This is a genomic window from Microcoleus sp. Z1_B2, from assembly GCF_036700325.1.
GTDB lineage: Bacteria > Cyanobacteriota > Cyanobacteriia > Cyanobacteriales > Microcoleaceae > Microcoleus.
This window is the reverse complement of sequence record NZ_JAUBOQ010000009.1, coordinates 79,775-137,445: the sequence shown is the minus strand read 5'-3', so window position 1 is coordinate 137,445 and position 57,671 is coordinate 79,775. Positions and strand designations below refer to the sequence as shown.

Genomic DNA, 57,671 nt, shown 5'->3' with positions numbered 1-57,671 from the left:
GATGGTGCGACTGTGCGAAGATGATTATCCGGGATGGCTGGATCTTCGAGATGTCGAGTTGCTCGATGTGGCAGAAACAGTGTATCATCCTCTGGTGGTTTCTGAGGCAGAAATCAAGGAAAAATTACCAATTGTAATTACTTTCGCTCGCGAGGCTATGCACCAATCCAATTATTATCTTTGGGGCGGTACAGTCGGGCCAAATTATGATTGTTCCGGCTTGATGCAAGCTGCTTTTGTGGCTGCGGGCATCTGGTTGCCGAGGGATGCTTATCAGCAGGAAGCTTTTACTAAACCGATTAGTATCAGTGCTTTAGAACCGGGGGATTTAGTATTTTTTGGTACGCCAGAAAAAGCAACTCATGTAGGATTATATCTCGGAGATAATCGCTACATTCACAGTTCGGGACAAGCACAAGGTCGCAATGGTATCGGTATCGATGTTTTGTCGGAGGATGGCGATCGAGTCAGTCAAGCTTATTACCAGCAATTGCGGGGATATGGTAAAGTTGTGGCAAGTTATCAACCTAGTTAGTTGTTGACGGTTGACTGTTGACGGTTGACGGTTGACTGTTAATATTATCGAATAAAAAAATGGACGCTGCATTATTTTTGGAAAAATTGGCTGCACAGCAGGCTGGCGCGGAGGTTGTTCTCGACGTTTCAGTGGTGGTGCCGGTGTATAATGAGGTGGAAAGTTTGCCTCATTTGATTGAGGCGATCGCCTCTTCTATCCAACCATCTGGACTCAGCTATCAAATTATTTGTGTAGATGACGGTTCTAAGGACGGTTCGGGTGCACTTCTCCAGCAGTTAGCCAGCACTCGCGATGACCTTTGTGCTGTAATTTTGCGCCGCAATTACGGGCAAACTGCTGCCATGTCGGCAGGTTTCGATCGCGCTCGCGGTCGTGCTATTGTTACCCTAGACGGCGATTTGCAAAATGACCCGGCTGATATTCCGCTATTGTTGGAAAAGTTAGATGAAGGCTACGATTTAGTCAGTGGCTGGCGCAAAAATAGGCAAGACAATACTATTAGCCGGTTGATTCCTTCTAAAATTGCTAACTGGTTAATTGGTCGCGTTACAGGCGTAACTTTGCACGACTACGGCTGTTCTTTGAAAGCTTATAAATCCGAGTTGGTAGCAGACTTGAATCTCTACGGGGAATTGCACCGCTTTTTGCCAGCGTTGGCGTTTATTGAAGGGGCGAGAATTGCAGAACTGCCGGTGCGACACCACGCCCGCCGTTTCGGTCAAAGTAAGTACGGAATTTGGCGAACTTTTCGGGTGTTGATGGATTTGTTAACTATTTCTTTTATGAAAAAGTTCCTGACTCGACCAATGCACGTTTTTGGACTTTTGGGATTGGGTTCTATGACGTTGGGAACGGTTTTAGGAATATATTTGACTTTCGTGAAATTTGGCCTCGGTCAAAGTATTGGCAATCGTCCTTTGCTGATTTTGGCTGTGGTTTTGCTGTTAACTGGCGTGCAGTTATTTTGTTTTGGTTTGCTGGCGGAAGTGATGATGCGGACTTATCACGAGTCGCAGGGAAAACCGATTTATCGGGTGCGCGAGGTATTTGGTTCTAAGTAACTAAATGACTTTTTTTCATCTTTCCGATCCCCCCTAGCCCCCCTTAATAAAGGGGGGGACAAGAGTATCTTCATAGTCGCACTTATTAAGGGGAATTTAGGGGGATCGAGACTTTGATAAAAATGAGAGAGATAGTGGGTTTTAGGCTTAAGTTGACACCAATACTTTCTAACTCATCACTTTTTGAGCTTGTCGGAGAGATTGAATAGTTGCGATCGCGTGTTGGGAAACTGCATCTATTTCTGCTTCGGTATTGAACCGGCCAATACCAAACCGAATTGAAGCATAAGCTAATTTGTCCGATCGCCCGATCGCTGCTAAAACATGAGATGGCGATATTTTCGCCGAAGTGCAAGCAGAGCCCGAAGAAACCGCAGCCGCCGATTGCAAACCCAACATCAACGCTTGACCGTCAACGCCACCTACACTAATATTGAGATTCCCCGGCAATCTCTTCGTAGCGTGACCGTTGAGAACAACATCGCCTAATTCACTCAAATTTTCCCACAAACGCTGCCGCAAATTAACCACTCGTTCTGTTTCCGATGGCATTTCCGCAATTGCCAATTCTACTGCTTTGGCAAACCCAACTATTTGCGGTGGGTAGAGAGTTCCCGATCGCATTCCCCGTTCATGACCTCCTCCGTGCATTTGCGGCGCTAGCTGCACTCTCGGTTTGTTGCGACGCACGTAGAGAGCACCGATGCCTTTTGGCCCGTAGATTTTGTGGGCTGTCAAGGACATTAGATCGATATTCATCTCCTCTACATCCAGGGGAATTTTGCCGATCGCCTGTGCCGCATCTGTGTGAAAAAGAATGTCATTTCCCCGACAAATTGCAGCAATTTCTGCGATCGGCTGAATGACGCCAATCTCATTATTTGCCGTCATCACTGAAACCAAAATTGTCTCTGCCCGAATCGCTTTGATCAAATCGCCTATATCAATCAGCCCGTCGCTTTTCACTGGTAAAACAGTAATGTCAAACCCCAATTTTTGCAAATAGGTACAGGGGTCGAGAATAGCATTATGTTCGGTTTTTACTGTGATAATGTGCTTTCCTTTGCTGAAATAAGCTTCGGCGATACCTTTGATCGCTAAGTTATTTGCTTCGGTTGCACCGCTGGTAAAAACAATTTCTTCGGGGGAAGCATTGATCGCTTCTGCTAAAATTTGTCGTGACTGTTTAACCGCTGCTTCTGCTTCCCAGCCGTAGACGTGGCTGATGCTGGCTGCGTTGCCGAACTGTTCGGTAAAATACGGCAGCATCGCCTCAAGTACCCGTTGGTCTACGGGGGTTGTGGCGTGGTTGTCGAGGTATATAGGACGTGCGGACATAGTGCAGTTTTGGTTGAAAAAAGTGTTAGGTTTATTGTAGACGAGCCCCTTGTTCTACTACAAAACTTTATAATTAAGAAATATTTGTGAAGATTTATGCGAGCTGACATTCAGGGATTAGAAATTACTGTTGGTGAACTCAAGCACCTCACCGGCGCGGGGCCCGATCGCGTATACCGCCCGCCGACAGCGACTAAGTTTGCCCGCGAAGCTTTGAAAACAGCCGGTTTAATAGTTTTGGTTCTAATCAGTTGTTGGCTGCTAGTTGCGATATTTCCTAGAGCTTATTTGTTGTGGTTCGCCCTCCACTTCGCTGCGATCGTCGGTTTAATCCTTGATGATGCGTGGAAAATTCAGTGCAGCCGCCAAAACAAACATTTAATTAATCTTTTTGATGATGTCGATCGCTATAATGGTATAATCGAAGCGATAGAAATTAACGATAGGATAGAAGATGCCGGCAATGCGGCAGTCAAAATCGGCGATCGAGCAAAAGTTATTGCAGCCTTGCAGCTAATCAGAGAGGATTTAGTTCGAGCTTTGAAAACCGAAAGAATTCTCAGGGAAAACAAAAAATTTGTCGCTACTAACTCCGAATTGTTTACCAATAATTTGAAAAGTTTGAATTCCCTGCAAATTAGCGATCGAGCCACAGAACAAGGGCGATTGCTAAACGAAGCTTTGCAGATAGCCGTGGGGGTTCAAGCAGAAATGAAAAAGTTGCAAGATCGAAAGGCTGCTAATTAAAAAAATGGCAGAAGTTAGTAGCGTACACGGCGGAGGGCGCCTCTTACCCATTAGCAATATACAGCTTACTGAACCGCAACAGGCAGGATGCCTGTTCCACTCGAACTCAAAGACATTTTTAAAATTATGAATGAGGAGAATAGTTAAAAAAATATCATAATTATTGTAAATTTTTTCCTGTTACGTAACAGGTAAGGATATCTTGGAAAGGTGACGTTAACAACCAGGTCAGTATGTCTTCTGCCAAACCCAAGATTATAGTTCTCGACGACGATCCGACAGGTTCTCAAACCGTGCACAGTTGCTTGCTGCTGACACGTTGGGACGAAGACACCCTGCGTTTGGGGCTGCGGGACAAGTGCCCGATTTTCTTCATACTGACAAATACTCGATCGCTAACTCCCGAAAAAGCAGCCTCCGTCACCCGCGAAGTGTGCCAAAATTTAAAAAAGGCGATCGCCAGCGAAAAAATCGAAGACTTCCTAATAGTTAGTCGTTCCGATTCTACCCTGCGCGGTCACTATCCCATCGAAACCGACGCGATCGCCGAAGAACTCGGCCCCTTCGACGCCCATTTTCTAATTCCCGCCTTTTTTGAAGGAGGCAGAATTACCCGCCACAGCGTACACTACCTAATAGTTAACAGCGTCCCGACACCAGTACACGAAACCGAATTTGCCAAAGATTCAGTCTTCGGGTACAGTCACAGTTACCTGCCAGACTATGTAGAAGAAAAAACCAAAGGTCGCATCCCCGCTGATGCAGTCGATCGCATTTTACTCGGAGACATTCGCTACGGAAGTTTAGATCGACTGATGGACATGACAGACAACCAATGTGCAGTTGTTGACGGCCAAAGCCAAGGCGATTTAGACACATTTGCCAAACACATTCTCCATGCAGTCAGTCAAGGCAAAAAGTTTTTATTCCGCAGTGCAGCAAGTATTTTAACATCCTTAGCTGACCTCGGCCCGCAGCCAGTAGCAGCCGACGAAATGGCAAAATACGTGAGGGATGGCAAACCCGGTGCAGTCATAGTTGGTTCCCACGTTAAGAAAACTACTGAACAATTGGAGCGCTTGTTAAAAGAACCCAATATAGTTAGCATTGAAATAGATGTATCTCACTTGTTAGAAGATTCACCAGAGTATCGCACCCAACTGCTCGATGAAATTCTCGAAAAAGCCCGCACTTCTCATGCCGATGGCAAAACGCCTGTAATTTATACCAGCCGCAAGGAACTCGAATTTGAAAATACCGAAGTCCGGTTAAAATTTGGAGAGGCGGTTTCTGCTTTATTGATGGATATCGTGCGGGGACTGCCTGCCGATATCGGGTTTTTGATTAGCAAGGGCGGCATTACTTCTAATGATGTTTTGAGTACAGGTTTGTCGCTGAAAAGTGTCAGGCAAATCGGTCAAATTATCGCAGGTTGTTCGGTGGTGAAAACCGAGGCTAATCATCCTCTGTTTCCCAATTTACCAGTTGTTTTGTTTCCGGGAAATGTGGGGGATAGCCATGCTTTGGCTACGGTTTACAAGCGGCTGAGCAAGTAGTAGAGCTCGTTGAATCGCTGATTAACGCAGATGAATGTAGCTTCAAGTTAGGGAGTAGAATGTTCATCTGCGTTTCGTCGCTGGGTTTCAATGCTCGATCGAACTTTATGGCAACTGCCACTGCACGACCACTTCAAAAAAAATCTCTCGCCTACTTTTTTGCCAAATCGACCCTAGTATGATATAGTAGAGAGTCTGTGCGTAATTACAGCCGATCGCCAAAGTGGAAAATCGCCTCATCGTTAGGCACTATCAAAAAAATTAGATTTCTCAAAAATACTTACCTCAGAACTCTACATATAGGGCCAACAGCACCAGAGCTACTGCTATCAGTAGCGTTTCCAGCTTGTAACCGCCTAAATTTTCAAATTAAGTAGAAATTTCCACATAGTAATTTTCAGCTCAAAGGATTAGCATATAAGGGTGACAGAACATTATCATCCCCTAAACTCATTAAAAGATGGCCATTGGTTCAAGCTGATCTGTGGGGCGAGCTTTCAACACCTGCCTGCTGTACGGAATCTCACCTTGGCTTACACCTTAGCAGGCGCTGACTGTATCGATGTCGCGGCAGATCCCGCCGCCGTCGCCGCAGCGAAAGAAGCCCTACAAGTGGCCAGCGAATTACAGGCAAGAACTCAAAACCGCAGGTTTGGCGGCAAAGGGTTGCCGTTGCTGATGGTGAGTTTAAACGATGGGGAAGACCCGCATTTTCGCAAAGCCGAATTCAACCCAGCCGATTGTCCGGCGGACTGCTGGCGGCCGTGCGAAAAAATATGTCCAGCCGAAGCAATAGTTTTTCAGAGTGCTGGCAGTGGTTTTTCCGGGGTGATAGACCAGCAATGCTATGGCTGCGGTCGCTGTCTGCCGATTTGTCCGAGCCAACTGATTTATACTCGTTCTTACGTGTCTGCTTCCGCCGCGATCGCACCTTTAATCTTGCAATCCGGTGCGGACGCCCTAGAAATCCACACGCAAGTAGGCAGAGAGGCAGATTTTGCGCGACTTTGGTCGAGCATAGCTCCCTGGGTCGCTCAACTCAAGGTAATAGCAATTAGTTGCCCCGATGGAGACGGTTTGATTGATTATTTGCGGACACTCTATCAAATAATTTCCCCCCTTCCTTGTCCCCTAATTTGGCAAACGGACGGTAGGCCAATGAGCGGAGATATCGGAACAGGAACTACTAGAGCAGCAGTCAAACTCGGTCAAAAAGTTTTGGCTGCCCAGTTGCCGGGATACGTGCAACTTGCAGGCGGCACTAATGCTCACACTGTCAGCAAGCTGAGAGCCGAGGGACTGATGAAGGATGCCGGGAAAAATTTGTCAGTTCCCCCTGTCCCATACATTGCAGGTGTAGCTTACGGCAGCTATGCCAGGGTTTTGCTATCGCCAATTTTAGAACAGTTAGAAACAATGCAGACTGATCGAGCTTATGCCGTTCCGGTGGCAGTCGCGCAGCCAGGAGCCGGAGTTCAAACATCTCGGCTACCTCAGCTCGAAGCCGTCCCAGAACTTCTCTCAGAGGCCGTGAGTTTAGCTAGTTCTCTAGTTTCCCCGCTCAAAGAATTTTAGTCAGTAGTCATTAGTCAGTAGCCATTAGTCATTAGTTAGTGGTTAGTAGTTAGTAGTTAATTTCAACAACAACTGGCAACTGACACATAACAACTGGCAACTGGCAACTGACAACTGTTAACTGACAACTGACTAAAAAGTTGAAAACGTCACCGAACACATCGAGGCGAATGCAGATTACAGACGACCTCAACAAATTATTAGACATCGTGCCAGATGAGATCCGGCAGCCCTTAGAGCAGCACCCGCAGCGCAACAATCTCATTGAGATTGTCATGGATTTGGGCCGCCAACCAGAAGCTCGTTTTCCATCCTTGGCCGAACCTCTTTCCCAAACTCCGATTACCAAAGCACACCTCAACTATTGCATCGAGCGAGTCGGCCACTTCGGCGGCGACAATCGAGCCGGTATCGAGCAAACCCTGCACCGAATTAGCGCCCTTCGCAACCGCAGCGGCGAGATTATCGGCTTGACTTTGAGGGTGGGCCGCGCTGTGTTCGGGACGATCGGCATTATCCGCGATTTGGTGGAAACCGGTCAGTCAATTTTGATGCTCGGCCGCCCCGGAGTCGGCAAAACCACGGCCCTGCGGGAAATTGCCCGCGTGCTCGCCGATGACTTGGAAAAACGGGTGGTAATCATCGACACCTCCAACGAAATTGCCGGAGATGGAGATATCCCGCACCCGGCGATCGGCAGAGCTCGCAGAATGCAAGTTTCCCGCCCCGAACTCCAGCACCAAGTCATGATCGAAGCAGTGGAAAACCATATGCCGCAAGTGATCGTGATTGACGAAATCGGCACGGAGCTCGAAGCTTTGGCGGCTCGGACGATCGCCGAAAGGGGCGTGCAGTTGGTAGGTACCGCCCACGGGAACCGGATCGAAAACTTGATGAAAAACCCGACTCTGGCAGATTTAATTGGGGGCATCCAAGCGGTGACGCTGGGAGATGACGAAGCAAGACGGCGCGGTTCTCAAAAGACGGTTTTGGAGCGCAAAGCACCGCCAACTTTTGAAATTGCCATCGAAATGCTGGAACGCCAGCGCTGGGTAATCCACGAGCGAGTTGCAGATTCGATCGACACTCTGCTGCGGGGACGCGAACCGAGCCAGCAAATCAGAAGCGTCAGCGAGACAGGAGAAGTAATTATCGAGCGCGAGTCAGCCGCTCCCCCCGCGCGGTTTCCGGGGATGGCCGCTTCCAGCAGCACGGCTGCGGTATCAGCAATCCGGCCCGTCACACCGCTCTCTGGCTGGCGGAGTGCTGGCAAAATGGTGCCGATGCCCGCTCCAGGCGAGAACTTGGCTCCTAAAAGCGCGCCGGTTTCTGAGACTCGGTATTTCGAGCAACTGCTCGAAGAATCCCTGTCCGTCGAGCCGGTACCTAAGCCCGGACGTTTTTCCCAGAATGTCGGCCCTAACGGCGAAGATTTGCCCCTCCACGTTTATCCTTACGGCATACCTCGTCACCAGCTCGAACAGGTGATTTCGACGCTGAACCTGCCGGTGCTGCTGACGAAGGATATTGAGAGTGCTGACGTGGTTTTGGCTTTGCGATCGAACGTTCGGAACCAGTCGAAATTGAGGCACTTGGCCAAAACTCGCCAAGTTCCCCTGCACACAATTAAGGCCGCCACTATTCCCCACGTAGCGAGAGCTTTGCGGCGCCTGTTGGACATGGATGACCCAGGTACCCCGGAAGTGGCAGACCTCGCCTTATTCGCCCGCAGCGGTTCTTCTGACGAGCTCGAAGCTCTCGAAGAAACGCGCTTAGCAGTCGAGCAAATTGTCATTCCCAAGGGACAGCCGGTGGAACTCCTGCCCCGTTCTCCCAACGTCCGCAAAATGCAGCACGAACTTGTGGAACACTATCACCTGAAATCCCACAGTTTTGGGGAAGAACCTAATCGCCGCCTGCGGATATATCCAGCTTAAAGTGGGAGATTAGTGCCTTTGAAGGCAGAAGGTGGAAGGCAGAAGGGATAATTTTTTCCTGGGTTCTGTCTTTGACCTTTTGCCTTTTTCCTTTAAGTAGCTGGCAAGTTTCTGATATGATATGGTGTGACACTGTTCTTGTTCAGGCGATCGGCTAAATTCCAGATTTCTAATTCCAAATTCCCCAATTTCCAATTACCAATACTTCTACTACACGAGCTTACAAGTTACCCAATTCCCAATAGTTCAGCTACGCACTTCCCTTCGGCTCCCTGCGGCTTTGCGAACCGACGAGCCGCAGGCTGGCAGCTATGCTCAGCCCAAACTCAGCAGCAGCTCAGTAAAAGTTGCCACTACCCAAATTATTAAATTAATCTACCTCAGTGGACATGAATGATTCCATAATTCAGCTATTTATCAACTTAATTACTACTGAGATGGGTGTGCGAATTAGGTCTCAAGATCGAGCTGGTTTGTCTCATAAAATCATGAGTAGGATGAGAGAAAAAAAAATTGCAGACCCAGAAAAGTATTATAAACTTTTAACCGCCAAAACTTTTGAAAGTAAAAATGAATGGGCGAAATTAGTATTGCTATTAACAACAACTGAAAGTTATTTTATGCGAGATAAAGGACAGTTCGCTCTGTTGAAAAGAGTAATTTTTCCTGAATTGATAGAGCAGAAAAGAAACTTGCACAAGACCTTGGGAATGCAGCCGACACTGCGAATATGGAGTGCGGGCTGCTCCACCGGTGAAGAACCTTATTCTTTAGCTATTGTTTTAAAAGAATTGATTCCCGATTGGGAGCAATGGAAAATATTAATTCTAGGTACAGATATCAATGAAAAAGTAATCAAAAAAGCGCCCCAGGGAGTTTACAGTCATTGGTCGTTTCGCTTGGTTGACCCGCAGATACAAAAGCAGTATTTTCATCAGAGGCAAAATGATTGGGAAATTAATCTAGAATTGCGCGAAAGTGTCAACTTTAGTTGTGTAAATTTAATCACAGATGACTTTCCTAATATTTACCAAAATCTTTATAACATAGACTTAATTTTATGTAGAAACGTTTTTGTGTATTTTGAACATAAGTATATTTCACTGGTACTGAAAAAATTTTCCAAGACCCTGAGACCTGGAGGATATTTAATGACCGGTCACGCTGAAGTTTACGGTCAAATTATGAACGAGTTTGAAGCCAAGATTTTCCCGGAGTCGGTGGTGTATCAGCGTCGGAATGCAGTACCGGAGGAAGGCTGTCAAATAGAGTCTATGGTTGCGACTGTAGGAGAAGCCAACTCGGCATTTCGGGAATTCCCGAAAGCAGATATTATGGGCGATGATAGTGGTGAGTTGCTAACAGGGGAAACTATGCCACCTCGTTTTACTACTAACAGCAATTTTCCAGAGATAGAGATGCCTCCGGTATTAAAAATAAGTAATCCGCTGGGAAATATGCTGCCCTATCGCTATCTGGAGGACGGCTTGCCGAACAATGCCGTGTCAGTTACAGAAAAAATAATAGCAGAAAATACTCAAAATCAAACGCATCAAATGCTAATCTTAGAGGCTAAAAAGTTATTTAAAAATCAAGATTATGCTGAGGCAATCAACAAGGCACAAGAGGCAATAGAGTTGCAGGGCCCTAATTTTGATGCTTATTTTTTAATTGCTCAAGTTCAGGCAAATTCCGGCAATTATTCTCAGGCTATAGAATACTGTAATCGAGCTAGGAAAGTAGATCCTGGGTCAGTATATACTGATTATTTACAAGCTCAAATTGCTGAAGAACAGGGGCAGTTGGAAACAGCAAAAAATTTATTAAAAAGGACTATTTATATGTGTCCATCTTTTGTTTCAGCTTATATAGAACTAGGGAATATATACCATAAAGAAGGTCAAATAAAAAGAGCTATTAAAATGTACAATTCCTCTTGTGAAATCCTGAAAGCACTACCGCCAAACACTCCCATAGATTCCCAGGGAAAAATGACAGCTAGTCAAGTGCTGATGAATGTTAAAAAAAAATTGTTAAAATTATACAGTAAAGAAACTGTACACTAAAATATGGAAACTAAACCGTATCTTATCTTTGAACAGAACGGTTTTCTCTGCGGTATAGAAGCCTGCTACGTTCGGGAAATTTTCTTTCTGCCGGAGTTGACAGCAATTGCAGAAGCACCTCAAGATATTGTTGGGGCGATCGACCTTCGGGGCGAAATTCTGCCCGTGATGGATCTGAATCTCCGTTTTGGATACGTTTGGCAAGGGTATGCTGTGACAGATAGTACGATCGTCATAGAGTGGCAAGAATCGAAAATCGGTATAATTGTCAATCAAGTTCGCGAAGTTAAGGAACTCTCAGAAGAGGCCATCACTCCGCAGCTATCTTATGGGCGAGAGAATTTAGAAGCCTCTCATTATTTTGTAGCTGGACTAGCCCGCAGCGAAGCCGATATTATCATGCTGCTCAATCTCGATCAATTAATTCGATATTCTCCCGAAAAGTCAGAGGAAAGCTGGCCTGTTTCTCCAAGCCATGCAGGTAGTGAAGCAGCAGGTGAGGCAGAGACGGAAAATTTACACGGGCTAATAAGTGCAAAATTGTTAGGAAAAAATCCTCAAATTTTGAGCAACCGTCACGTTTTTTGCCCGCAGGCTACCCCCGAAGAAAAAGCAATTTTTCAATCGCGCGCTAATCATTTGAGGCGGCGAAACGAGGGAGAAAATGATGCAGCCACTAATATGTACCTGGCGGTGTTTGTTTTGAATGGCGAATACTTTGGTATTCATTTAGATTTAGTTCGGGAATTTACTGATATCAACCAAGTAACTCCGGTTCCTTGCACTCCCGATCGCATAGTGGGCAATATAAATTTACGGGGAGAAATTGTGACTTTAATTGATATTCGCAGTGTTTTAAATATGTCTTTAAATATGTCGGAGACTGCAAATTATCTCTCTAAGGCGATCGTTGTTGAAGTGACAGATTTGGTCGCTGGTATAGTTGTTGACGAAATATTAGATATTATATACTTAAATGTGTCGGAAATTGCGGCTGTTCCGGCAGCCCTGCATTCTGCCAACCGCGAATATCTACGGGGGACAGCTATTTACGGGGAAAAAATGATGGCTATTCTGAACTTGCAAAAACTGCTGACAAAAGGAGGAGTAGTTGTTGATGAAGAGGTTTGAATCCAGAACAGGACTTACGCAAAGCATCTCTATCATGAGTTCAGTGAAGCACCTGGCTTGATACTTCATTTCCTTCGCAATCCCGATCCAACGCAGAGATCAGAACTGGTAACAAGCGGGACTTAGCATGAGAGAATTATCTTGAAATGCGTCCACCACTAAAGAAGTTAGTTATACCACAATACGGTTGAGTTAAGCTCGATCTCCCGGCGCCAAGGGCGGGCACGGGGAGTAGGGGTCGCACCGCCCCTACAAAGGGGGAGTAGGGGGTGGACAAGAACTTACTCAAAGTCCTCGCAACGATGCGGGGGATGCTGCAAGGAATCTCTGAGGAATAAATAGTTTTAACCAAAGCGTATTCAGTTATACCAAATCTGCTTTTCAAGCCAGATTTGACGAAGCAATCTAATTCGTATATTCACGTGCTTAAATTAAGGAGAAAAATATGTTTGCTAAGTTAATAAAATTAAATATTAGAAATAGAATGTTGCTGGCTTATGTAGCCCCTGCCACTATATACTTGGGTTTTCCCCTGCTAGTTTATACAACTACTAATCAGGTGTTGAATAATTTTGCAGAAGTAGAAAGGATCGAAAATGTGCTCAGACATACAAATGATATGTCCGCAGGTGCTGAACAAATGGTAAGGGGGATGCGCGGGTATTTAATTAATAAAAATCCGCAGTTTTTAAATGATTTTAAGACTGGTGGAGAATTAGCTCGTGAGTCGGGAAATAGTGCGGAGTTGAAGATGGAAAATCCTGAACAGAGGATGCGTTTAGAGAAGATGCTAGAACTCTGCAACGAATATTATGACGGTTCTAGCGAAATAGTTGCTTTATTACAAAAAAATAATAGAACTGCTGCCTTGGCTCTCTTTAATACCGGAAAACAGACACAATTTGTGGATGAATTTGTGGAAATAAATAAGCAATTTCGCGACATAGAAGTAAAAGCGATTAAGCAAGCTACTGAAAAAACGAAGCAATCTTTAGTTTTTTTAATCTCGGCCTTGGTATTTGGTTCCGTGTTTTTATTGGTGTTAGGTGCGGTTATAGCTTGGCTGATTTCGTCAGGAATTGCTCAAACTATCGATCGCGCAATTAGCTCGATCGCCGCTTCTTCCACTGAGATTGCAGCCACCGTAGAAGAACAGGAACGCATGGCAAGTCAGCAAGCAGCTTCCGTAAATCAAACTACTACTACAATGGACGAATTGGGAGCATCTTCCAGGGCGACATCACAGCAGATAGAAACAGCCGTGGTTCAAGCAATGCAAGCTTTGAATTTAGCTGGAGGTGGCACAAAAGCTGTAGAACAAACTTTAGAAGCAATGGCAACTCTGAAAACTAAAGTTCAGGATATTCAAGGACAAATTATAGAGTTGAGCGAACAAACAGATCACATTGGTAATATCTCAACTGTAGTTAGCGATTTGGCGAATCAAACTAATATGTTAGCACTCAACGCTGCTGTTGAAGCAGTGCGGGCGGGAGAGCACGGCAAGGGGTTTGGCGTGGTGGCGTCAGAAATTCGCAAACTTGCCGATCGCAGTAAAAAGTCAGGAGCACAAATTAATCTATTAGTTGCTGATATTCAAAAGGCAATTAACTCAACAGTAATGGTGACAGATGAAGGAACTAAAACAGTGGAATCGGGCGTGAATATTGCCTCAGAAACCGCGGCTGCATTTGCAGGAGTTGCCAATGCCATTAACAATGTGGTTTTGAGCTCTCAGCAAATCTCGCTGAATGCCAAACAGCAATCGATCGCGATCGAACAGGTAGTGCAAGCTATGAACTCTCTCAATCAAGCCGCAGCCCAAACCGCTTGCGGTATCAGTCAAACTAAAGTCGGTACTCAAAAATTGAATGAAGCAGCCTTAGATTTGAAAGCAGTTTTGTAGGAGAGCAATGAATTATGAGTAGTTCCCCAAAAATGCCAAATATATCCTTAAGAATGAAAGCAATTGCTTGGGCGATCGATTTCCCTACCATTCCAGCGATATTAACCGGAGTAATAACTTGTTTATGGGCAAATGCAAATAAAAACCTAATATCAAATCAGCAGTGTAGTGAGTTGTGAGTTATTATTAGGGGGTTGTTATTTTTTCTTTACTACCACTTCCCAATTCCCAATACTTCGGCTACCCGATCCTACAGTTTTCCAATTCCCTATACTTAGACTATGCGATCGTACAAGTTACCAGTAACCGATTCCCAGTAACCAATGATTAACAAATTTTTCCAAAAAATGCAGCACCGACTGTTGCTACTTCTAATTTTAAGTACCTTAATTCCCGTATCTATTGTTGGTTGGTATGGAATTTATTCTTCAACAGAAGCACTGCAAAAGTTAGCATTGATAACCCTTAGTGACAGTGTTAATTCTACCGCCAATCAAATGATTAACAAGTTTGAAAATCTGAGAGCAGATATTTTGTTTCTCCGCAAAACTCCCCCTGTTCAGGGAATGATTAGAGCCAGGGCAGGAAATGGAGTAGACAAACAAACTAATTCAACTTATAAAGATTGGGTTTATCGAATGCAGCTCACATTCTTATCCATGATGGAAGCTAAGCCATATTATGTGCAATTGCGTTACATAGATAACAGCGGTAAGGAGATAGTCCGCGTAGATTATGACGGCACAAATCTCCAAGTTATTCCAGATTCTCAACTACAAAATAAAGCAGACACAGATTACTTTTCGGCAACTATGAAGCTAAAACAAGGAGAAGTCTATGTGTCTTCCTTAAATCTGAATCAGGAAATGGGGAAAATAGAAATTCCTTACAAGCCAACAATTCGCTACGCAACTCCAATTTTTGATCCTAAAGGAGAAAGACAAGGCTTTATCATTACTAATGCCCTGGGTAACACTCTGCTCGATATGGTTAAAAAGTTCAATCCTGAACTATCAGACAAATCTTTTATCTTAAACCAAGATGGGTATTATCTGGCTCATCCCAATCCTAAAAAAGCCTGGGGACTTGAACTCAAAACTAAGGAAAATGTCAAAAATGATTATTCAGGAGACCTTGTTGCTAAAATACTCTCAGGTGGTCAGGGAAATATTGAAAATCGGGAGCTAGTGATTAGCTATAATACAGTCTTCCCCAGCAAACAAAATACCAATAAGTTTTTAGTAATTGTGGATACTTCACCCAAAAAATTGTTATTTTATTCCATCGATTCTCTTCAAAAAATAGCAGCGACGATAGCTATTGTTTCCCTGGCTGTGGTGCTGGGATTTGGATGGTTTTTTCTGCAACAAATTGTTGCTCTCATTCGGGGGCTGATTTACCAAATTTCGTCATTTTCAATGCAAATAGAATCTAATATGAACAGGCAAGAACAAATAGCAGATAGGCAATTTGTTTCGGTTAACCAAACAACTATAACTCTCGAAAATTTAGGCCGCTCTTCTCAGCAAACAGCCGAGCAAGCTGAGTCTGTTGCCGTTGCTGCTCGCCAAGCTTTAAATCTAGCAGAAGAAGGTACTACAAAGGTAGATCAAACTCTCAATCAAATGCTGAATCTTAGAGAAGCTGTGGTGGCAATTTCTAAGCAAAATCATCGACTAGACGACAGCACGAGTCAGATTGGCAATATATCGACTCTCGCAAGTTTGGTTAGCGATTTAGCCAGCCAAACTAATATGCTGGCTCTCAACGCTGCTGTTGAAGCAGTCAGAGCCGGCGAGTACGGTAAAGGTTTTGCGGTGGTAGCAAGCGAAATTCGTAAGTTAGCAGATGAAAGCCAACAAGCAGCACAAAAAATTAATGGTATTATTCCAGAAATTAAGGGTGCGATCGACTCCACGGTGAAAGCAACTGAAGATAGTCGCAAAACGGTTGCAGAAGGGGTAAAAACAGCACAAGATACGGCAGAAGCTTTTATGGGTGTGAGGGAAGCTTGCAATCTGGTGTTTGCTAGCAATCAGCAAATTTCATTTAATGTGAAACAGCAGGCGATCGCAATTCAGCAAGTAGGTGATGCGATGAGTTCTATGAAGGAATCAGCGTCTCAAACAGTAAGCGGCATTACTCAAGTTAAAATCGGTACTCAACAACTGACAGAAGCTGCATTTAATCTTAAAGAAGTAGTGTAGTCATTAGTCATTAGTCATTAGTCATTAGTCATTAGTCATTAGTCATTAGCAATCGACTGAGTATTCAACATAATTATCATTACCCATTACCCATGAGCAATGCTCAATTACTTATTACTAAAAAACATATATGATGATTGAAGATCAAGAACTTCGAGATGTATTTAAAGTTGCTAGTCAAGAACACTTACAAAAACTAGACGACGGATTGCTGTACTTAGAACAACATCCAAGCGACTTAGCTAAGTTAGAACAATTGTTGCGCGAAACCCATTCTCTTAAAGGTGATGCTGGGATGCTAGGCGTAAAAAATGTAGCATCTTTAGCTCATCAAATGGAGCATATTTTGGGTTCTGTCAAGCGGGGAGAAACTCAACTCAATTCCGATATTAGCGATCGACTTTCGCAAGGTTTAGACGCCATCCGCCAACTCGTTAACGAAGCAGTTACCGGCGAAGATTCCGGCATTAATACTTTTTACATCCTCGCTAGCATGATGGGTGCTTCTAGTCAGTTACAGCCACAGGCGGCCGCCTCAATAGTAGATTCCTCATCTTCACAAGTACCAGAACAACCGTTGGTAGAACCGCAATTTACTGAGCCTCCTACCCAACAACCAGAAACCAACGTTGAAAATTCAGAAGTCGTTAACTTAGAGAAGAATTCCTCTTTTTTACCCCTACAATCCCAGCCAGAATTTCCACTGCAAGCTCAAAACTTGCCTGCACCTTCTGATTCCGCCCCTGCGTCGGCGTCGCAGTCGGCAGTTACTGCATCCTCTACCTCATCTTACCGCATTGAAACCATTCGCGTTGCGACTCAAAATTTAGACGATTTAATGACTCAAGCAGGGGAACTTACTGTCACAAAAACTCGACTAGGACACCGAGTTGCAGAGATCGAAAAAATTACAACTTTGTGGGAAGAGTGGAGCCGAGAATATTTTGTAACTAGCTTGACTGTCGATCGGATGCAAATAGATGAAAACGGTATTAAAACCAACGGCAAATTTAGCCAATTGCAGGATTACTATCAACGTACAGAAGAACGTTTAGAACGTCTTGGAACTTTAGTAAACTGCTTGAGAAATCGAGTTTATGAAGATACTGCCAGACTCGAATTAATCGCTGAGGCATTAGAATCAGGAATTCGCACTCTGAGACTGTTGCCTTTGTCTACTATTTTTAATTTATTTCCTCGAACTGTTCGAGATTTAGCAAAACGGGAAGGTAAAGAAGTTGCCTTAGTGATTGAAGGAGGGGAAACTACAGCCGATAAACGCATTTTAGAGGAAATGAAAGACCCTTTAATGCACATGATTAGAAATGCGATCGACCACGGCATTGAAACTGTTGAGGAGCGGAAAAAACTAGGTAAACCTCCCGTGGCTACTCTCCGAATTAAAGGCTATAATATGGCTAGCAATATTATTATTGAAGTTGCTGATGATGGTCGGGGACTAAATTTAGAGAGCATTAAACAAACGGCGCTAAAACGTAATATTTGTACGCTTGAACAACTGGCAGAAATGACCGAAAATCAAGTACAATCTTTAATTTTTACTCCGGGTTTTTCGACCAAAAAATTTGTTACCGAAGTATCGGGGCGCGGGGTCGGATTGGATGTAGTTCGCACTAATGTTGAAGCCCTAAAAGGTAGTATTCAAGTAGAGTCTTTACCAGGAAAAGGATGCACTTTGAGGCTGCAAATCAGCACGTCTTTAGCTACAGCAAATGTATTAATTGTCATAGTTGAAGACATTCCTTATGCTCTGCCAGTCGAGTTTGTAGACACGGCACAACAGGTGTCTCAGTCTGAGATATTTGCTATAGAAGGTAAGGAAACTATACTTTCAAAGGGTCAGCCTTTGTCAGTTGCTCATCTGACAGATTTACTAGAATTAAATAATAAAAAACTGTGGCAAAAAAATCGGTATTTGAGACAGGAAACCGGGAGAGAAAATCTGAAGGAGAATAAAAACTACTTCCGAAATTCAAGTTCTTCAAAAATGCCTTGTATTGTTTTAAAAGTTGGGGAGGAAAGATTGGGATTATTTGTAGATGCTTTGATAGACGAACAGGATGTGGTGATGAAACCTCAAAGTCAATTGCTCAAACGGGTGCGAAATGTTTCTGGTGCCACAATTCTCGGTACTGGGGAAGTTTGTATGGTACTCAATCCCCACGATTTGATAAAATCTGTACGCCAGCAAGTTTCGTCTCGTGGGGTTGGGAGTGCGCGATCGCAACTTGAGACTGCCAGCAGAAAACAAGTTATACTATTAGCAGAAGATTCGATCGCCACGCGCACTCAAGAAAAGCGCATACTGGAAGCTGCAGGTTACGAAGTTGTGACTGCGGTAGACGGATTGGATGCTTTCCATAAATTGAAAACTCGCGATTTTGATGCTGTGATTTCTGACATACAAATGCCAAATTTAGACGGTTTGGCCCTGACTATTAAGATTCGCGAGCAAAAAGAATACAGTGAGTTGCCGATAATTTTAGTGACATCTTTGGCATCGGATGAAGATAAAAAAAGAGGTGCTGATGCGGGGGCCAATGCTTATATTCCTAAAGGTACTTTCAATCAAGATGTGTTGGTAGAGACACTAAAAAGGTTAGTTTAGTCATTAGCTATTTGTTGTTAGCTATTTGTTATTAGCTATTTGTTATTTACTACCAATTAGCAAAGCCCAATGCCCTGTGTCTAGTGAAAAATTCCCCGTGCATGGATGCCGAATTTATCATTTCCCATTCCCCATTCCCCATTTCCGAGCAAACTGATGTTGTTGCCCATTAAACTATTGTTAGTTGAAGATTCTCCAGTAGTTACCATCGTTCTCAAACGAATTTTTGAGTCCTCGCCAGACATCCAAGTTGTAGGAACTGCTTGCAACGGATTAGAAGGACTAGAATTAATTCCCAAACTTCAGCCCCAAGTAATCTGTACGGATTTGAACATGGCACCAATGAACGGGTTAGAATTTACCGAAGAAGTAATGAAGAAATATCCGCTACCAATTTTAGTAATTAGTGCTTCAGTGCAAGCGAATGATACTCAGAATGTATTTCAAGTGTTAAAGGCTGGTGCATTGGATGTTTTTCCGAAACCGATGGGCGGGTTGGTATCTGATTACGATCGCCTAGCTAATCAATTAATAGCTAAGGTGAAAATTCTCTCAGGAGTTAAAGTATTTACACGGCATCCAAAAAAGATACCTACTGAAGATCAAAATCAAATTGTAAAACTCAACCAAGCACCAGTTCCTAATTACAAATTTTCTAACGAAAATGTTAAATCTCCAACTATTAAAATATTGGCGATAGGGGCTTCTACAGGCGGACCACAAGCACTGTACGCGATTATTTCTAAACTTCCAGCTAGTTTTCCCGTGCCTATAATTTGTGTCCAACACATCAGTGAAGGTTTTTTGCAAGGATTAGTTGATTGGCTGGGTTATGAATCGAAACTGCCTGTTAAGATAGCTGCTTTTGGGGAATTGCCACAAGCAGGGACTGTGTATTTTCCTCCAGAAAAACGTCATTTAGAATTGGATTCTCAAGGGCGATTTATTTATTCAGAAGCTGCTCATGCTGCGGGACACTGCCCTTCTGTAACGGTGACATTTAAGTCGGTAGCTAATTTTTATAGTCGGGCAGCAGCGGGGGTTTTGCTGACAGGAATGGGTAGAGATGGTGCTGACGGAATGTTGGAGATCGCTAGACAAGGGGGGTTGACAATCGCCCAAGACGAGGCTAGCTGCATTGTCTTCGGAATGCCCAAGGAGGCGATCGCCCTCGGTGCCGCCAAATATGTTCTACCTGTCAGTGCGATCGCTCCCTTACTCCTGGCAAAATTAAACATTTAGGACTTACCTCGCAAATAGTGCAGAATGCCCCGCCCCTCGACTTGTTAAAGAAGTCGAGGATCAGAGAGCGCGATCGCAACTTTTTACTTCATTAATTACTCAAAACTGATTTTTTGTCCTAAGTCCGATTATTTGATTTTGATAAACTTACCAATTACCTCGCGCAACTTATCAGCATCAAACGGCTTAGTTAAATACTCTGTTGCTCCCGCCAAACGCCCCTGTACCTTATCAAAGGCTCCATCTCGCGCTGTCAGCATTACGATCGGCAAATTCTGAAACTGAGGTAAGCTCCGCACCGTGCGGCAGAGTTCCAATCCGTCAATACCGGGCATCGAAACATCCAGCAACAAAACCGAAATTTGTTCGTGATAAATCGTTGACAAAGCATCCACTGCATTGTCGGTTACGAGAACTCGGAACTCTTTGCTTAAGGCCTGTTTAACAAGTCCTTGCATCACGACGCTATCATCAACTGCCAAAATAGTTGGTACTTGACTGCTACTTGCAGACATATTCTTCTCCCTGTTTATTTATAGTTCTTGAAAATACAAAACATACTTCGTTCAGTTATTTTTTGAGAGTTGCCTCTAGCCAATAATTGTCAACTCCGTTGGAGCGTTAGTTGAAACTTTACCCCTGTTTTTTTACCTCAAACTCGAAAAAAGGGATTGGGAGATTGGTCGATCGGCAATTACAACAGTTGCAAAATGTGCATCCGGGGTCAAAAACCCTAAAAGGTCGAGTTTGAACAACTATTGTTACAAAGTTTAACATCTTACCAATTTTTTGTAATTCATCTCCTAACTGTAGTTGAACACTCGGCTAAGGCACAGCTCGGTAAAGGACACTGGTATTGTGGCACAAACCCCTGATTTAAATCTACCAGCAAGCCAGCTACCCACGATTAGAGAAGTCTGTTAAAATACAATTAAACTGATAAAAAAATTCTAGGTAAGCAATAGTCATATATTTTGGAAAGCTGCTTCCTCCCAACAGAGGGTCTTAGATTGAGAGAGTCCGAGGTATTCAAAAGCATAGTCAACTGGAAGTATAATTTATATAGTCTTAGATATGGGGTGCTCTAACTCCGATAACTCAAAAGTTTTCAGATCAGTCAAGAGGTTAGTCTGAATTCGGCGCAAGCAACCTGCGCCGAACTTGCGCCCCGAGTCTCCCAGCACAGAATTCATAGCTTGTTTTTCAAGGGAAGTATTGAGAAGGGCGGTTGCCAGCAACTAGACGGGCAGTTACACATGATGAAAGCACCCTTGCCTCTTGGTAAAAAAAAAGTGTTCAAGCTCCATAACATTGATTTGTATCAGCTTCTGGGATCTGATCCAGAGGCTTGCTTGGACAGTTTGGTCGGTTTGGCAGCTCAGATGAGCCGAACTCCTATTGCTTTCTTGAGCTTGATTGACGGTAATCGCCACTGGTTGAAGTCGCAGTTAGGTATCGATCGAACTTTGACCCACCGTTACCTGAATTTTTGCGCTCGCGCCCTAGACCCAACTCCCGAAGATTTCGCCCAGAGTTCAAACTCAAAGTCGGAATTTGACCGGGCAATTTCCCTGCAACAACCGCCCGTTGCTTCCGAATTTGCGATCGAACTTCCTATAAATTCCTTTAAAGAACTGCCTGCCGCCATTGTTAGAGACGCTTCCACAGATGTGAGATTTGGCGATCATCCGCTGATCGTTTTCTACCCCTTCGTGAAATTTTACGCCGGAATCCCAGTTGTCAGCTCTGAGGGGCAGGTGCTGGGAGTGCTATCCGTCATGGACTCGGTGCCGCGAGACTTGACAAAAGAAACGATAGAAGCTATGCAAGCTTTAAGTCGGCAAGTTGCGAGTTTGGTGGAGCTGCGCTGGCAATTAGTCAAAGCCCAGAAACAGTTGCCAGAGGTAGAAGATATCACCTCGGACAGCCCGCAAATCTCGGAGTTAGTTTCTGGCTCGAACCGATCGAGCTTGTCTGCGGTACCTACGCCACAGAGTAGCAGGACAATATACGGCACAAAAAACCTCCCGACGCTGGGGGAAACAGGCACATCTCAATATGTGTGGGAAGCTTCAGCGGGCATCGGGCGCGCGGACGATACCCAACAAATCCGAGAAATCGTTGCCGGCCCGGGCGACACATCCGATCGCCAACTGACGGCAGCGTCCCTACAAGAGCGAGCTCGCTTGGGAACCCTGCAAGCTAAAGTCGGTGCAGCCCTCGGACAAGGCGGGAAAATATCGGTCATCCTCAATCGCTGCACCGAGGCAATGGTAGAGTACCTCGACGCCACAGGGGCGAGCATCTGGACTTTCAACCAGCAGACAGAGCGGTTAGAATTGCAGGCCAATTCAGGACTTAGGAGCCAAGATTGGGCAAAAGAAATAGAAGATTGGGTGCCAACAGAAGTGGGAAAACTCCAAACGGCTCCTGTGTGTCTAATGTCGAACCCGTCTCTGTGTACCATTACCTATCCGTTGATTGTCGAAGAGCGGCTGGTGGGAGTGATGGCTCTGTGCAGTAGCGCTTTGGCAAGCGAGGGAGCGCTAGAAGTTCTGGGTTGCATTGCTAACGCCATCGCCGTGGCGATCGATCGCCACGCAGCCCGAGAAGAATTGTTGAGCCGCCGGGAAGGCCTGCTCTTCGGCCTCGCCAGCCAGATGCGGAATTCCCTAGACCTCGACAAAATTTTAGATACGGCTGTGAACGAAATTCGCAGCTTGTTGCAGGTTGACCAGTGCTACTTTTTGTGGTACTCCATCTCGCGAGACGGTCAGCCCAGCTTTGCAATTACCCACGAGGCGGCAAATCCCGAACTCAAAGAGCGGCTCACAGAATACCCGATCGAACAAGTAACGCTGCTGGCCGAGAAAATTAGCCACCGCCAAACCCTCCGGATCGGCGACGCTGCCACAGCACTGTGCATCGAACCGGCCACGCGAGCTTTTTTGAGAAGTATCGGGATTGTTTCTAACCTGCTGCTGCCGCTCAAGACTCGCTCCGGTCAAATGGGTGCTGTAGTTTGCAACCATTACAGCAGCCACCGTTCCTGGGCGACGAGCGAAGTGGAATTGCTGCAAGCGGTGGTGGATCAACTGGCGATCGCGATCGACCAAGCCGAACTCTACGCCCAAACCCGCGCTGCCGCCTTAGCCGCCCAAACTCAAGCCCGCCAACTGACGGAAACATTGCAGCAGTTGCAGCAGAAAGAAGCTCAGCTCATCCAAAACGAAAAAATGTCCTCTCTCGGTCAAATGGTCGCCGGCGTCGCCCACGAAATTAACAATCCGGTTAATTTTATTTACGGAAACTTGACTTATTGCAAGCAGTACATGAAAAATCTGCTGGATTTGCTGCACTTGTATCAAAAGCATTACCCCGAGCCTTGCCCCGAAATTCTCGACAAAAACGAAGAAATCGATGTTGAGTTCATAGTGCCGGATTTGCTGAAAATTCTGTCTTCAATAGAGATGGGAACTGAACGCATCCGCCAAATTGTCCTGTCTCTGCGGAACTTCGCACGGCACGACGAAGCAGAGATGAAGCCGGTGGACATTCACCAAGGGATTGACAGCACGCTGCTGATTTTGCAGAGTCGCTTGAAGTCAAACGGGCTAGTGCCGGGAATTGAGGTAATTAAAGACTACGGCGACTTGCCGAAGGTAGAGTGCTATCCCGGACAACTCAACCAAGTATTTATGAATATTTTGGCGAATGCGATCGACTCTTTGGAAAATCAGCCTCCACCCAAGACGATCAAAATCTCGACGGCGGTGGTGAACCCAGACTCGGAGGCTGATGAGTCAGGAAAGTCGAGGGGTCAAGTTGTGGTGATTCGGATTCAAGACAGCGGGCCCGGATTGCCCGAAAAAGCTAAATGCCACTTGTTTGACCCTTTCTTTACCACTAAACCTGTAGGCAAGGGTACGGGGCTCGGCTTGTCTATCAGCTACCAGATAGTGGTGGAAAAACACGGAGGAAGTTTGAAGTGTATCTCCGAACCTGGACAGGGAGCGGATTTCAGGATTGAAATCCCGGTAGCTCGCCCCCCTGCGATCAAAGAATAAACCTGCGGGCGATCGGTCTCAAAAAGATTTTTAAAATTTTCTTGTCAAAATGCTTGACAGATTCCTGTGTTTGAATGTTAAGATAGTGAAGGTTAAGACGTTGGGGCGTCGCCAAGTGGTAAGGCAGCGGGTTTTGGTCCCGCCATTCAGAGGTTCGAATCCTTTCGCCCCAGTTAAATTGTGTCCGGTCAATCAATTGTTGAACTCATTGTTTCTATTCTGACCAAGGGCGACGAGCGATTAAAAGGGCGGGTTTTTGAGATTGTCAATTGTTGGCAGATATTTTTCGTGAACCCGCCCCTACCGTATTAGGGGTAATCGAGCGGAAATAATATCATAGGATATCAGAAACCGGGTTTATTCCTGCGGGTTTTACCTAAAATCCTAGATTGGTGGTCAAGAAATTGGTTTTTTTGGTCGCCAGTTTCCATTTTTCGCAGAAACCGTTGTTTGTGCGTAAGATCACTTCTGACTGCGCCGGAATTGTATAGCAGAAGGAAGAAGGAAGAAGGAATAAAATCAATCGTTTCACCCATTAACAACGTCCTAACCGTCTTGGCGGTTGCTATAAAATCGAGTTAACATTCAACACTCATATCAAATCCGGTTGCATTGCAATGATTAAACCGCTGTTGACGCCGAGAATACAGAGGAAGAGAACAGAGAGATGAATAATTCCGATGCTACCGGATTTGAGATCAACCATCATTCAGTTTTTCGACTAACAGTCAACACTCAACAGTCAACAGGCCCTACTCCATATCACTGCAAAGTGCTGGGGCCACGAGCATTTAGCCGATCGAAAACGTATCGGGAAATTGCCGGAAATGCTGTTTCGTCCTTGGAATAAGCCGGATCGTCTGCGAAAACAACTAAGATATAAATCGCGCGATCGTCTAAAGTTCTGACAAAGGCCGCTTCGCTGCGGGATTTGGAAGTATAGCCTACTTTGGAACCAAAATAAATATTAGTTGGTAAAGATTCGCCAAGAAATCCTTTTATCGAATTGCTAGGGTCATTTTTCCATGCCTTGGGGTCTAAGTCTCTAGTCAGCAAGTAAGCCATTTTGCGACTGGCGACGCTGGAAACGGCTTGCCTCGTATAGATTTCATATATTAATCTTGCCGCTTGGTCGGTAGTTACTTGATTGCGAATCGGCACAGAAGCATCGCCCCGCAATTGCAAGTCGCGACCGATTGGCCCTTCTTGTCTTAAATAGTATATGGGATAATTTTTGGTGCTTATACGAAGATCATTGTAGCCGGCGGACTGGAAAAATGTGTTAATTTGAGTGCGCTTTTTCAGCCAGGTTTGCAACTCTTCTCCTGCGAGCCTGCCGCCGGATTTTGTATCTGTGATTTTGTCTAAAATTCGGCTAGCAGCATCGTTGTTGGAGACGCGAATCATTTGTTCTAGGTCGTTTTTAAATGCAGATTCTCTTTGCGTAATGATGCCTTTTTCTATGGCTGAGTAAAAGGCGGCCATCCAAAATAACTTGGCAACGCTAGCGGGAAATCGGAGAGTTTGATTTTGATATCCGGCAAAGGTGTGACTTTGGGAATTGCTGACATCAAATAAGGTAATTGATAGCCGTTCTGCGGGCATTCCTTTGGTGGTTGCAATCTTCACAGCTTCATCAACAATCCCTTGCAATTCTTGAGAGTAAACTGGATTGGGAGGTGTTTTTATGTTGTAGCTAAAGGTAGGCTCGCTTTGACGATCGGCTAAATTTTCCGATGGTTCAATTGTCGGAGGCGAGAGTGTTTCTTGAGGCGAGACGGCCTGTTGAGCCAAGATGACTGGTGGTTCTGGGGCGCGGCGAATTCTGAACGGTATTGTGACAATCCAACCGATCGCGATCGCCCCGGCAATTAAACACAGGATGTTACGGTATTTTAAGCGAGAAAATTTCGTCCTGACTCGACGACGGGATTTGACAGGAGGCTGGCTGCTTTGGCGTCGTGGCCCGATTGCGCCTAGGGGCTCTATTGGGCGTCGGGGGGAAATTGGGCGGGGGCGGCGTCGGCGTTCTACTTGCATTACAGTTTTGTGCTATCAAACTCGCACGATCAGTTTATAATAGGGCGGCATCTAAATGACAAGTGTATCGATCTAGTCCGCTGTTGCCAATTTTATCGGTCTACTAGGCTGATTGAGAATTCTAGTAATTGTAAAATTTTCAGGATAGCACTGAGTTGAAGCAAAATCCTTGGAAAAACATGAAAAATTTTTGGAGTCTGGCTGTTTTGGGATTTGCGATCGTCGGCGTGAATAATTCTTTGATACCTGATGTTTGGGCATTTCAGTCTCAATCTACTACGGGATATGTTGTCGATCGACAGACAGCAGGACAGGGCGCGGATCTAGCGTTTTCCTTGACGGGAGAAAGCGAAAATCTGGAATTAACAAACAAGCAAACTGTTTCCAGTTTTCCGAGTATGTTGTGGGACTTCAACAATTTAGCGGAAATTTCCTATTCCGAATTGCTGAAACTGCTGGCGAGACGATCGGACTCCAATAATACCGAGAGAGAAACCGTTGCACAGCCTGAAGACATAGCACGTTTTGAAAAGGTTGTACAGTATGCAAAACAACAAAATTTGCACGATCGCTCGATGGGAGAAATCGTCCAGGCGATCGCCGATAACTTCCTAGGGAAGCCCTACGCCGCTGGCTTGCTGGACAAATCCGGCGAAGAAAAGTTGATCGTAACTTTGAATAAATTTGATTGCGTTTTATTTGTAGAAACCGTTTTGGCGATCGCCAGGGGCGTAGCAGTACAAGATTACGACTATCAAAACTTTGTAAATCGCATAGAAGAACAGCGGTATTTAAACGGTAAAATGAACGGTTATTGCAGCAGATTGCACTATTTTTCCGACTGGATTAACGACAATCAAAAACGGCAAACTGTGGAAAATATCACCGCCGAATTAGGCGGAGTGCCCATGAATAAAACACTAAATTTCATGAGTCAGCACCGCAGCAGTTACCCGCAAATGCTCAAAGACGAAGCAACTTATCAGTGCATAGTCAGCCAAGAAGCCGACTTAGCCAAAACTACTGTTAATTACATCCCCACAAATCGCATAAAAAGTGTTTATTCTCAGTTAAAACCAGGGGATATTGTAGCGGTAGCCACCGATGTTAAAGGATTGGATGTCACCCACACAGGTTTAGTCTACCGCAATGCGGACGGCAATATGGGTTTAATTCACGCTTCGCCGGCTGGGGAGGTAACAGTTGCTTACGACTTACAGAGATATATTAGCAGAGTCGAAAGTGCGATCGGAATAGTAGTCGCTAGGGCGAAAACACCTAATTAAATTAGTTTGTACTCCTAGGTTGCATCAGCTTGCATTATTTTAGCTGCCAATTCACAATTTCTGTACTGATATCAAATCCGGTAGCATCGTCCTGTATTCATCTCTGTATTCTCTCCCTCTGCGTTCTCTGCGCCCTCTGCGGTTAAATCATTCCGATGCAACCGGAAACGATATGACGCACCCTACCAAGTAGAGAAACCGGGTTTTTTGCCGAATTTGCGGATGGCAACCCGTCTTTTTGTAAAAAAACCCGGTTTCTGGGCCCCCATGCGTCAGCCTCAAATCAATTGACAATTTCGCTGCGAGATACCTTACTCTTTCTAGCAGGATTTGGCGTTAATTCCGGCGGCGAAACTTGAACACTTCCCCACTCATTCAAAAAGCTTTTCAGCAAAACCTCTTGCTGAGTGCGAAATGTCTCGACATTTGCCCCTCCATTCATAATCACAAACCACACAGTTTCTTGTTTTTGAGTTGGCAAAGCTCCGCCCAAAGCGCTAACATTATCCAACGTGCCCGACTTGACCACTGCTAATTGGGGTAGCGGCCGTTCTGATAGTATTCCTTCATCTTTCCCAACTACAGTTAAGACATCAGCAATTGTCATGCTGTAAGGTTCAAGATAGCGTTCTAAAGCTATAAACAACGCGCAAGCAGCCCGGGGAGAAATGAGATTTTCTTCGCTCAATCCCGAACCGTTGACGAGTTGAATTTCTGCGGGAGGAACTCCGGTTGCTGCTGCTGCTTTTTGCGCGACTGTTTTAGCGCCACCGACAGTATCAGCTAGCATATCTGCCATGAGATTGTTGCTGTACTGATTCATTTTTTTGATCAGTTCAGCGAGGGGCAAAGAATAATGTTTGACTAAAGGCTGCACGTCATTGGGAGATGCTGACAAAACTTTTACAGAACCCTCAATTGCTATTTGGGGTTTCGGCGTATTTGGAGGCAGGGTTTGATACTGGGCGGCGGCTTCGCTGGACCAGATTTGACTGTTCAATCCTTGTTTGAGCAATTCTCCCGATTTGAGGGGATCAAGTTCAAAGTTCATGTAAAACTTATCGACAATTATCAAATTGCCACTGACTCGCTTGATCCCTTTTTGACTTAAGGCGTTACCAAGGGCGATCGCCTCTTCCCAGACAAACAACGGATCGGCGTTTCCCTGTATAATTAAATCGCCTTTTAATACGCCGTTTTCAATTTTTCCAGTTGTACCAATTAAGGTAATAAATTGATGTTCCGGCCCGAATTGTTGCAGCGCTACGAGAGATGTTGCTACTTTGGTAATAGAAGCGGCTGACAGAGGAACGGTACCTTGATGATTGGCTAGCAAAGTATTGCCAGATTGCATCCAGACGCCTTGGTTTTCTTTGGCAAAACCTTGGGCGGCCAACTCGTTGAGATATTGCTGGATTTTGGTATTTGTGGGGGTTTCGGGATTGGTAGCAGAGACTATTAATGGCTGCTGAGGCTGACTTGGTTTAACCGGCGGCGGGGAGGATTCAGCTACAGGAGAGGGAGATGCAAGTTGAGCTGATTCAGTAGCGGCGCATCCGGCAATAATTGTGAGAAGGGCGATCGAACTCGCAGCAGTCAAGTAGCGGTTTTTCAGCATTACTTTAATTTTTTTCATCATAATGTACGATCGTCTGTTCGGCACGCCCGATGGAAAGTTTAGCATTCTTCTCGCGCGTGGGGCGAGCCTCCGGATCTGCATTACCAAACTCCCGAACCGCTAAAATTGCCTATCTTCTTCCTTCTCCATCTTTCTTCGCGCACTTCGCGTCTTCGCGGTTGGTTAAATAGAGATTGTTTAAAGACTGCGGAATTTTATACCAATAGTCCGGACTGTTTTTAGTTCGTAGTCTGAAACCCTCGATTTTTCGTTGGTATCTCGATTGCCTTGGAGCCGGGAAACCCTTATTCTACGGTTGGTAATCAAAAACTGTTTGAAGTATTGAAATCTAAAATCTAAAATCTAAAATCTAAAATAGTCTGATCTTCAGCGCCTGGGGCCTTCACCCCAGGCCGATCGCTCTCACAAATTTAAGGGTAAACTGGTTTATCCGGCCATACTCCCTATACTCAGTGGCACCATTTCGCCGTGCATCGTCAGGCCTAATAACATCGGGCCGCCCGGTCGGATCAACTCTCCTGTAAGCGCGCAGCGTTCCTCCTGCTGTGCTGTGGCATTAATGCTAGCTCGAATATCCGATCGAGAAAACATCTGCCGATACTCTCCAGACTTCTGCTGCACGTAATTCCAGAGCAAATCTCGAATTAAAGCTTGATAGCCTTGATTGCCCGCGAGCTCTTTAAGTCTCTCCTTGAGCTCTCTTTCGAGTCGAATGCTGGTGACTTCCATTTCGGTGGTTGAGGTTCTAGGTAGGGTATGCATAATTTTTTCTCCGTGACGGGTGGACATATGTGTAATATCAGTGTAGTATGTTTACAGCTAGATTGAAAGCCTCTTAACCACCTTCTGCCGACTTTGAAATTTCTCCCCACCTACTCCACCTATCAACTGAAGTGCGATCGCCCCACGGGTCGCTCAGAGTCGTCACGGCACGTCTTTAGCAATGGTTTTGCGACTGTTGCAGCGACTTCGTGGGCGGGCTTGGGCCTAATAAAACCTGGTTATAGTGGATTAGGACAAATTGCAGAAATTAATGACAACGAGGTAGACCGGGACGGTCTGCAAGTGGCACAGCCATATCGAGAGAGGCGAAGCGGGAGGTACAGCTAAACTACTGTACCAAGACAGGATGAAAATTTGCATGAAAGCAGTTTTTCTGGCCCCCGCTTCTCTCGTAAGAGAAGCGGGGGCATTTTGATTGGATATTTGAGAAATTCGATCGGCTTGGGGAACTGGGAAAAAACCAGATGTAGCCAATGCTGACGAAGCAAGCAAGATTCAAAATCTAAAATCTAAAATCTAAAATCCAAAATCCAAATGAGGAGGAGCAAGCCGTGACCGTAGTAACTGATGTATTGAGGCAATCTGTGGTGGTATTTTCTCAGAATTACCTACCGATGAGCCGTGTCAACATCAAACGGGCGATCGTACTGTTGGTAACAGGCAAGGCTGAACCTCTTGATTTTAGCATTGGCAACGGCTGGCTGGTACGATCGCCCAGCACCAGCATCCACGTACCCGAACAAATCCGCTTGACTTTTGGTAACAGGGAACGCCTGTGGAAAGTGCCCCCGGTGAATCGCCGGGAAGTTCTGCGCCGCGATGCTCATTCTTGCCAATACTGCGGTAGCAATCGGCATTTGACGCTGGATCACGTGATGCCTCGATCGAAGGGCGGCCCGCATACTTGGGACAATGTGGTGACGGCTTGCGAACGGTGCAACTCTCGTAAGGGCGATCGAACTCCCGTAGAAGCTGGAATGTCTCTGCGAACTAAGCCGAAAGCCCCCATACACCCCACTGTTGCTTTTGCCGAACTGTTTTGGCACGAATATCAAATAGGGGAATAGGGCATGGGAAGAATTTTAGATTTTAGATTTTAGATTTTAGATTTTAAATTGATGCGTAATGCTCATCTAAAATCTGCCCTAAATCCCAATTCCAAATTCCCGATCGCCAATTTTCAATTACCAATTTTCAACTTTCAATTCCAAATTTAGGGCTGTCAATATGCTGAAGTTGACTTACACTGAAACGGGCTTTAACCTCGAGCGTTTGGCTCAATCTCCCGAACAGTTAGTGGCGCTGCGAGTTGTGCTGGCTATGCGAGTTGGTCAAAGCATCAGCGTCGAACCGAGCACTGCGGCATTTTTGCTGCCCGCGAATTTGTCGGCGCTGTCTCTGTTGGAATCTGAGGCGCGCCGAAACGACAACGATGCGATCGCCCTTTGTGTTGCTGATGCTGACTTTGTAGAAGTGACTCTGCGCGGTACGTGGATTTCTGACGCGTCTGAGGGGGCCCAGGGCGTGTTTGCGACTGTTTTGGGCGATCGGGCAGAGCTCTTGCTGCTCAAACTCTGGCTGGAAACTCAGGCTGCTGCGGAGGTTGTCGGGGAAGTCGGCGATTAATATCGGATGTGGAAGGAAGAGGGAAGAAGGAATAGGGAAGAAGCAAGAAGGAAATATTTTCTTCATATCGCACTCCCCCACTTTCTCCCCCTCTCCCGCCAGAAGCGCACTCAATTCCATTCTCCTTGCAGCCCAAAAGCAGCCCAATAATAAGGAGATTGCCATTCTGGAAGCTGTAGCACTTCGATTTGCGCCGATCGCAATGCCGCAGCAGGCGCCAACTTATCTTGGAGCATTTTTTTGTAAAATCGTGTCATCAACTCAGAAGTTACTTGATCCTCAACACTCCACAGAGAAACCACCACACGCGGCGCACCCGCATACATAAACCCTCTCGTCAAACCCACCAACCCTTCTCCTTTAACATCTTTTCCCAAACCCGTCTGACACGCACTCAGCACCACCAATTCAGCCGGTAAATTGAGATTAAAAATATCATTCAGTCGCAAGTAGCCATTTTGTAACGTACCTTTCTCATCAACCAAAGAAAGCACCAATCCCGATAATTCTGGATGTTTGCTATTAGCAAATCCGTGCGTAGCGAAATGAACAATGCGATATTGAGATAAATCAGGATCGGTTGCCGTGGTACGATTAGCCATAAAGTCAAACGCTTGTTTTTCCAAATCATCCGGTACCAAAGCCAAGATTTGCTCAGCTTCAGTTCGCGAGAAAGGTAGGCGAGTCCAATAAATGTTAGCCTCAGAGGCTGATCTCTGTAATTGTTGCGCTTCCACTGGCAGATTTTCAACAGTTTGATTCTTCGCTACAGAGGATGTACTCGTGCCTTTGAGCCGTTCATCGTCAGTGCTAAAAACTGGATCTGCAAACAAGGCGATCGCCTTTGGAGCCGGTTCACGAGTCGCCATATCCCGCCGCAGAATTGCTAAAGTTGAAGCAGAAGGCAGATTAACAATTTCATGCTTAACTATTAGCGGCGCTTCAGATTTTTCCAGAGTAAGGGCGCCAAAAGGAATGTATTGCAAGGCTCCATCCGCAACAATTAGCAAGCGCTTGTTGCCCAACTCAGAAGCAACCGGAGCGAGAATCATTTGGCTCAGAAGTGCAGCAGATTCAGCAACCATTTGAGGAGAGGTTCTCGTGGTCTCTTTGGTTAAAGTATCGCGGAAATTCTTAGCCGTAGCTTCAATCTCGGTGCGAGAAGGGAGTTCGTAACTGGTGAAAGAAGTTTTCGTCACCGCCCACAAATAACTGCGCTCCTCACCCAGAGAATATTCTAAAAGTAGCGTATTGTCATCGAGTACCTGTTGTTGAATTTGTGGCAAGTTGAGAGGTTCGGGATATTTGAGGGCAGCGTAACGAGGACTGCTAGCGCGAATTTTAGCTTCTATTTGAGCAAGTTCCTTGAGAATCGTATCGATTTTTTGTTGAATTTCATTCACAGCTTCTTGGGTAGATTTAGCGATGACAATTTGGTATTTGCGAGTCTGAAAATCACTAAGTTGTTGTTGCAAATTTTGTTCTTGGGCTAGCAGTTGCGAGTCAACACCTTGGCGAATATTTGCGCTGGCTTCGCTAAGGAGTTCAAGCAGACTGCGGGCACGGGCACGTTCGCTAGCATGAAAGGCTTGTGCGTCGTAACCTTTATCGGGATTTTTCAGGTGCAGTTGCATCAACAAATCGATGTAAAACTGGTAATAATCTTGGTTGCGGGCAAAGTAAGACTGCCGCAGTTCTTGGCTACCGATTTGAGTGCGGAGGTTTTCAATAATATTAATTGCGGTTTCGATTTCGGTTTGGGCAACTGTGAGGTTATTTTGTTGGCGGTTTAAGATGGCTTGATTGTAGATGATGTGCGCTTCTTCTGTTTTGTAACCGAGTTGTTGGGATAGAGATAAAGCTTGGTTATAGTTTTCAATGGCGGTAGAACTTTGCCCTAAAGCAGCTTGTATTTTCCCCATTTGATTGAGGACTGTGGTTTCTTTTACTTTGTCGTTTAGGTGTCGGGAGATGCTCAGGGCTTGGTTGTACGCATTCAGGGCAGTTGACCATTCTTTTGAAGCGATGTAGGTGCTACCAATGCCAGTTAAGGCAGTAGCTTCTACTGCTAAATTACCTGCGGGTCGAGAGATGACTAGGGCTTTGTTGTAGGAGTCTAGGGCATTTTTCCAGTTTCCTGTAGCAGCGTGAATATTACCAATGTTGTTGAGGGTGTTGGCGACTGTCGCTTGGTCATTTAATTGATAAAATAAGGGCAACGCTTGGTTATAGTAATCCAGGGCTGTTTTCGGGTCAGCTAAATCAGTGTAAAGTTGACCGAGACTGTTGAGTAGGGCTGCTTGTTCTGTTTTAGCACCTGCTTGTTTTGATAATGGCAACGCTTGATTGTACGAGTCTAAGGCAGATTGAAATTGTCCGAAATTGACGTAAATCTTACCAATGGATAAGAGAGTCTGTGCAGCTTGGGCGTAGTTTCGCTCTGCACGATAGAGTGCGAGGGCTTCTTCTAACTTTTGAAGTGCGAGTTGTCTAGATTCGGCGGTTTCTTGGCTAGACAGTTGATTTCCCTTGAAAAATGCGACTTCAGCCGCAGAAACTTTGATTCCGGTGGCGATATCCCAGACACGGGCGGTTCTATCCCGACTAGCAGTCAGAATTTGGCGACCATCTGGGCTAAATACGGCACTTTCGACACTATCTTCATGTCCTCGGAAGATTGCTAACAAATTGCCTTGGTTATCCCACAGGCGGGCGGTTTTATCCTCACTAGCGGTGAGAATTTGGCGACCATCAGGACTAAATACGGCGGTGTTGACAGAACTGTCATGATCTCGGAATATGGCTAACAGATTGCCTTTGATATCCCATAGCCGGGAGAGTCTATCCCCACTGGTGATTAAAATTTGCCGACCATCCGGGCTAAATACGACGCTGCTGCTAGAACTAGAGCCTTTCTCTACATCCTTCTGCCCCCGAAACTCTGCTAGGAGATTGCCTTGGGTATCCCACAGACGAGCATACCCGTGGGAATCATTGCCGAGGGTAAGGATTTGCCGGCGATCGGGGGTAAAGATGGCATTATCAACCCACTCATGCCCCCGAAACTCTGCTAGGAGATTACCTTGGGTATCCCACAGACGGGCGGTTTTATCCGAACTGCTGGTCAGGATTTGAGTTCCATCTGGACTAAAGACTAGGGTGTTGACTTGATACTCATGCCCCCGAAACTCAGTCAGGAGATTTCCTTTGGTATCCCACAGACGGGCGGTACTATCTATACTAGCAGTGAGAATTTGATTCCCATCTGGGCTAAATACTGCCCTTGTAACAGAACCCTTGTGTCCTTGGAATTTTGCCAGGATATTACCTTTGATATCCCACAAGTAGGCAGTTTCATCACCCACTGCAAGGATATGTCGGCTATCGGGGCTAAATACTGGTCTGGAGAGCCTTTCTTTAGAAACTTGAAACTGGGTTAGAAGATTGCCGTTGGTATCCCACAGGTGAACCACTTTCTCGGTCGTGGTAAGAATATGGCGACTATCCGGGCTAAATACCGCACGCTGGACTTCCTGGTTCTCCTGTAACTCTGCCAGTTGAGCGTTATTTTGGGACAAGCTTTCCTGAAAGGTTTGTAGGGCAGCCATTTGCTCGGCTTGGGCAGTAATTGCCACTGACACATCCCACAACCGGGCAGTGCCTTCATTACCAGCAGTGAGAATTTGCCGACCATCTGAGCTAAAGACTGCACTGTGAATGGCACCTTCATGTCCCCGAAACACAGCTAAGAGATTACCTTTGGTATCCCACAACCGGGCGATTCCAGGGCCGAAAGTCTCACTGCTGGTCGTGAGAATTTGCCGGCCATCGGGGCTAAAAATTGCACTTCCAAGATGTGTTTCATCTACCCGAAACTCTGCTAAGAAATTGCCTTTTGTGTCCCACAGGCGAGCAGTTTCATCATTACTGGTCGTGAGAATTTGGCTGCCATCTGGGCTAAATACGGCGGTTTCCAGTCCCCGTTTGTGTCCTCGGAACTCAGCCAAGAGATTACCTTTGAGATCCCACAGACGGGCAATTTCATCATCACTTGCTGTCAAAAATTGACGACCATCGGGGCTAAAAACGACACTTTTGACGGCCTTCTCATGTCCGAGTGGGAATTCGGCTAAGAGATTACCTTTGGTATCCCACAATCGGGCAATTTTATCCTCACTGGCGGTGAGAATTTGGCTACTATCGGGACTAAATGTTGCACCGTTAACCATCCACTGCAATTCTTCTATGTCCTCAACTTTCCTGGGTACGCGCAACTCAGTGAGGAGATTACCTTGGCTATCCCACAAGCTAACCGGATAGCACTGACAATCGGTGGGGAGGATTTTGCTACCATCCGGGCTAAATACTGCATTGATGTGACTGCCCCCTTGCAATTCCGAGAAGGGAACATCTTGAGGATTCCACACACGAATCTTCTCGCTGATGTGACTGTCCCCCCGAAATTCAGAGAGGGGATTGCCTGTGATGTCCCACAAACGGATATTCTCACCATTGGTGGTGAGGATTTGCCGGCCATCTGGGCTAAATATGGCTCGATAGACGCCTTCTTCATGTCCTTTAAACTCTGCCAGGAGATTGCCTTTAAGATCCCATAATCGTGCCGTTTCATCTCGACTGGCGGTGAGAATTTGCCGGCCATCGGGACTAAAGACAGCACTGCTAACCAAACTTTCATGTCCCCGAAATATTGCCAGTTGAGCATTATTTTCAGACACACTTTCTAGAAGGGTTTCCCTAGCAACTATTTGCTCAGATTCAGCAGCAATCGAGGCTGAAACGTCCCACAAACGAGGCACGCGATCCCACCCGAAGGTGAGGATTTGCTTACCGTCTGGACTAAATACTGCACTCACTGCACTCTCATGTCCCCGCAACTTTGCTTTGAGATTGCCTTTGGTATCCCAAATTTGAGCAGTTCCATCTCGACTACTGGTTAGAATATGCCGGCCATCGGGGCTAAATCCTTGGACACCCCAGCGATAAACTTTATGTCCCTGGAATTCTGCTAAAAGATTGGCTTTAGTATCCCAAACCCTGGCTGTATCGCTACTAGCGGTGAGGATTTGCCGACCATCGGGACTAAATTCTGCACTGTAAACCGACTCTTTATGCCCCTGAAACACGGCTAACCCATTACCTTGGGTATCCCACAGACGGGCAGTTTTATCTGCACTAGCCGTGAGGATTTGGCTACCATCGGGACTAAATTTTGCATTAATGACACTATCCTTATGCCCTTGAAACTCTTTGAGAAGATTTCCGTTGATATCCCACAAGTAAACAATTCCATGGGAATCGACAGAAAGGATTTGGCGACCATCGGGGCTAAATACAGCTTTTGAGGAAACTAATCCGCCACTTGTTATCTTTTGATGACCTTGGAACTCAGCGAGGAGATTGCCGTTGATATCCCACAAATGAAATTTATCCCTAAAACCGGCTCGCTCGGAAAACCGACTAATGGTGAGAATTTGCCGGCTATCTGGACTAAATACGGCATTTATGACTTTATCGCCATTCTCAACCCCTCGGAACTCTTTGAGGAGATTGCCTTTGAGATCCCACAGGCGGATGGCTTCATACTCAGTAATGGTCAGAATGTGCTGGCTATCGGGGCTAAAGATAGCACGTCTGACTTCTTTGTCATGACCTCGAAATACCGTTAAATGATTGCCATTAAGATCCCATAGACGGGCAGTTTCATCCTCACTCGCCGTCAAAATTTTACTGCCATCGGGGCTAAAGACAGCACTGGTGAGATCCGCCTCATGTCCTAAAAACACGGCGAGTTGTCCAGCAAATGCTTGTACTGGTTGTTTTATTCCTGATGGGTTAAGGTTTTCTGTTGTTGGTGATTGGGATGGCGTGGGAATCCTGGGTTGGCCGCTGATGGGGATGCTGTAGGTAGTAGCGAATACAACTCCCATCACCAGAGGGAGACAGCGATGCACTTTTCGGTATTTATCTGGCAGCATAATTGTTTTTTGGGAGAGTTAAGAATTGGGAGAGGGGGGTCAACTAAACCTTTCTCTAGCGAATCCGTAAAAGCCAAAAGCTATAGTTTCTTTTTGGATAGGCAAATCTGCTTAGCGTTGGCTCATTTTTTACCGAGGTGATTAAAATTAAGATTGGCTGGGCGTTAGTTGTCAAAAAAAAATATTTATGTTAAAGAGAAACTCTATCATTTTTTATAATCTTTGTCTGTCATTGGCTGCGTCAACGGTGAGGAAAAGACGTTAAGGGATGTAACTTGAATCGGCGGCGGGGCGTTGGCTCGTCGATGTTATTATCTTTTGACCCACATCTGCGGAATGTGGGTTTTATGAACAGGCAAGATGCCTGTTCCACAAGAAAATTTATATTTTGTGGAACAGGCATCTTGCCTGTTGCTGACAATGATGCCAGATATCAGTAAGTCCCTTTAGGGTGTATAAATTATATTGAAGTAAATGCCGTTATCTTGCAGATTGTCGCCTTTATCGCTAATTCTCACCAAAGGAAAAGCGTAATCTACTCGCAGGTTCACCCGCTGTATTGGTTCCCAGATTACCCCCAAACCCAGACCTGCTAAAAATGTCTGATTGGTTAATGTATTAGGATTGTTCGCAACGTTCCATACGGTACCCGCATCCAAAAAAGGAGCCAATTGAAGTTTGGGATTTCCCGAAGCATCGCGTTGTAAAGTAATCCGATCTTCGATGGAAACTCTGAAGCCGTTATCACCAGAACGGACGTTTTGGCGATAGCCGCGCAAAGATTGTCCGCCGCCAATTACAAATTGCTGGGAAGGCAACAAACTATTAGCTGACAACTGTAAGTCTGCCTGCAAAATTAATAAATGTTTGTCATTCAATCGCTGTACTCGCTGCACTTGACCCAGCCAACTCAAAAATTGTCCGTCGGGATCGGAACCTTCGTTTTGAGTAGCATCAAACAAGCTAGTGCCGATCGTAAATTGCGATCGCACGGCCCAAGCACCCTGCGGGTCGCGCCGAATGTAGTCCTGTCCCAGCTTAATTGCACTCGTAGTGCTGACACCATTGGAGTCCGGGCCGGTGCCAAAAGGAAACGGTTCGCCTTCGAGAAAAGTTCTGCCTGTCTGATAAGTAAAACCAGCAGATAAGGCAAATTCTTCGATCGGCGTTCTCCGCAGCGGCTGGCGGTAACTAACTTCAAATAAATGCGATTTTCCCGAAATGTCAAAACGGTTAAAAGGTGCTTGTACGATACTGTTGCGATTCGGTGCCGCCCTCAATTGCAAAGTGCCGTTCATCGCATTTAGCGGCACGCGATAGCTAAAATCAAACACGTCTGAATCGCCGAGCGATCGATAATAAGCTGCTGCCAGTTCGTCGCCATTTCCTGTTATATTGCGGTGCCGCAAACTAACTCCCAATCTTTCGGAACCGACACTGGGAGGCGAGTAATTGTCAATGCTGAAAGTAGGTTGAAATGGATTAGCTTCCGAGACTCGGACGATCAGAATGCTCTCGGCTTCATTATCCCCGGCCCGCAGACTGGCTTCTACATTGTCAAATAAAGGATCGACTCGCAGCAGCCGGAGTTGGTCTTCTAATAAAGCTGTGCTTAAAGGCCTTCCGGCACCGAGTCGAATCCGGCTGCGGATGTAACTTGGATTCAATCTTTTAGTTCCTTCTACCTCAATTCGGGCTAGCTTGCCTTCAATCACTTGAATTTGGACTACCCCTGCGGTGATAGTTTGGGGCGGCAAGACTGCTCTCGAAGTGATGTAGCCACGATTGAGGTAAATTTCGGTAATTTTGTCGGCGATTTGTTTGAGCTGTTCTAGGGTGGTAGAACGGCCTTCTAAGGGGTTGACTAAGGCATTAATTTCGTCTTGGCTTAAAATTGTGCTGCCAACTACTTGAATTTTCTGCACATCAATTGGTGTATTCGGCAGCGTTGGGGGAACTGGCGACGGAGACGGCGGCGCTACTGTGGGCGGTACTTGGGGAGGTTCTGGGGAAGGCTGCGGGGCCGGTTGCAGAAATCGATCGCGATTGGGATCTGGCTGAGTCGGCGGCGACGGTAACAGCGGATTTGGTACTAGATCGCGGTTTAAGTCGGGCGGGAGGTTTCCCGGTGGCGTCTGCGGGTTCTGGGCTAAAAAATTACAATCTAGCGGGTTCTGACATTGGCGATCGTTGTCAACCAGATTTGTTGCTTCGGGCAAGAAGCCCGTACCACAATCAATCAAACTGCTTGTGGAACAGGCTTCTTGGCTGTTCTGTGCCCGGTTCGATGGTCTTTCTGGTTCAGGGTTGGTCTCGATCGCATCGGGAAGCTGATTTAAGTTTGTTGCTGTTTCATCCTGCTTGATTTCTAGTTTTTGCAGTGCTAATACTTGATTGCCCGTATCTGCTGAGTTGTCAGCGGCGATCGGCAACTGAGAAATATCGTTTGTTTGGGATATAGCTTTATTGGCGTAAAAGCAAGCCATCGGGAGCGCTGTTAGAAGTGAAATCCCCAACCGAAATAGTGCAATATTTGCATTCGGGCGCATAATTAATAATTTCTCTAAAATAAGTTTGTCGGCTGCTTGACTATGCCAGTTTATCATTTAGTATTAGGCGAAATTTGACCATCAAAATTTCCACCGCCCGCCTTTCCAGATGCCAAAAGTCCGAACTGCCGATCGTTACAAAAATTTTAATTTATTTAGGACGATCGACCAAACAACCCGCAACAGGCAAAAATCATTTGGGGCGCTGCCAAATACCGCGATCGAAACCGAGCTTTTCGTACTTGCTGCACCCCTCATACTATTTTAGATTTTAGATTTTAGATTTTAGATTTGGCAATGACTCGCCCAAAAACGGATACCGTGCCCCGAATGTTCATCAGTGTAGATCCTAAAATTTTAGACTCCTGTTCCTGCTCCCAGATTCAATGCAGCAAGTAAATCTAAAATCTCAAATCTCAAATCTCAAATCGACTGACTTATGGGTATCAGGGTTTGGGGTACGGGCCTACCGCTGCATTCTTTGCGTGAAGCTGGTATCGAATTATTTTCTTGTGATAGGTGTTAACTCACTTGCGACTAAGGGTTCTTGGGCTATTTTGCCGAGTTCGACTGAATTCAAAACTGCTGACCATTTGATCGCTAAACTGGCATCGCTGGGAGACTGGATACGCAATTGAGCTAGAGTTGCCAGGTACTCGTACCAGAGATTTTGTTGGGCGAAGATGCTGAGCTTGGTGAGATCGGACGATCGATCCAACTCTGTTTTCACGGTTGGGGCGACTGCGGTGCGGTTGATCCACCCGGAAACGAGAACATCATCTTTTGTATTTTTTGGGTTGCATTTGATAGTAAAGTACCATTGATAGTTTTTGCCAACTTCCAAGGTTGGCGAGTTGTCGTCGGAGTCGAGGCTGACGCTAACTACACCTGCACGGCTAGTTACCATGCGAAAACTTTTTTTGTATAGTGTTTTGTCCCTTTCGTCTGCTAACTCAAACTGAACTGTTTTGTCTAGGGCTACGGGAAGGTAGTAGAAAAATGTTGGCTTTGCTGATATGGTTTGCCCCATAGTTGATTGGGGAATCAAGGCAGTTAAGGCAGTGGTGGCCGTGGGGCATTCTAAGCCACGGGTTCCTCCCCCTTCCCGCCTTCCGGGTACTCCGTCCTGTGGCGGTTGAAAGCTATTCCAGGCGGATCCCAATTGCTCGCTGTTGGGTCTACTTCCGCTTGCTTGGGCGGGTTGAACTGTTTGCCAGTTGAGGGGTAGCTGCGGTGGTGATGCGCGCTGGACAATGTTTGCGGGGCTGTTGAGAGCCTCTGCTGGTATTAAAAAACTACCGGCGGCCAGTGCCTTTAAAGACAGAATTAAGGAAAGAGCACTGATATTTAGAGCAGACTTCAAAGCCATGACGAACCTGCCTTCTGATGAACCTAGGAACTTTATCGCACGGTTTTATTCTATCCAAGGTTTTGACCGATATAGTAATCTGTTGTACTTAATTTATATCTTCAGGCAGATACGATTATTTGGGTCGCTCTGTTCAACATAGAATTCTCTGTCGCGTTTGTCAGTGGTAGCTTAGTAGTTATACTTACTTCCATTCACAGCAGCAGGTTGGGTTGAGCTTGTTAAACCCTAATATTCGGGGTGTTTTAACTCTAGCAAGAGGCTACAACGCGTCTTTTGGTAAAAACACCTGGTTGATGCGTCAGTCCTGGATATCAGGAAACTCGGCAATTTTGCTGGTGAACCTCAAGCGATCGGCTACAAGTTACAAATCAGTTTTTGTGTACAATACCGGCAAGAAATTTAGCATGAATCTCGATTCACCTGTTCTCTCGGACAAACAGCCTTCGGGGCTGCGGATGGTCAGACCCATCGGAGTCTTGGCACTGCACGGCATTGCTTTTTTAGGAAATAGGTTGTTCGCTGTCGATCGCGCCGAAGGGCTGCTATTGGAGATCGATCGAGAAAGTGACAACACTACTGTTTTGAATCCTTATCAAACGGCTAAGTTTGCCGGCGCAACGGGGCTGGCTATTTCGGAAGATACTCTCTGGTTTGCGCGGGATGAGGATATTTGTTGCTGTCGGGGCGCAATTCTGGACGGGGCGATCGCTGAACTCAAACCGGAACATTTTGTTTCGCTTTCTTATCCTGCTGACGGGATTGCTGTGTGGAAATCTACGCTTTATGTGACTTGCCAGAGATTGGGCTATATTCTGGTTTTTGACCTGAAAACTGGTCGGGAAATTACTCGGTTTTACGCCCCCGGTATTGGGGTAGAAAATATCACAGTCCGGGATGAGGAAATTTGGGTTTGCGACAAGACTGAGCAAACTGTTTACTGTTTGGAACGGGGAACTGGGGAGATTAAATTTAGTGTTTTGACTCCCTTTGAGTCGCCTTCGGGTTTGGCTTTTCACAAGGATTCGGAAACGGGGGAGGAGGTTCTGTACGTGGCTTATGCCGGGGATGAACTTTACATCCGGGATGACCCGAATTCGGAAGATCCTTTTCAGTTGACGAAGCGCGATCGCACTTTTATTCAGCCTTTGTCTTTTCACTACAATGAAGCCGATCGCTACGCTTTGTCAAACGGTTTTTTGATGGAAATGTCTTATGTGGAGGAACTGTCTCCTCTCGATGAGGTAGACATCGAAAATTTGGAGTGGCGGATTGCTTTGCCTTCGCAAACTCACCGGCAAAAGGTTAGGAAAATTACGCCGATTGGAATGCCTTTTACTGAGGAAATTCAGGAAGGGGAACGGGTGGCGGTGTTTAAGTTCGATCGGCTGCACCCTGGGGAACGCCGAATTTTTGGCTGGAAGGCTTTGTTAGAAGTTCGATCGATTAAGTATCAGTTGTCACCGAGGGATGTGGAAAAGATTCCGAAGCTGTCGCCGGAGTTTGCAGCTAAGTATTTGGTGGATAATGACAATTTGGCGATGGATACGGAAATTGTGCGATCGGCTGCTGTGGCTGCCATTGGCTCGGAAACTAACATTCTCAGGCAATTGCTGAGCATTCGTAATTTTGTTTACGATCAACTTTCTTACGGAATTAGGCCTCACATTGACACTCCCGATATTGTGCTGCGCCGTGGTATCGGTTCCTGCGGCGAATACGTGGGACTTTTGTTAGCTTTGGCTAGGTTAAACGGGATTGCTTGCCGCACGATCGGCCGCTACAAGTGCCCCGCTTTTGGTGACAGAAAAGGTGTGTCGCTGGAACCGGATTTCAATCACGTTTGGCTGGAGTTTTACATTCCGGGTTTTGGCTGGGTGCCGATGGAATCTAATCCTGATGATATTCAAGATAGAGGCCCTTATCCGTTGCGATTTTTTATGGGTTTGGCTTGGTATCACGTAGAAATTGGCAAGGGAATTCGGTTTCAAAGTCTCACTAGCGGCGGTCTTCCTTTAAATAAGGAGGAGGTTTCCGTGGGAAGTCTGGCAATTAATCATGTTAGGTTTACCATTTTGTCAGAGTTGCCAGCAGTTTGAAGGGAGTGTTAACAGTTAACAGTTAGCCGTCTAAATTCAACTGTTAATTGTTAACATTTTTCATCTAAAATCGAAAGTAGAAAATGTAAAATCAGAGGAAGAGGGGTTGTGGAATTTTCGATTGCTAATTTTCTCGTTTTAGTGGCCTTTGTACTACTGCTGACAGTGACTGGTGGGGTGGCTTATTTGACAGCGGTTGAGTGGCGCGATCGCAGGCGGTTAGATAAGGCTAAACGGAAAAAAAAGTAGCTCTTTGCTGTTGACAAAGTGCATTTTTTATGATAATAAACAAGGCGAGCGTGTTGGCTCGCCTTGTTTTGTGATTTGAGGTATTTTCACCGCAGATGATATCAAGTTTGGTAACATAAACGTTGTAGGTTCGTAGTGAGGACTTGAGTTTTCATACAAAACTATGATTCCTATCGTTTCCGGTTGGATCGGAAGGATTTAACCACAGAGAACGCAGAGAACACAGAGGGAGATAAGAGAGATGAATAATTCCGATGAAGCGTGGATTTGAGATCGCGGGCGTCCCGCCCGCGCCACAATAAACACACCACAATAAAGACAGATGAAAAAGGGAATTTTGGAGTTGGTATTTTAAGTCCACTGTCGGAAAAATGTATTTTCTTGCCAAGCGGCGGCGGTGCGTTTTTCAAGTGCTGCCATTTCTGTTGGGTTCAGGGGTTTGAATGCTTGGGCGACTTTTAAGTTTTCTTCTAATTGCTTTACTGACTCGGCGGCGATGACGCAGCAGTGCACGCCGGGAAGTGAAAGCGTGTAGCCCATTGCTTGGTGCATTCCATCTAAAACACCGTTCTGAAATAATTTGCCGTAAGCTGGTATTTTCATGGCTATGACGCCGATGTTTTTGGATTTGGCCACTGGTAAAGCGCTGGTAACAAAGGAGCGCGGGTGATGTTTTTCGGCGGCGTTGAGGCAGATTAATGTTGTGTCAAAAGGATAGCGTTCCAAGCCTGCAGCAATGATGGCTGGTTCGTGGTGTCCGGTGATGCCGGAAAAACGAATTATTTTTTGCTGTTTGGCTTCTTCGATCGCTTTTATTGCTCCTTTGGTACTGAAAATTTGGTCTAATTCTGTTTGGAATGAGACGTGGTGGAGTTGCCACAAGTCTAGTCTATCGGTTTTCAATCTTTTGAGCGATTGCTCTAAGTCTCTCCACGCACCGTCTCTGTCTCTGGCGGCGGTTTTTGAGGCTAGGAATAGGCGATCTCGATATGGTGGCAAAACTTTGCCTAAGTTTTCTTCGCTGGGCCCGTAGTCGGCCGCCGTGTCAAAATAGCGAATGCCTAGTTCGATCGCCCGTTCAATTTGCGCCGCTGCTTCTGCTTCTCTTCCCGGCTGCGACAGCGGTGTTTGTCCGGCCCCCCCCAAACCGAAAATCGGCACTTTCACGCCGGTGTTGCCTAAAAGTCGTTCTGGCATTTTTACTGTGGCGGCCGCCTGGTTATTGGGTGCGGCTATGATTTCCCGATCCTGCTGTTCGATCGCCTTAGCACCTGCAATGCCGCTGGCAACAGCTATACTGCTCAATATAAAATGGCGGCGAGTCTTTTTGCGGGTCATTGTTTCCGTCTCCTCAGAATATGTAAGTATAATTTAACCTGAAAGTTAAATGAAGTCATTAGTCATTAGTCATTAGTCATTAGTCATTAGTCATTGGTTATTTGTCCTATGTTTCTTGTTAGTTATTCGTTCTAATAACCAATAACCAGTAACCCATGCCCTATGCCCCATGCCCCATGCCCTATGCCCTATGCCCCATGCCCCATGCCCTTGTCAATTATCCATGCGCGAATCAGTTCGTTTATCTGTTCTGGTACTTCGTCGTGGGGACAGTGACCGGCTTTGATAAAGTGTTCTGTTAACTGCGGATAGTGTTTGCGAAATTTGGCGCTTCTTTCTGTGGAATTCATCCACGGATCGCCTTCTCCCCACAGCATTAGCAACGGGCTGGTTAATTGACTCAGCAATACGTCAATTTTTTCGCCTTGGGGTGTTCGGAATACGGAGGCGAATACTTTGGGGGCACCGGGATCGCAGGAGGGAAGGTATATTTCTTCTACTAATTGGTCTGTGACGGCGCTTTGGTCGAGATAAACTTTTTCTAGGGTTTTCCGAATTGTCGATCGCTGGCGCACGTACTGGAACAGCAGAAAACTTGCCCAATCTTGCTGAAATAAGGTTTTAGCTACTGCAGATATGGCTTTTTGCAAGGGCGGGGCTTCGGGTGCGGGCTGCGGTTCGCTGAAGGGGCCGGCGCTGTTGATTAATATGAGTCCGGCTGCTGATTCGGGGCGCCCTGCTGCTACACACAAGGCGGCGTAGCCTCCGAGGGAGTTGCCTGCTAGTACGGCGGGCCGGCCGATGATGTTGGTGATAAAGTCGTGGAGTTGGTCGCGCCAGAGGTCGCCGCTGTACTGTAATTCGGGTTTTGCCGATCGCCCGAATCCCAAAAGGTCGATCGCCCACACTTCAAAGTCTTTGCTCAGGCCGCTTATATTTTTGCGCCAGTGGTCTGTGGATGCTCCAAAACCGTGAATTAACAGCAGGGGAGGGCGTTCTGGATGCCGATCGCTGGATCGAACGTAGTATACTGAATGCCCTCGCCACTGCCAGTAAGTTCCAGCTATGGGGGCTGTGGTTATGGCTGGGGTTGCTTGCATAATGTAAAGAAATAATTATTTACTTTAACTATTGTATCGCGACATTCAGATTTATATAGTTTTACCAAGGAGCCGGAGTTGCGCCAGCAAAGGATTGGTCAATTTGGGCGAGTTGAGATATCGGGATCTCACGCACTCATAATTAATAAGTTTTGTAACAAATATTGATTTTGTGAGGGGCGCAGCAATGGGAGATATTTGACCCGATCGCATTTTGGATAATAAATTGGGTTTTGGCTGCAACATACCTAGGTATGATGATTTTGCTGTTTGGCGGCAAAATCAAGTTCTGGGCGATGGCGCTTGCCTAGGGGCTGCGAGGGTCGAACCTGATTGGCGAGGGTTAAGGGATCGACTTTTTTAGAGTTATTGGAGAGCTTTTCTAGGTGGGGATCGTTTGTTCAAGAGGTGTTGACGGCTTCGAGGATGCAGCTAGTGGTTTGGTTGCTAGCTGGCAAAAGCTGAGCTCAAAATTTCGCTGCTGGGAGAACTTATAAGTAAAATTACTGATGGTTCTCTGCAGAAGTTTCTCAGAATCGCTGAATATTTTGTGACGTGGTTTGCTGTTCTTAATTGCTTGGATACTCTAAGATATAAGTAGAGCTGCGCCGCTCAATTAATTAGCATTTTGAATACTAGGGAGCCAACTATGCAGGGTGTGAACTTTATCCACCTGAAAGTTAGGGAGTTTTCTGAGTGATTGCTATTTCACCTCGTCCCGTCGGACGCAATTGGATTACTATTAGCTTCGCTTCTACTCTATACCTTTGTCCTATTTTGGATCTGCTCCTAGCAGAGGTGCCAGAAATCTGGCAAGCCCAATTGCGGTTGGGGCTTCAAGAAGCTTTGGTAAATGCTGCTAAGCATGGAAACAAATTAGATCCCGGTAAAACTGTTGGAGTCCGTTTTTCGATCGTCCAAAACCAATATTGGTGGGTGATATCGGATGAAGGTTCTGGCTTTAAGGCCCCTTGCAGTTGCAACCTTTATACCGATGATTGCGACAATCTCCTCGCAGAGGAGGTTGCAGATAACTCTGCACTACCCCATGTGGAACAGGAATGTGGTAGGGGGTTGTTTATTCTTTACCAAATATTCGATCGGGTAGAGTGGAATTCTCAAGGTACCGAGTTACGGCTGTGCAAAGAACTTCCCAGTCGGTATCGGCTGCCGGGGTTGCGCTAGCACCGCTATGAAAGCAGCAGTTTTCACCTCAGCTAGACCTGGAAATTTTTTCGTTCCCGGACTGAAGTTTGCAGTGAGAATTTGAACGCTATGGCTATTGATAGCTGATCGTAATGCAAAATGTGAGTTTTGAGTTAAAAAAGTATAAATCTTTTGAACTCACAATCGCGCTGCTCGATCGAGCGGCGCGATTGTCTAAGTTTTGAGCAACTACTCAAGCCAAAACTCCAGAATCAAAACTCAAAATCATTTGCCGTGGGTGGGACAGGGAGGAGCAGATATCGATCGATCCAGCCATCCTGCCGCTTGGTTTAAGCGCGGGAGAGCTTCTTCGGGCTGTTTTTTGAGCAAAAAGACCAAAGCGGCCGCAGCTTGCTCGCAGGCGCGCGCGGAACGGTTGGCTTTGAGGCGATGCCAATCTTTTTCGGGGATGGCGAGGCGCGCGGCGAGAGCTTGGGCTAGTTCTACCGTACTCAGCTCGTTGAGGTTGACAGTTTGGGTTGTTTGTGTAGTTTCAAGCATAATTGGCAATTATACGGATTTGGCTGCCGTTTCAGAATTTTAAAAATATACTGCATATAATAACAACTTAATTGGAAATCGGTTTTTTTTATTATTATTGTCAGGTTTGCAGATCGAAATGCCTCAACAGCCGTCAGAGTTAAATCCCGAAGAGCAAGAAAGTGAGTTTGTTCAAGCGATCGCAGCCGTTGAGCGATCGCTCGCAGCAGTCAAAGAACGGTACACTCAAATTCAGGTCGATCGACAGCGCCAAGTCGAACTCGGTCATCGGCGCGAAGAAATCCGCCAGTCCAAGCGCCCAAATCCATTGCCGCAACTCAAAAAAGAATTGCGGGAAATTGAGCAAGAATTGGAAACTATCGAGTTGAATTTAGAAAGCAGCCTGTTTTCGTGGGGAAGCATAAAACAACCTTTTTGGCAAGCAGTTCGGTTTGGGGGGCTTGGCATTTTGATCGGTTGGATTTTGAAATCCTATGTCGGTTGAATTATGTTATGATTTTTGATTTTTTTTTACCGCAGAGGGCGCAGAGGGCGCAGAGGAAGAGAAAAGAGAGAATTATGGTGCAAAATATTAAATAAACGGGAGTGGATATGACAAATCAACGGATTGCAGCAATTTTGCGCGCTGGTGAACCCGACGAAACGGTAACTGTTCAAGGCTGGGTTCGCACTAAGCGCGAATTGAAAGATTTTGCCTTTGTCGAAGTCAACGATGGTTCGGCGATGGCTAACTTGCAAGTAGTCATAAATTCCGATTTGCCAGATTTTGAAAATGTACTGAAACAACTGAATACAGGTGCATCTCTAGAAGTGTCGGGTGTGCTGGTAGCGTCTCCCGCAAAAGGACAGCGAATTGAGTTGAAAGCTTCACAAGTACAAGTTTACGGTGATGCAGACCCGCAAACTTATCCCCTGCAAAAAAAGCGCCATTCCTTTGAATTTTTGCGGACAATCGCGCATTTGCGGCCGCGCACAAACACTCACGGTGCTGTCTTTCGAGTCCGCAATGCTTGTTCGGCGGCCGTACACCAATTTTTTCAAGAACGCGGTTTTTTGTGGGTTCATACTCCGATTATTGCTGCTAGCGACTGCGAAGGTGCGGGGGAAATGTTCGCCGTTACCAACTTTGATTTAAAGAATGTGCCGCGCACTGATTCGCAAGAGGTTGATTATGCTAAAGACTTTTTTGGAAAGCGCGCCTATTTAACAGTTAGCGGCCAGTTGGAAGCGGAAGTTATGGCGATGGCTTTCGGAAATGTTTACACTTTTGGCCCGACTTTCCGAGCGGAAAATTCTAATACTTCGCGGCATTTGGCGGAGTTTTGGATGATTGAACCGGAGATGGCTTTCTGCGATTTGCAGGGAGATATGGATTTGGCTGAGGCGTTTTTAAAGTACATTTTTAAATACGTTTTGGAGCATTGCCCGGAAGATATGGAGTTTTTCAACGATCGCATTGACAAAACGGTTTTGGCTACTGCTGAAAATATCATTAATAATCAGTTTGAGCGGATTACTTATACCGAGGCGATCGCACTTTTGGAAAAAGCCGACAAAAAGTTTGATTTTCCGGTAAGTTGGGGCTTGGATTTGCAGTCGGAACACGAGCGTTATTTGGCTGAGGATTTGTTTAAAAAGCCGACCATTGTCAGCGATTATCCCGTCGGGATTAAAGCATTTTATATGCGTTTAAATGAGGACGAGAAAACGGTGCGAGCAATGGATGTTTTGGCTCCTAATATTGGGGAAATTATCGGCGGTTCGCAGCGGGAAGAAAGGCTGGATGTGTTGGAGCGGCGCATGGAAGCCCAGGGTATGAATAAGGAGGAATTGTGGTGGTATTTGGATTTGCGCCGCTACGGCACTGTACCTCACGCTGGGTTTGGTTTGGGATTTGAACGGTTAGTGCAGTTTATGACTGGAATGGGGAATATTCGGGATGTGATTCCGTTTCCGAGATCGCCTTTGAGTATTGATTTTTAGTGTAGGATTGTGTGGCAAAGAGGAGGGACACGGCATTGCCGTGTCCTTACCCAGATCGGCGACTCCTAATCACAAATAAATTAAGTCGCCGAGGGAATTGTGATATCAACAGATTGCACTTTGACCGAAGTTCCCAAACTCGATAACGGCGGTTCAATTGCCGCCGTATTTCCCACTACTAATGTTACCAGATTCTCCGGTTTCAAATAAGTCTGAGCTACGCGCTGCACGTCGGCAATTGTTGCTGCTTCGATGCTGCGGCGGTAGCGAAAAATGAAATCTTCGGGATAACCGTAGTATTCGTAGCGGATTAATCGCGACAAAGTTTGACTGGGATTTTCAAATTTGAAGATGAATGAATTTAGGGTGGAATCTTTAGCAAAAGCTAATTCTTCCTGGGTAATTGGTTCGGTGCGGATACGATCGATCTCGGCGCGAATTGCCTGGATAAACGGTACGGTGGCATCTGATCGCGTTTGGCCTCCTGCGACAAACACCCCCGGATAGTCATATCTCGGACTCCAAGCCGCGTATACTGAATAAGCTAAGCCTTGGCGCGATCGCACGTTATTGAACAAACGGCCGCCGAAACCGTTGAGAACCCCGTTCATTACGTCCAAAGCACCGTAATCTGGACTGCTGAGCATTCCGCCCAAATGTCCCATTTGCACGTAACTTTGACTTAATTGCGGCTGATTTACTAAAAATATGCCGCCGTCCTTTGCTGGCGATACGGTTGGTAGAGCAGGCACTTCTGCACTTTGATTCGGTTCCCAGTTGCCGAATTTTTCCTCGACGAGCGATCGCATTTTAGCTGTATCAAAATCGCCAGCAATACCCAAAATCATATTCTTGGGATGGAAATATTTCTGGTAGAAACTCACCACATCGTCGCGGGAAATATTGGCGAGGGTTTTGTATTCTACCGTGCGCGCGTAAGGACTGCGATCGCCATAAATTAACTTTTGAAACTCGCGGCCGGTAATATCGTCAGGATCGTCATTGCGGCGGGCGATCGCACCTTGAGTTTGGTTCTTCGCTAAATCTAACTTTTCCTGAGCAAACATTGGCTCCCGAATCACTTCCGCAAATAAGTCAAACACGGGTTCCAAATCTTCAGCTAAAGCACTAAAATTAGCCGTGCCAGAAGCAACATCAATCCCCGTTTCTACCGAAGCTGCTCGCTGTTCTAGCAACTGATTTAATTCATCAGCAGTATGCCGGCTAGTACCGCCAGTTCGCATCACTTCTCCCGTCAAACCTCCCAATCCAATTTTATCGGCTGGTTCAAAACGATCGCCCGTGCGAAATAGCGCCGTTCCCCCGACTAACGGCAATTCCCGGTCTTCCATAAGATAAACCCGGATACCATTTTTCAGCTCGAAGCGAGTATATTTAGGCAGTTTAATTTCGGACAGCGGGGGAAATGTTAATTCGTCGTAGTGTTTCGGTGCAGCAGCAAAGGAAGGTAACAAATTAAACGTGCCCAGTGAAACTGTAAAAAAGCACAGCGATAGCAGAAATAACTTTACTTTTTTCAGTCTCAATTTAGTCCTTTTCATTCTTTCTCCTAAGTTTCCTATTGTGACATAGCGAGGCAGAGCCTCTGGATCTGCGTTCCCCGGCTCTGCCCAAGGCGTGACAACTTAACGTTAAACCTACCGTCTCTCTTGTTTGTCGCGAACTGCAAGATCCCCCCTAACCCCCCTTATTAAGGGGGGGACAAGAGTGTTCTCAAAGTCCCCCTTCTTAAGGGGGATTTAGGGGGATCTAGATTCGACTAAAAGCGACATTTATTATGGGTTTTAGTCTTAAGTTGTCAGGAAGGGGCAGAGCCTGAAAACGAGTTTTTCTTCCTTCTTCCTTCTTCTTACAGAGGCAAAAGCTTACCAATCGTGCGATTTTCCGGGCGGAAAGTTGCCTGAGCGACACGCTGAATGTCAGCGGGAGTAACAGCCGCGATCGCATCCAATTCCTTAAACAAATTTCGCCACGAACCGGTGTTTACTTGATAGTCCACCAGCGAAAATGCCATGCCCATATTAGAATTGAGCGATCGCAACAAATCGGCTCTCGCCTGAGTTTTCACGCGCTCCAATTCCAAAGCAGAAACCGGCTCTGTTTTCAGGCGCTCGATTTCCTTCCTCAAAGCGGAGGCTACTTCATCAACCGTGCGGCCCGGAGCAGTTTGAGCGTAAAATAACATCAAATTCGGATACTTTTCCCCAGGATAACCACTGAAACCTTGAGCAGCCAGCGCCAATTGCTGTTGTTCTACCAAAGATTTATAGAGCCGAGAAGTGCGGCCATCGCTGAGCAAAGAACCAATCATTTCATAAACCGCATTGTCGGGATGATTCATCGCCGGTTTGTGGTATCCTTCCAAATACCAAGGTTGAGTTTTTAATTGCAGCGTCACTTCCTTAGTTTGCGTTTGGGGAGGTTCGACAATCTGCAATTCTGGAGGCTCTGGTGAAGCCTTGTAACGGCCGAAATAAATTTGAGCGAGTCGCTTCACCTCCGAAGCTTTCACGTCTCCTACCACTGCCACAGTCAGCTTGCTGGGGACATAGTGAGTATCGAAAAACTTCTGCACGTCGCTGCGGGTGAGGTTTTTAATGTCTTCAGTGTAGCCAATTACGGGGCGACGGTAGGGATGAACAGAGAAAGCTTTGTTGGCAAAAGCTTCAACCATTTGTCCGATCGGAGAATTCTCGGTTCGCAGCCTGCGCTCTTCTAAAATTACCTGTTTTTCTTTGTAAAATTCCCGAAATACTGGTTCTAGAAATCGCTCTGATTCCAGCGACATCCACATTTCTAACTTATTAGCTGGCAGGCTGTAAAAATACATTGTGGCGTCGGTGGAAGTAGCGGCATTTAGTCCGACTCCGCCTGCTTGTTCCACTATTTTGCCCAGTTCATTGCGCTTGACAAATTGCGAAGCTTCGGCTTCAACTTTGTCAAATTCTGCTTTTAATTGGGCGACTTCTTCAGTTTTGCCGCTGGCCTTGGCTGCTTGCATTTGCTCGAAGAGTTGGTCTTGTTTTTCTAGCAGCGGCTTTTCGGCTTGGTAGTCGGTAGTGCCGATTTTTGGCGTGCCTTTGAAGGCTAAATGTTCGAGATAGTGAGCGACTCCGGTTTGGCCGTCGGGTTCGTTTGCCCCGCCGACATCGGCGTGAATCAGAAACGATGCTACGGGCGCTCTGGGCCTTTCGAGTACGATGAATTTCATGCCGTTGTCGAGCTTAAATTCGCTGACTTGGCTGATTACTCGATCGAGCGACGGTTGAACAGAGACTGCTTGGGAGCCGCTAGCGGGGTTGGGGCGGGCGAGGGCGATTTCGGGGGAAAGTCCCCACCACAGCAGTACAGCGGCTAGCAGGGAGGCGATGAATCGAGTTTGGCTCACGGGCGATTCCCTACGGGATAGCTTCGCTTCACGGGGTTTTTGGAACTGCGGGGTCATTCGATTTTAGATTTTAGATTTTAGATTTTGGATTGTCAAACAAACAATGTTTGTGCTCGGTGGCCAGAGATTCTTTTCTCAGGATAAAGATTTTTTGAGGCATAAGCGATCTGTTGCGCCGCAGATGTTAGGCTGATACAGCAAATCTCAAAAAGGGTCATTCGATTTTAGATTTTAGATTTTGGATTTTGGATTGTCAAACAAAAAAATGTTTGCCCTCAATGCCAGAGATTCTTTTTAAAACTTAACATCAATTAGTCCCTCAGTCCAGCTCCCGTAGTTCCAAGTAGCAAATTACCCATTGCAAAGCCATGCGAATTTTTAATCAGTCTCCTCCTTCTGAAACAGAAACCAAGAAGCGGATTTTACAAGCCGCTCAGCGGTTGTTTGCCCGCAGCGGATACGACGGGACGACAACTCGCGATTTAGCAGCAGCGGCGGGGGTGGCCGAGGGTACGCTTTTTCGGCATTTTGATAATAAAAAAGCGATTTTGATTGAGGTGGCGACGGAAGGATGGGTGGAGTTGCTGACGGATTTGCTGACAGAATTAAGCGAGATGGGCAGTTACAAAGCAGTGGCTCAGGTGATGCGGCGACGGATGCTGAATATCCGCGAGAATAGCGACATGATGCGGGTGTGTTTTTTGGAGGCACAATTTCACCCGGATTTGCGCGACAGAATTCAGTTGGAAGTCATCGGAAAAATGAGCGATGTGGCTGAGGCTTTTTTTGAAACCGCGATGGAAAAAGGAGTTTATCGGAAGATGAATCCGAAGATTGTCGCTCAGGTATTTTTGGGAATGTTTGCAGTCGCGGGTTTCAGTCAAAATACGATTATGGAGCCGAATGCTTCGCCCCAGGAAATGCAGGAAATGGCCGAAGGACTCGCAGATATTTTTCTGAATGGGGTTTTGCAGAAAGATGAATAATTAGTCATTAGTTATTAGTTATTGGTTATTTATTGGTTATTGGTTATAACCGACATCTTGCAGCAATATCAATAAGAGGATTTTTCGTGGGGTCTGGCGGGTTTATAGAACCTATTTGCAAGCTTTAAGGCTGTTGGCGAACCCGCCCCTACGGCTAATTGAGAATGGTGCAATATCTCAGTTATAACCAATAACCCCTCACCCATCCCCAATCCCCAATTACTCTATAAATTCGTACATTTGCTGTACCCACTTCTCCCGATTATTCTGCCATTCATCCGTCACTACTTCCCAAGTTGTATTGCTTTCAAGTTCCAGCAAGAGACTTGATACTTCTTCCAGCGTCGATGCTATATGACATTCTTCTACCCAACTTTCACGGATCATTTTCCAGAGACTTTGTACTGCTTCTCGCTGATAATTTGATTCTAATTCAACTAGCAATTTGGCTAGGTGTTTTTCGTCAATTGCTGCTGACACCTCGCTCATCCAACAGTCGCGACGTTCTTTCCATTCTTCCGTCACTGCATCCCCGTTTAGGTGGGCTTGAAACTCTAACAGTAATTGGTTTAGTTCTACCATATTAAATTTTGTCTTGTTTGCAGTTGGTGCTATTTTTGTACAAATTTTATTGATTTAGACTCTTGGTTTTTTATAGTGAGCGATGTGGCTGAGGCTTTTTGGGAAACGGCTCAGGTATTTTTGAGAATGTTTGCAGTGGCGCCCTTCAGTCAAAATACGATTATGAAGCCGAATGCTTCTCGGCAGCAAATGCAAAAAATGGCTGAAGGACTCGCTGATATTTTTCTAAATGGGGTTTTGCAGAAAGATGAAGAATTAGTGATTAGTCATTAGGAAATGTTAGAGTCTGAAAACGCATATCTACAGGCTCTAAATCCTCGAAACTACTCCTTAAACTTGTGCATTTGCTGTACCCATTTCTCGCGATTCTGCTGCCATTCATCGGTAACCGCTTCCCAATTGGTATTGGTTTCAAGTTCCAGCAATAAACTTGATACTTCTTGAACAATCGATGCTGCCAGACATTCTTCTACCCAACGGTCTCGACGCTGTTGCCACTGAATATCCACCGATTCCCACTGCAAGTTAGATTCCAATTCAACTAGCAATTCTGCTAGATATGTCAGGTTAACTGATGCTGCCACATCGCTAACCCAACTTTCCCGGCGGTCTATCCATTCTTTTGTCACTCCTTCCCATTTGAGGTTGCTTTCAAACTCTAACAGTAACTGATTTAGTTCTACCATCTTAAATCTTGGGTTTTTTGTAGTTTGTGCTACAATTATACCAAAATTTTCACTAAACAGAGTGTTAAGTTTTTTTTAAGATTGCGGTCGCAGTGAAACTACAGAATAGATAACTGAATAATGAACGATGAATTTACTTTAGATATGCTAGAGATTCCCAGCGGTTGGAGGCGGGGCGAAGGTGACTGGACTGGAGTGGCGGCGGCTCTTGCTAGAGGGGAAACTGTCGAAGTAATTCAAGAAGTGGGTTCTACGTTGTGGCAAAACAGTCTGCCAGAAAAACATTCTTTGTATTGGGATGGGGAAAATCTATCAACTATCAAAGCCCGAATTTGGATTAGTTTCACCCAGAGAAGATTTTCGCCGGAATCTGTTTTGCCAAAGGTTCAGTGGCATCCGAGAGTGTTGTGGGTAGGGATAGGTTGTGAAGGCGGAACAGGGCGAGAATTAATCGAAACTGCGATTAAACAAGTATGCCGTGCTTATCATTTAGCCGAAAGTGCGATCGCAGGTATTGCTACAATAGATACTAAAGCAGGTGAAGTCGGCTTGCTGGAGCTTTGTCAAGCGCGAAATTGGCCGTTAAAAACCTTTGGGGCTGACATTTTAAGTTCCGTAGAAGTCCCCAATCCTTCAAATATTGTAGTCAAAGAAGTCGGCACGCCCAGCGTAGCAGAAGCTGCGGCACTTTGTGCGATCGAACTAATATCTTGTACCATTCTCAAGAACAGGCAAGATGCCTGTTCCACAATTCTCAACAACAGGCAAGATGCCTGTTCCACAAAGACTGAATCTGCTTGTGGGGAGGGCATCTTGCCCGCCCGTACCATTCTCAACAACAGGCAAGATGCCTGTTCCACAATTCTCAACAACAGGCAAGATGCCTGTTCCACAAACAGTGAATCTGCTTGTGGGGTGGGCATCTTGCCCGCCCAGCAAAGGCTTTTAGTCCCTAAACAAATATTTCGCAGCAAAAATCCCCCCCTTTCACAAGGAGGGGTTAGGGCGGGTTCTGCGGTAACAGTAGCCGTTGCAGTTTGCCCGATCGAATATCTGGAGTATCTGGGATAATGTACTACTGAGACAAAGTATTGGCATTCACAAATCGACCAATCAACCCAGAAACGAATGACAACACAATGGAACCCACCAAAGCCGGCCAAAAACCGTTAACCACAAAGCCGATACTGAACACACTCGCTAACCAGGAAGCCAGGGAAAGCGAAATTGCATTGACAACGAATAAAAACAAACCTAAAGTAATAATGGTCAAAGGAAGCGTCATCAATGTAAGAATCGGTCTGACAACCGCGTTCACCAATCCGATAACAACAGCAGCCAGCATCGCCGCCGGAAAGCTAACCACCGCCATACCTGGTACAATGTTAGCGGTAATGATCAGCGAAACCGCTGCTACTATCCAAGTTAAGAAAAAACTTAGCATATCTTTTTGTCCATCTCCATCACTATTTATTAAGATTGTAACTGTTTAGTCGATCGACCAAAGTTCGGGATACACTACGAAATACCCACCTTGCGAGAATATCAGAATTATGAAACTCCGGCAACTAGCAGCATTCCTATTCGCGCTAACTATCTTCATCCTGCCGCGGCCAGCCCAAGCTCAATCTAAATATTACGCTCCGCCCTTGTCCTTTAGCAACGCCGAACTGACAAGACGCGATTTTTCTGGTCAAATGCTGCGGGCCGCTGAGTTTTCTAACGCTAATATGGACTTGACTAATTTTTCTAATGCCGATTTGCGGGGAGCAATTATGAGCGCTTCGGTGATGACTGAGGCGAATTTGCACGGAGCAAATTTAACTAATGCAATGATTGATCAAGTTAAATTTACTAAGGCCGATTTAAGCGATGCAATATTAGCAGAAACAATTTTGCTGCGTTCTACTTTTGAGGGAGCTGATATTACCGGCGCTGACTTTACTGATGCAATTATGGACGGATCACAAGTTAAAGAATTGTGCACAAAGGCCACCGGGATTAATTCCCAAACTGGGATTTCTACTCGCGATTCTTTGGGATGCCGCTGATATCATCTCCGGTCAATTACTGATGATTGTTTGTTGGGTGGGGGCGGGTTTTTGAAATTGTTTGTTTGGGGCGATTATGGTTGGTGGAACCCACCCCTACGAAACCCTATTTGGTAGGGGCGGGTTCCACCAAAAATATCTAAGGATTACCAACAATTTAGATAAACCCGCCCCCACACCACGAATAATTCAC

The 57,671-nt window shown here is 45.9% G+C and carries 41 protein-coding genes, 1 tRNA gene and 1 pseudogene (1 of these 43 cut by a window edge); 26 read left to right on the top strand and 17 right to left on the bottom strand.

Translation table 11 applies throughout. The annotated features are described in order from the left end of the window. Both QT984_RS07415 and QT984_RS07410 read left to right on the top strand, forming a co-directional pair. Positions 1-535, top strand: partial view of a C40 family peptidase gene (locus QT984_RS07415; protein WP_333233685.1) — the 3' portion only. 203 nt of this gene lie to the left of the window's left edge; 535 of the gene's 738 nt are visible here — the last part of the coding sequence; its start codon lies beyond the left edge, outside the window; the stop codon is at positions 533-535. Between the two features lie 59 nt (positions 536-594). Continuing rightward, complete coding sequence (locus QT984_RS07410; protein WP_333056417.1) at positions 595-1,599, top strand: glycosyltransferase family 2 protein; 1,005 nt, start codon at positions 595-597, stop codon at positions 1,597-1,599. 168 nt (positions 1,600-1,767) lie between these two features. Here QT984_RS07410 and QT984_RS07405 read toward each other — a convergent pair whose 3' ends face one another. Further along, complete coding sequence (locus QT984_RS07405) at positions 1,768-2,937, bottom strand: IscS subfamily cysteine desulfurase (RefSeq protein WP_333056416.1); 1,170 nt, start codon at positions 2,935-2,937, stop codon at positions 1,768-1,770. Between the two features lie 96 nt (positions 2,938-3,033). On the opposite strand from QT984_RS07405, the gene QT984_RS07400 reads away from it, so the two are divergent. From QT984_RS07400 to cheB, 10 genes are all read left to right on the top strand, one after another. After that, positions 3,034-3,684, top strand: a complete 651-nt coding sequence (locus QT984_RS07400; protein WP_333056415.1) for a hypothetical protein — start codon at positions 3,034-3,036, stop codon at positions 3,682-3,684. 233 nt (positions 3,685-3,917) lie between these two features. Beyond that, positions 3,918-5,240: a four-carbon acid sugar kinase family protein gene (locus QT984_RS07395; RefSeq protein WP_333056414.1), complete on the top strand. Its 1,323-nt coding sequence runs from the start codon at positions 3,918-3,920 to the stop codon at positions 5,238-5,240. Between the two features lie 423 nt (positions 5,241-5,663). Next, positions 5,664-6,815 (top strand): circadian clock protein LdpA, encoded by a 1,152-nt coding sequence (gene ldpA, locus QT984_RS07390; protein ID WP_333056413.1) that lies wholly within the window; start codon positions 5,664-5,666, stop codon positions 6,813-6,815. A gap of 170 nt (positions 6,816-6,985) precedes the next feature. Beyond that, on the top strand, positions 6,986-8,752 hold the full coding sequence (locus QT984_RS07385; RefSeq protein WP_333056412.1) for a R3H domain-containing nucleic acid-binding protein: 1,767 nt from the start codon (positions 6,986-6,988) through the stop codon (positions 8,750-8,752). Between the two features lie 389 nt (positions 8,753-9,141). Continuing rightward, positions 9,142-10,818: a CheR family methyltransferase gene (locus QT984_RS07380; RefSeq protein WP_333207808.1), complete on the top strand. Its 1,677-nt coding sequence runs from the start codon at positions 9,142-9,144 to the stop codon at positions 10,816-10,818. Positions 10,819-10,821: 3 nt separating this feature from the next. After that, positions 10,822-11,949: a chemotaxis protein CheW gene (locus tag QT984_RS07375; protein WP_333207809.1), complete on the top strand. Its 1,128-nt coding sequence runs from the start codon at positions 10,822-10,824 to the stop codon at positions 11,947-11,949. 445 nt (positions 11,950-12,394) lie between these two features. Continuing rightward, positions 12,395-13,855, top strand: coding sequence for a methyl-accepting chemotaxis protein (locus tag QT984_RS07370; protein WP_333207810.1), 1,461 nt, complete (start codon positions 12,395-12,397; stop codon positions 13,853-13,855). 323 nt (positions 13,856-14,178) lie between these two features. After that, a complete protein-coding gene (locus QT984_RS07365) occupies positions 14,179-16,062 on the top strand; it encodes a methyl-accepting chemotaxis protein (RefSeq protein WP_333056408.1) in 1,884 nt (627 codons plus the stop codon). A 130-nt stretch (positions 16,063-16,192) separates the two neighbouring features. Then, positions 16,193-18,691: a hybrid sensor histidine kinase/response regulator gene (locus QT984_RS07360; RefSeq protein WP_445243043.1), complete on the top strand. Its 2,499-nt coding sequence runs from the start codon at positions 16,193-16,195 to the stop codon at positions 18,689-18,691. Positions 18,692-18,847: 156 nt separating this feature from the next. Next, entirely contained in the window at positions 18,848-19,933 is a 1,086-nt protein-coding gene (cheB, locus tag QT984_RS07355; protein WP_333056423.1) for a chemotaxis-specific protein-glutamate methyltransferase CheB, read from the top strand. A 128-nt stretch (positions 19,934-20,061) separates the two neighbouring features. Here cheB and QT984_RS07350 read toward each other — a convergent pair whose 3' ends face one another. After that, complete coding sequence (locus tag QT984_RS07350; protein ID WP_015175702.1) at positions 20,062-20,448, bottom strand: response regulator; 387 nt, start codon at positions 20,446-20,448, stop codon at positions 20,062-20,064. Positions 20,449-21,189: 741 nt separating this feature from the next. Between QT984_RS07350 and QT984_RS07345 the strand changes: the two genes are divergently transcribed. Beyond that, positions 21,190-24,000 (top strand): GAF domain-containing protein, encoded by a 2,811-nt coding sequence (locus QT984_RS07345; protein ID WP_333233690.1) that lies wholly within the window; start codon positions 21,190-21,192, stop codon positions 23,998-24,000. A 101-nt stretch (positions 24,001-24,101) separates the two neighbouring features. After that, positions 24,102-24,173, top strand: a tRNA-Gln gene (locus tag QT984_RS07340). Positions 24,174-24,762: 589 nt separating this feature from the next. Here the strand turns inward: QT984_RS07340 and QT984_RS07335 are convergent. Beyond that, positions 24,763-26,040: a serine hydrolase gene (locus tag QT984_RS07335; RefSeq protein WP_333056406.1), complete on the bottom strand. Its 1,278-nt coding sequence runs from the start codon at positions 26,038-26,040 to the stop codon at positions 24,763-24,765. A 179-nt stretch (positions 26,041-26,219) separates the two neighbouring features. On the opposite strand from QT984_RS07335, the gene QT984_RS07330 reads away from it, so the two are divergent. Beyond that, positions 26,220-27,326, top strand: a complete 1,107-nt coding sequence (locus tag QT984_RS07330) for an N-acetylmuramoyl-L-alanine amidase-like domain-containing protein (RefSeq protein WP_333207816.1) — start codon at positions 26,220-26,222, stop codon at positions 27,324-27,326. A 283-nt stretch (positions 27,327-27,609) separates the two neighbouring features. Here the strand turns inward: QT984_RS07330 and QT984_RS07325 are convergent, their stop codons facing one another. Together QT984_RS07325 and QT984_RS07320 are read right to left on the bottom strand one after the other, a co-directional pair. Beyond that, positions 27,610-29,010: a D-alanyl-D-alanine carboxypeptidase gene (locus tag QT984_RS07325; RefSeq protein WP_333313571.1), complete on the bottom strand. Its 1,401-nt coding sequence runs from the start codon at positions 29,008-29,010 to the stop codon at positions 27,610-27,612. 381 nt (positions 29,011-29,391) lie between these two features. After that, the gene (locus QT984_RS07320) at positions 29,392-29,727 is read right to left on the bottom strand and encodes a ribbon-helix-helix domain-containing protein (RefSeq protein ID WP_039886507.1); all 336 of its coding nucleotides are present in this window, start codon (positions 29,725-29,727) and stop codon (positions 29,392-29,394) included. A gap of 572 nt (positions 29,728-30,299) precedes the next feature. On the opposite strand from QT984_RS07320, the gene QT984_RS07315 reads away from it, so the two are divergent. Further along, entirely contained in the window at positions 30,300-30,815 is a 516-nt protein-coding gene (locus QT984_RS07315) for an HNH endonuclease (RefSeq protein WP_333056402.1), read from the top strand. A gap of 160 nt (positions 30,816-30,975) precedes the next feature. Further along, complete coding sequence (locus QT984_RS07310) at positions 30,976-31,374, top strand: alr0857 family protein (protein WP_333373672.1); 399 nt, start codon at positions 30,976-30,978, stop codon at positions 31,372-31,374. Positions 31,375-31,484: 110 nt separating this feature from the next. On the opposite strand, the gene QT984_RS07305 is transcribed toward QT984_RS07310, so the two are convergent. From QT984_RS07305 to QT984_RS07290, 4 genes are all read right to left on the bottom strand, one after another. Then, positions 31,485-37,370 (bottom strand): CHAT domain-containing protein, encoded by a 5,886-nt coding sequence (locus QT984_RS07305; RefSeq protein WP_333373668.1) that lies wholly within the window; start codon positions 37,368-37,370, stop codon positions 31,485-31,487. A gap of 446 nt (positions 37,371-37,816) precedes the next feature. After that, positions 37,817-39,976 (bottom strand): ShlB/FhaC/HecB family hemolysin secretion/activation protein, encoded by a 2,160-nt coding sequence (locus QT984_RS07300; RefSeq protein ID WP_333056399.1) that lies wholly within the window; start codon positions 39,974-39,976, stop codon positions 37,817-37,819. A 78-nt stretch (positions 39,977-40,054) separates the two neighbouring features. Further along, positions 40,055-40,177, bottom strand: a complete 123-nt coding sequence (locus tag QT984_RS07295; RefSeq protein ID WP_333207822.1) for a hypothetical protein — start codon at positions 40,175-40,177, stop codon at positions 40,055-40,057. A 244-nt stretch (positions 40,178-40,421) separates the two neighbouring features. Then, positions 40,422-41,288: a DUF928 domain-containing protein gene (locus tag QT984_RS07290; RefSeq protein WP_333056397.1), complete on the bottom strand. Its 867-nt coding sequence runs from the start codon at positions 41,286-41,288 to the stop codon at positions 40,422-40,424. A 407-nt stretch (positions 41,289-41,695) separates the two neighbouring features. Between QT984_RS07290 and QT984_RS07285 the strand changes: the two genes are divergently transcribed. Beyond that, entirely contained in the window at positions 41,696-43,387 is a 1,692-nt protein-coding gene (locus tag QT984_RS07285) for a transglutaminase domain-containing protein (protein WP_333056422.1), read from the top strand. Between the two features lie 108 nt (positions 43,388-43,495). Next, positions 43,496-43,636, top strand: a complete 141-nt coding sequence (locus QT984_RS07280) for a hypothetical protein (RefSeq protein ID WP_333056396.1) — start codon at positions 43,496-43,498, stop codon at positions 43,634-43,636. A gap of 351 nt (positions 43,637-43,987) precedes the next feature. Here the strand turns inward: QT984_RS07280 and QT984_RS07275 are convergent, their stop codons facing one another. Together QT984_RS07275 and QT984_RS07270 are read right to left on the bottom strand one after the other, a co-directional pair. Further along, complete coding sequence (locus QT984_RS07275; RefSeq protein WP_333056395.1) at positions 43,988-44,974, bottom strand: aldo/keto reductase; 987 nt, start codon at positions 44,972-44,974, stop codon at positions 43,988-43,990. 188 nt (positions 44,975-45,162) lie between these two features. Then, on the bottom strand, positions 45,163-46,074 hold the full coding sequence (locus tag QT984_RS07270; protein WP_333373665.1) for an alpha/beta fold hydrolase: 912 nt from the start codon (positions 46,072-46,074) through the stop codon (positions 45,163-45,165). A 696-nt stretch (positions 46,075-46,770) separates the two neighbouring features. Here QT984_RS07270 and QT984_RS07265 point away from each other — a divergent pair. Further along, on the top strand, positions 46,771-47,259 hold the full coding sequence (locus QT984_RS07265) for an anti-sigma regulatory factor (RefSeq protein WP_333056392.1): 489 nt from the start codon (positions 46,771-46,773) through the stop codon (positions 47,257-47,259). Between the two features lie 246 nt (positions 47,260-47,505). On the opposite strand, the gene QT984_RS07260 is transcribed toward QT984_RS07265, so the two are convergent. Then, positions 47,506-47,781, bottom strand: coding sequence for a DUF6439 family protein (locus QT984_RS07260; protein WP_333056391.1), 276 nt, complete (start codon positions 47,779-47,781; stop codon positions 47,506-47,508). Between the two features lie 118 nt (positions 47,782-47,899). Here QT984_RS07260 and QT984_RS07255 point away from each other — a divergent pair, with 118 nt between their 5' ends. Continuing rightward, a complete protein-coding gene (locus tag QT984_RS07255; protein ID WP_333056390.1) occupies positions 47,900-48,265 on the top strand; it encodes a DUF2203 domain-containing protein in 366 nt (121 codons plus the stop codon). Between the two features lie 107 nt (positions 48,266-48,372). Further along, complete coding sequence (gene asnS / locus QT984_RS07250; protein ID WP_333261399.1) at positions 48,373-49,764, top strand: asparagine--tRNA ligase; 1,392 nt, start codon at positions 48,373-48,375, stop codon at positions 49,762-49,764. Between the two features lie 80 nt (positions 49,765-49,844). Here the strand turns inward: asnS and QT984_RS07245 are convergent, their stop codons facing one another. Continuing rightward, on the bottom strand, positions 49,845-51,326 hold the full coding sequence (locus QT984_RS07245) for a pitrilysin family protein (protein ID WP_333207831.1): 1,482 nt from the start codon (positions 51,324-51,326) through the stop codon (positions 49,845-49,847). Positions 51,327-51,634: 308 nt separating this feature from the next. Further along, positions 51,635-53,230 (bottom strand): pitrilysin family protein, encoded by a 1,596-nt coding sequence (locus tag QT984_RS07240; protein WP_333056385.1) that lies wholly within the window; start codon positions 53,228-53,230, stop codon positions 51,635-51,637. Between the two features lie 311 nt (positions 53,231-53,541). On the opposite strand from QT984_RS07240, the gene QT984_RS07235 reads away from it, so the two are divergent. Continuing rightward, positions 53,542-54,159: a helix-turn-helix domain-containing protein gene (locus tag QT984_RS07235; protein ID WP_333056383.1), complete on the top strand. Its 618-nt coding sequence runs from the start codon at positions 53,542-53,544 to the stop codon at positions 54,157-54,159. A 219-nt stretch (positions 54,160-54,378) separates the two neighbouring features. Here QT984_RS07235 and QT984_RS07230 read toward each other — a convergent pair whose 3' ends face one another. Next, positions 54,379-54,741: a hypothetical protein gene (locus QT984_RS07230; protein WP_333056382.1), complete on the bottom strand. Its 363-nt coding sequence runs from the start codon at positions 54,739-54,741 to the stop codon at positions 54,379-54,381. A 75-nt stretch (positions 54,742-54,816) separates the two neighbouring features. Between QT984_RS07230 and QT984_RS07225 the strand changes: the two are divergent. Beyond that, positions 54,817-55,014: pseudogene (locus QT984_RS07225) on the top strand (TetR/AcrR family transcriptional regulator); the annotation flags it as partial. Positions 55,015-55,064: 50 nt separating this feature from the next. On the opposite strand, the gene QT984_RS07220 reads toward QT984_RS07225, so the two are convergent. Further along, the gene (locus QT984_RS07220) at positions 55,065-55,427 is read right to left on the bottom strand and encodes a hypothetical protein (RefSeq protein WP_333056380.1); all 363 of its coding nucleotides are present in this window, start codon (positions 55,425-55,427) and stop codon (positions 55,065-55,067) included. A 120-nt stretch (positions 55,428-55,547) separates the two neighbouring features. Here QT984_RS07220 and QT984_RS07215 point away from each other — a divergent pair, with 120 nt between their 5' ends. Then, positions 55,548-56,498 (top strand): cobalamin biosynthesis protein, encoded by a 951-nt coding sequence (locus tag QT984_RS07215; protein ID WP_333056379.1) that lies wholly within the window; start codon positions 55,548-55,550, stop codon positions 56,496-56,498. Between the two features lie 4 nt (positions 56,499-56,502). On the opposite strand, the gene QT984_RS07210 is transcribed toward QT984_RS07215, so the two are convergent. Further along, positions 56,503-56,871 (bottom strand): phage holin family protein, encoded by a 369-nt coding sequence (locus QT984_RS07210; RefSeq protein WP_333056376.1) that lies wholly within the window; start codon positions 56,869-56,871, stop codon positions 56,503-56,505. Positions 56,872-56,980: 109 nt separating this feature from the next. Between QT984_RS07210 and QT984_RS07205 the strand changes: the two genes are divergently transcribed. Then, positions 56,981-57,478, top strand: coding sequence for a pentapeptide repeat-containing protein (locus tag QT984_RS07205; protein WP_333056374.1), 498 nt, complete (start codon positions 56,981-56,983; stop codon positions 57,476-57,478). Positions 57,479-57,671: the final 193 nt, after the last annotated feature.

Excerpts from the sequence above, each read along its gene's own strand:
- QT984_RS07410 (WP_333056417.1), top strand. The coding sequence starts at position 595 with ATGGACGCTGCATTATTTTTGGAAAAATTGGCTGCACAGCAGGCTGGC.
- QT984_RS07405 (WP_333056416.1), bottom strand. The coding sequence starts at position 2,937 with ATGTCCGCACGTCCTATATACCTCGACAACCACGCCACAACCCCCGTA.
- QT984_RS07400 (WP_333056415.1), top strand. The coding sequence starts at position 3,034 with ATGCGAGCTGACATTCAGGGATTAGAAATTACTGTTGGTGAACTCAAG.
- QT984_RS07395 (WP_333056414.1), top strand. The coding sequence starts at position 3,918 with ATGTCTTCTGCCAAACCCAAGATTATAGTTCTCGACGACGATCCGACA.
- QT984_RS07385 (WP_333056412.1), top strand. The coding sequence starts at position 6,986 with ATGCAGATTACAGACGACCTCAACAAATTATTAGACATCGTGCCAGAT.
- QT984_RS07380 (WP_333207808.1), top strand. The coding sequence starts at position 9,142 with ATGAATGATTCCATAATTCAGCTATTTATCAACTTAATTACTACTGAG.
- QT984_RS07375 (WP_333207809.1), top strand. The coding sequence starts at position 10,822 with ATGGAAACTAAACCGTATCTTATCTTTGAACAGAACGGTTTTCTCTGC.
- QT984_RS07370 (WP_333207810.1), top strand. The coding sequence starts at position 12,395 with ATGTTTGCTAAGTTAATAAAATTAAATATTAGAAATAGAATGTTGCTG.
- QT984_RS07365 (WP_333056408.1), top strand. The coding sequence starts at position 14,179 with ATGATTAACAAATTTTTCCAAAAAATGCAGCACCGACTGTTGCTACTT.
- QT984_RS07360 (WP_445243043.1), top strand. The coding sequence starts at position 16,193 with ATGATGATTGAAGATCAAGAACTTCGAGATGTATTTAAAGTTGCTAGT.
- cheB (WP_333056423.1), top strand. The coding sequence starts at position 18,848 with ATGTTGTTGCCCATTAAACTATTGTTAGTTGAAGATTCTCCAGTAGTT.
- QT984_RS07350 (WP_015175702.1), bottom strand. The coding sequence starts at position 20,448 with ATGTCTGCAAGTAGCAGTCAAGTACCAACTATTTTGGCAGTTGATGAT.
- QT984_RS07345 (WP_333233690.1), top strand. The coding sequence starts at position 21,190 with ATGATGAAAGCACCCTTGCCTCTTGGTAAAAAAAAAGTGTTCAAGCTC.
- QT984_RS07335 (WP_333056406.1), bottom strand. The coding sequence starts at position 26,040 with ATGCAAGTAGAACGCCGACGCCGCCCCCGCCCAATTTCCCCCCGACGC.
- QT984_RS07330 (WP_333207816.1), top strand. The coding sequence starts at position 26,220 with ATGAAAAATTTTTGGAGTCTGGCTGTTTTGGGATTTGCGATCGTCGGC.
- QT984_RS07325 (WP_333313571.1), bottom strand. The coding sequence starts at position 29,010 with ATGCTAAACTTTCCATCGGGCGTGCCGAACAGACGATCGTACATTATG.
- QT984_RS07320 (WP_039886507.1), bottom strand. The coding sequence starts at position 29,727 with ATGCATACCCTACCTAGAACCTCAACCACCGAAATGGAAGTCACCAGC.
- QT984_RS07310 (WP_333373672.1), top strand. The coding sequence starts at position 30,976 with ATGCTGAAGTTGACTTACACTGAAACGGGCTTTAACCTCGAGCGTTTG.
- QT984_RS07305 (WP_333373668.1), bottom strand. The coding sequence starts at position 37,370 with ATGCTGCCAGATAAATACCGAAAAGTGCATCGCTGTCTCCCTCTGGTG.
- QT984_RS07300 (WP_333056399.1), bottom strand. The coding sequence starts at position 39,976 with ATGATAAACTGGCATAGTCAAGCAGCCGACAAACTTATTTTAGAGAAA.
- QT984_RS07295 (WP_333207822.1), bottom strand. The coding sequence starts at position 40,177 with ATGAGGGGTGCAGCAAGTACGAAAAGCTCGGTTTCGATCGCGGTATTT.
- QT984_RS07290 (WP_333056397.1), bottom strand. The coding sequence starts at position 41,288 with ATGGCTTTGAAGTCTGCTCTAAATATCAGTGCTCTTTCCTTAATTCTG.
- QT984_RS07285 (WP_333056422.1), top strand. The coding sequence starts at position 41,696 with ATGAATCTCGATTCACCTGTTCTCTCGGACAAACAGCCTTCGGGGCTG.
- QT984_RS07275 (WP_333056395.1), bottom strand. The coding sequence starts at position 44,974 with ATGACCCGCAAAAAGACTCGCCGCCATTTTATATTGAGCAGTATAGCT.
- QT984_RS07270 (WP_333373665.1), bottom strand. The coding sequence starts at position 46,074 with ATGCAAGCAACCCCAGCCATAACCACAGCCCCCATAGCTGGAACTTAC.
- QT984_RS07260 (WP_333056391.1), bottom strand. The coding sequence starts at position 47,781 with ATGCTTGAAACTACACAAACAACCCAAACTGTCAACCTCAACGAGCTG.
- QT984_RS07255 (WP_333056390.1), top strand. The coding sequence starts at position 47,900 with ATGCCTCAACAGCCGTCAGAGTTAAATCCCGAAGAGCAAGAAAGTGAG.
- asnS (WP_333261399.1), top strand. The coding sequence starts at position 48,373 with ATGACAAATCAACGGATTGCAGCAATTTTGCGCGCTGGTGAACCCGAC.
- QT984_RS07245 (WP_333207831.1), bottom strand. The coding sequence starts at position 51,326 with ATGAAAAGGACTAAATTGAGACTGAAAAAAGTAAAGTTATTTCTGCTA.
- QT984_RS07240 (WP_333056385.1), bottom strand. The coding sequence starts at position 53,230 with ATGACCCCGCAGTTCCAAAAACCCCGTGAAGCGAAGCTATCCCGTAGG.
- QT984_RS07235 (WP_333056383.1), top strand. The coding sequence starts at position 53,542 with ATGCGAATTTTTAATCAGTCTCCTCCTTCTGAAACAGAAACCAAGAAG.
- QT984_RS07230 (WP_333056382.1), bottom strand. The coding sequence starts at position 54,741 with ATGGTAGAACTAAACCAATTACTGTTAGAGTTTCAAGCCCACCTAAAC.
- QT984_RS07220 (WP_333056380.1), bottom strand. The coding sequence starts at position 55,427 with ATGGTAGAACTAAATCAGTTACTGTTAGAGTTTGAAAGCAACCTCAAA.
- QT984_RS07215 (WP_333056379.1), top strand. The coding sequence starts at position 55,548 with ATGAACGATGAATTTACTTTAGATATGCTAGAGATTCCCAGCGGTTGG.
- QT984_RS07210 (WP_333056376.1), bottom strand. The coding sequence starts at position 56,871 with ATGCTAAGTTTTTTCTTAACTTGGATAGTAGCAGCGGTTTCGCTGATC.
- QT984_RS07205 (WP_333056374.1), top strand. The coding sequence starts at position 56,981 with ATGAAACTCCGGCAACTAGCAGCATTCCTATTCGCGCTAACTATCTTC.